The organism is Streptomyces sp. NPDC040622 (genome assembly GCF_055593965.1).
The window spans coordinates 402,363-459,185 of record NZ_JBVIXD010000004.1; the positions used below are offsets into that span (position 1 = coordinate 402,363).

Below are 56,823 nucleotides of genomic sequence, written 5' to 3' on the forward strand. Positions count from 1 at the left end.
CCGCGCCGGCCCGGCCCAGCGGATTGCCGCCCAGGAAGATCCGCTCGACGCTCCGCCCCATGTCCGCCGCCGCGACGAGCGCGCCGACGAGGTCCGTGAGACCGGCCGCGTCCAGGCCGGTCTGGACGAGATCGAGGGTGCGCAACGCCCTCACGGAGTCGATCAGTTCGGCCGCGGCGCGACCTCCCCGCGGGCCCAGTGGATTGCGCTTCAGCCAGACTCCGGTCACGATCTGCGGCGAGGCGCGGAGCTGGTCAGCGATGCGACAGGCGCCGCCCGCGGTGATGCCGTTGCAGCCGAGGTAGAGGGTCTCGATGCGGGCGTCGCCCGTCCCGCCGGCCACGTCCGCCGCTCCCGCGTCCCCGAGGCCGTCCGTGCCGAGCAGCAAGTGGCGGACGGAGGACTCCCCCCGGACGTCCTGGGCCTCCCGGAGCGCGTCGGCGACCAGAGCCGCACCCTGCGCGCCGAGCGCCTGCTTGCACAGGTCGAGCCGCCCGTCGGGCAGTGCCGTGCCCGCGGGGAAGTCCAGGCGCTCACCGGCGGGCCGTCCGCCCCTCAACCAGGCGAGCAGGGACGCCAGTTCGGCCACCGGCCGTGGCGCGACACGCGGCACGCCGGCGGACAGGGCCTCGCTCACCACGCCGCCTCCACGTAGTCCTTGAGGAAGACGCCCGACACAGGCGCCCCTGCCTCGCCCCGCACGATCGGGTCGTAGATCCGGGCCGCCCCGTCGATGATGTCGAGCGGTGTGCGAAAGCCCGCGCCCGCCATGCGGTCCTTCTTGGGCGCCGGGTTCTCGTCGGTGATCCAGCCGGTGTCGACGGCGCACATGTGCACGCCCTGCGCGGCGAGTTCGGGCGCGCTGGTGCGGGTGAGCATGTTCAGGGCGGCCTTGGCCATGTTCGTGTGGGGATGCCCGGCCATCTTGTTGCGCACGGCGAACCGTCCCTCGACCGCGGTCACGTTCACGATGTACGTACGAGGGCGCGGCGACGCGAGCAGCTGGGGCAGCAGCCGGTCGCAGAGCAGGGCCGGGGCGAGCGCGTTGACCAGCTGGGTCTCCAGGACCTCGGCGGGGTCGAGGCCGCCGAGCCGGGCGGACCAGGAGTTCTCGGGGGAGGCGTCGGGGAGCAGCCCCGCCTCGTCGGCCTCGCGCAGGACGAGGGCGAGCGCGCCCTGCCCCGCGTCGGGCCCGACGGCCCGCATCGGGCGGAATCCGGGAGCGCGCCGGGCGAGCGCGGGCAGGTCGGCCCGTTCCCCCGCCGCGAGCGCCGCGTACGACTCGGGAGGCCGGCGGACCGTCTGGGCCGCGTTGTTCACCAGGATGTCGAGCGGCTCGCCCGCCTGCCGCAGCTCTTCGCACAGGCCGAGGACTTGGCGGGGGTCGCGCAGGTCGACGGCGAGCACGGTGAGGCGGTCGAGCCAGGCCTCGCTGCCCGGCACCGCGCGAAAGCGCCGCTCGGTGTCGTGCGGGAAGCGGCTGGTGACGAGGAGTTCGGCGCCGTCCCGCAGCATCATCTGGGCCAGCTGGAAGCCGATCTTCACGCGGCCTCCGGTGAGCAGTGCGCGGCGCCCGCGGAGATCGGTGGTCAGGGCGCGCCGTGTCCGGTTGTCGGCCGCGCAGTCCGGACAGAGCCGGTGGTAGAAGGAGTCGACCTGTCGATACGACGTCTTGCAGACGTAGCAGGGCCGGGGGCGGCGAAAGACCCCGCCCGTGCCGTCGGCGAGCAGCGGCGCGTCCTCGCGGCGGTCGTCCGCGCCGGTCGCGGTGGCGGCCATGACGGCCGCGTCGGCGGCGGTCAGTTCGGCGCCGCGCGCCTTGCGCCTGCGCAGCCGCCCGTCACGGGCGAAGGACGCGGCGACCTGCTCGGCGCGCAGCCGCACCGGGTCGTCCACGGGGAGCTCCCGGAGTCTGCCGACCATGTCGTGGAAGGCCGCGAGGTCCGCCTCGCTGATCCCGCCGCTCCCGCTCATCCGTCCCCGCCCCGCGTGTGCCGTGCCCGCCCCGCGTGTTCCGTACCCGTGGTCCCGGCCGGATTCGAACCGGCGTATCCGCCTTGAGAGGGCGGCGAGTCTGCCTCTGCTCTACAGGACCTCCGTGCGCACGCCCCGCGCACGCCCCACGGATCGTAGCCAGGGGCCCGTCACCGTGTCGCACCGATTTACGACCGCCCTCCTCGGTGCAACTGTGGGCACGGGGGTGGAACCCATGGCGCAGACCCATGAGTGGATGTTCTACGAGGTCATGTGGCGCGGCTGGGCGGGCAGGGCGCACGTGCCCTACCCCGTGCCGTGGTGGGCGCAGCAGGCCTTCCGGCACTGGAGCGACGACTTCGACTCCGGGACGTACGCATCGAAGGAGGCGGCGCTCTCCTCCAACGCCCTGTACCGGTACTGGCACATGGTGGGGGTGAAGGACCACCGGCAGGAGTCCCTGATCGGCCAGGCAGGTGAGATCGAACCGGTCTACGACACGTACTGCCTGTCCTTCTTCGTGTACGACCCGGCGACGGGCGCCCTGCACCTGCCGCAGCTGGCCGAGGGCGGCACGGTGACGCAGCGCATGGAGGCCCCGCACCTGCCGGTCGTCCTCACGGACTTCCGTACGCCGGACGGCGTGGAGTTCGTGCAGCGCACCTTCGCGACGGCGACCGGCGCGCGGCAGCGGGACCTGGTGGTGACCCGCCTCACGGTGGGCACCGCGACCGGCCAGCCGCGCGAGGGCTGGTTGTGTGCGGCGGTCCTGCCCGCGGGGCCGAGCGGCTTCCAGCGGCACGACCGGGACGACCGGCCGGGCACTGACCGGAGGCTGACGTTCCTGCGGCATCTGCCGGCGGAGAACCGGGTGGAGACGAACAGCGGCTGGGGCCCGGTGTTCGACACTGTTCCCGAGCAGTACGGGGTGTACGGCAACCCCGACTTCAGCCACGACCCGGACACCTATCTGTGGCACAGCCCGTTCCACGACCTGGTCACGGGCGGCAAGCTGAACGGCGCGGGGCAGGCGCAGGACCAGGTGGCGGGGTTGTGCAGCGCGGCGTTCGCCTGGCCCTTCCGGGTCATCGACGACGAGACGTTCGAGCTGGACGTGCGGCTGCCCGTCGACCAGTACAGCGGGGCCGACGACCTGGCGGAGATCCGGGCGACACCGGCCGCCGAACTGGAGGCGGCCAACCGGGCGTTCTGGACGTCAAAGCTGATCGACCAGGGCCTGCAGCCCGGACTTCCGCGACCGGTGGCCCACTTGACGGACCTGTTCCGCCAGTCCCGCGCGCAGCTGCTGATGCTCTCCGACCACGGGGAGATCCACCCGGGACCCACGGTCTACGACTCGTTCTGGATCCGCGACTCGTCCGTGGAGGCCACGGCCTGCTCGCTGGTGGGTGACGGGGCGCTCGCGGAACGTCAGTTGGGCACGCACTATCCACTGAAGTTCAACCGCGGCACGGGCCGGATCGGGCCGTGCGCCGAGTACGGCTTCTACGGCGGCCCGCACGAGCGGGACGACCGCGAGTGGGACTCCAACGGGCAGGCGCTCTGGGCGATCGGCCGCTTCGACCGCACGAAGGGCCGCGCCGCCGCGTTCGGCGCGAAGCTGTACACGCCGTACGTCGTCGACGGCGCCCGGTGGCTGCGGGACAACCGCGACCGGAACGGGCTGCTGCACAGCGGCTGGAGCGCCGAGCACCTGGGCGAGCGCGACAAGCCGCACTACTGGGACGACCTGTGGGCGCTGGGCGGTCTGTACGAGGCGGCGCGGCTCGCGGAGCGGATCGGCTCGCCGGAGGTGCCCGAGCTCTGGGCGGCCTTCGACGACGTGCGCGAGGCGACCGCCGCCTCGGTGCGCTGGGTCCTGGCGGAACAGCGCGGGCGCGGCGCGTGGGAGACGTACATCCCGACCGGCCCCGGAGACGTCGGGCGGCTCGACTCGACGATGATCGGCACGGCGGCGTACTTCCATCCGCTGCGGCTGCACATGGGTGCCAAGCTGGGCCCGGACGTCGATACGGCGGCGCGCCACACCCTCGACACCATGTACGCCCACTTCGTGTCGGGCGGCTTCCGGCACGAGGCCGCGTGGAACGCCTACGGGCCCTACCTGACCACGCAGTTGGCGCACGCCTATCTGCTGGCGGGCGATCAGGTGCGGATGGACGCACTGCTCGGCTGGATCGTCGGAGCGTCCTTCCCGCGGACCGAGGAGCGGGCGGTGGCGCTCGGCGCGTGGAACGAGCAGCACGCCTTCAGCATCGCGTCGGACTTCCGCGAAGTGCCGTCCCGGCACTGGTACATGGGCGACATCCCGCACGGCTGGGCCGCCGCCGAGTATCTGCTCCTGATCCGCGACATCCTGCTCTTCGAGGCGGACGAGGACCACGATCCGCTCGTGTACGTCGCACCGGGCGTACGGCCCCACTGGGTGCCGGACGGCGACACGGTGGCGGTGGAGTCCGCGCCGACCCTCTTCGGCGAGCCCTTCGGCTACCGGCTCACCCACGACGCGGGCGGGCGGACCGTGACGGTGGAGGTCACCGAGGCTCCGGAGCGGGTGCGGTACGTCTATCCGTGCCGGTTCGGGCAGGTGCGGTCGGTGTCGGCGGACGGGCGTGAGCTACCCGTCTCCGGTGACGACGTGCACGTCCCCGCGGGAACGGGCCGGTTCGTCGTGACGTACGCCTGACGAGCCCCCCATCCGTCGTGGGCCACGCCTGAAGGCCCGCGAGCTCGGGTTCGGACCCCCTTTCGGGTACGAGGAGCTCGCGGGCCGGCGCTCAGGCGCGGTTGTCGCGTCTGAGGGCGTACCGCTCCTTCTCGGAGAGGCCGCCCCAGACGCCGAATCGCTCGTCGTTGTTCAGCGCGTACTCCAGGCAGGCCGAACGCATCTCGCACATCTGGCAGATGTCCTTCGCCTCACGCACCGAGCTTCCGGGCTCGGGGAAGAAGAAGTCGGCTCCTGTCTGGGCGCACAGCGCCTGCTCCTGCCAGGCGAGTTCCGGCTCGGCTGTCATGTCGATCTGCATGCCACCGATGCTGTCGCACCGCGCGAAACAAGCGATCAACGAACGATCAACGCATGTCCATCCGGCCTTCGGAACCGCCGCGACCGCCCGCGCGGCCCGCCGAGTACTGCCCGCGGGCCGGCACCGCGAAACCATCGATTTTCGGCGCACACGGCCGCGTGTGCCGTCGCGGCCCGGCAGCGGCCGACCTGACCCGACCCGACCTGACCCGACCACGGAGGGTGCGGGCGAGCGGGGAGGCTACGGCTGCAGCACCGCGAAGCGCGCTCCCGCGGGGTCCGCGAGCTTCGCGAAGCGGCCCACGCCTTCCATCGAGACGGGCTCCATCCGCACCGATCCGCCGCCGCGGCGGGCCTTGGCGACGGTGGCGTCGCAGTCGTCCACCTGAAAGTACGGCAGCCAGTACGCACCCGCTTCCGAGGGGTCGCTGTCCAGCGGCACCACGCCGCCGAACATGTCGTCCGGGGTGCCGTCCGCCGGGTGCACCATCGTGTACGTGCCGCCGGGGAAGGACGCCTCGCTGATCTGCCAGCCGAACACGGAGCCGTAGAACGCCATGGCCGAGGAGACGTCCGGCGTGTACAGCTCGGTCCAGACCAGGCCGCCCGGTTCGTTCAGGACATCGAGGCCCTTGAGCGCGCCCGGCTGCCACACGGAGAACGGGACGCCCGTGGCGTCCACGACGCCGGCCATGCGGCCGAGATCGAGGACGTCCACGGCCTCGAAGAGCGTGCTGCCGCCAGCCTGCTCGACCGCCTTCACCGTGGCGTCCACCTCCGGCGTGCGGAAGTACAGCGTCCAGGACGGCGGGGCCTCGTCCACCGGGATGGCCATGGCGCCCGCGGCGGTCCTGCCGGCGCGCTGATACTGGCTGTAACCACCCACCTCCGCGGGGCCCTGCTGGAGCTCCCAGCCGAGCACGTCGCGGTAGAAGGCGCCGACGCTGCCGAGGTCCGGGGCGCACATGTCGACCCAGACCGGGGCTCCTGTCACGAAACGGCTATTGAGCATGATCGACTCCTTTGTCGCATCTCATGTCCGTTCTCCTGAGTCTGGCACCCGCCACTGACAATCCGCCTCCCCCGCCGGCGCCACCGGCCGTCCGCCGCCCTCCATGCCCTCCCACTTCGTCATGTGATGAAGGAAGAACATTTCTGAGAGCGCTCTCAGTCACAACTCTTGACGCCGCATTCGCCCGTCGGGACAGTGGTGCACCACCCCACACCCCCCACGAACCGCGCAGGAGACCTTCCGTGATTTCGCGTCGAACGTTCCTGACCTCCGCAGCCGGCGCCGCGGGCGCCCTCACCTACCCCGTCTGGGGCAGCGCCCTGAGCCCCGGCGCGCAAGCGGGCGGCAGGGCCGCGCCCGCCACCTGCGAGCTGGCGCTCGCCAACAAGTCGCTCCCCGGCCAGGTGCACGCCTACGTCACCGGCCACGAGCAGGGCACCGACCGCTGGGTGCTGCTCAAGCCGGACGGCGGCGTCTACCGCCCGGACTCCCCCTCGGGGCCGCAGACCCCGCTGCCCGTCGACTGCGCCATACCGCTCGGCGCCGCCGGATCGGCACCCAAGGTGCTGACCCTGCCTCAGATGTTCGGCGCCCGCGTCTACTTCGTGCGCGACGGCAAGCTGGACTTCTTCCTCAACCCGGGCCCCTCCCTGGTCGAGCCCGCCTTCGCGACGCCCGAGGACCCCAACTACGGCCGCACGTGGTCGTTCTGCGAGTTCACCTTCAACCCCCAGCAGTTGTACGCCAACATCAGCTACGTCGACCTCGTCACCGCCCTGCCCATCGGCCTGACCCTGGAGGGCGACGCCACGCACACCGTCGCCCCGCTGCCCGACGGCGCCGTCGACAAGATCGCCTCGGACCTCGCCGCGCAGACGGCGAAGGACGGCCAGCCGTGGGACAAGCTCGTCATCCGTGGCGACGGCGGCGTCCTGCGGGTGATATCGCCGCAGAACCTCATGGCGCCGTACTTCGACAAGCCGGACCAGATGCCGTTCCGCGACCTGTGGAACGGCTACATCGACCAGGTGTGGGACAAGTACCGTGCCACGGACCTCAAGATCGACCTGCAGGGCGGCCGCGGGGTGTTCACCGGACGCGTCAGCGGCGACGTGCTGACGTTCAACGGCGGGCACTCCTTCACCAAGCCCACCTCGAAGGACATCTTCACCTGCAACCACGGGCCGTTCGCGAACAATCCGAGCGACCCCGACGACAAGAAGGGCCTCCTCGCGCGGCTCGCGGCCGGCTTCAACCGCAGCATCATGCTCACCCACCCCGAGCAGCCGAACGGCACGAGCTCGGCGGACTACTACCGCGACGCGGTGACCAACCACTGGTCGCGGGTGGTGCACGCCAACTCCCCCATCGGGTACGCGTTCCCGTACGACGATGTGCGCCCCGACGGGCAGCCGGACGTGTCGGGCGCCGCACACGACGGCAACCCGCGGCGGTTCACGGTGACGGTCGGGTCCTAGGGTCCGTCTTCACACGCACTCCCGCCACCCGAAGGGCGACGGGAGTGCGTGTCAGGCGTCGCGGAGCCGGCAGGACTGTGAAGGCGGGACCGCGCGCCCAGTCCCCCGCGGACCGTCCTGCCGGTCCGCGGGCCCGTCGGTTCCAGACCTGTTACGCCGACTCCCTGCGCACCAGGGCCGTGGGCAGGACCACGCCGGGGGGCTCCGCGGCGGGCCCGGCGGCCGGCTCCGATCCCGTCCCCGCCCTGCCGCGCAGCAGCATCCGCGCCATCAACCGGCCCATCTCCTGGATGTCCTGACGAACCGTCGTCAGCGGTGGCTCGGTCTGCTCGGCCACCGGCAGCATGTCGTCGAACCCGACCACGGCCACGTCGTCCGGCACCCTCCTGCCCCGCTCGCGCAGCACGCGGAGAGCACCGGACGCGGTCAGGTCGTTCGCGGCGAAGACGGCGTCCACGTCCGGGGCCCGGTCGAGGAGTTCACGCATCGCGCGCTCGCCGCCCGCCGGGGTGAAGTCGCCCTCGGCGATCAGCAGCGGGTCCACGTCGGCCAGCACGTCACGGAATCCGTCGAGCCGGTCGACCGCCGACGTCTGGTCCAGGGCGCCGGTGATGTGCGCGATGCGGCGGCGCCCGAGGCCGACCAGGTGGCGCACCGCCTCCCGCGCACCGCCGCGGTTGTCACAGTCGACGTACTGCGCGCCCGGCTCCTGTGCGCCCGCCCCCGGCCAGCCGGGGCGTCCGCCGAACACGGTCGGCACCCCGGCCCGCCGGATGATGCCGGGCAGCGGGTCGTCGAGGTGCAGCGAGAAGACGAGCGCGCCGTCCACGTGGCCGCCCGCGAGATAGCGGCCGACTCGCTCGTGGTCGTCCCGCCCCTCGGTGAGCAGCAGCACGAGCTGAATGTCGTGGGCCGTCAACTCCTTGCTGATGCCGCGCAGTTGCAGCGCGAAGAACGGGTCGGCGAAGACCCGGTTCTCCGGCTCGGCGATCACCACGGCGACCGCGTCGTGGCGCCGGGTGACCAGACTGCGGGCGGCACGGTTGGGAACGTAGCCGAGCTCGTCGACCGCGCGTCGCACCTTCTCCGCGAGCACCTCGCGCACCCCCGGGTCGCCGTTGACGACGCGGGAGACGGTGGCTCTGGAGACCCCGGCGCGGGCGGCCACGGCCTCCAGGGTGGGGCGCGGTTCCTCGGTCACCTTCGGTCACTCCTCCCTGACGGTGTCAGGGGCTTCCCTGACGGTGTGCAGGAGGCATCTTCCCGTATCGGCGCCGCCGTCACCGCGCCGAGGTGCCCGGCGCGGGCGCGGCCCCTCCGGGTGTCCCGCGCCACGAATACGCTGCCCCTGGTCCGGGAAGCGATTCAGGACGCGGAGAGAGCGCAAGCAGGCCGAGCCGCCCGACCGGCTCGCCGCCCGGCCGCGGGACACCGACGCGGCGGTGCGGGCCTGTGCCGCGTTCGGGGCGGCGGAGTCGACAGGCCTGGAGTGGGCGCTGCGGGAGCCGGCGCCGGCCGTGGCGCACGAGCCGTGGCCGACGCCGTGGAGCACCAGGCCGTCTCGCGCTCGCCCCTGTTCCGGGCCGCCACGCTCCAGTACGTACGCCCCTCGAACACCGCGCGCCGGACGCGTACGACCGGCTGCTCGCCGTCAGGCCGAGTCGGCCGCGGCGAGCGGCCGGACGACTGCCCCGAACCGGGCCAACGCACCGATGTGCCGGGCGATGTGAGCGAGTCGACCGAGCCGGCGCGCGGCCGACGCTCATGACGGATGCATGTCGTCAGCCCCTCAGCCCTTCAGCCCCTCAGCCCCTCAGCCCGTCAGTGATGATCGTGCTCACCACCGGCGCCCGCCGACGTCGACGGCTCCTCGCCCCCACCCTTCGACTCCCCTGCTCCCTTCGACCCGCCCTTCGAGGCCGTCCCGTGGTGCGGCTCGTAGTCCGGGATCGTCCCGTCCGCCTTCTTCACCAGGAACAGTCCGGCCATGCCCATGTCCGAGTGGCTCTGCACGTGGCAGTGGTACATCCAGGCCCCGGCGCCCACGCCCTCGCCCGCGATGACCTGGAAGCCGAAGGAGTCGCCCGGGCCCGTGATCTTGTCGTCGAGGATCTGACTCGGGTCGTCGGGGCCGGTCAGCAGGCCCGTGCGGTTGTCCGCCCAGCGGTGACCGTGCACGTGGAACGTGTGGTAGTACTCGCCGTGCGTGATCGACACGAACTCGACGCGGTCGCCCACGGTCGCCTCGAAGGCGGGACTGTCGTGGCCCGCCTTGTTGTTGATCGTCATGTCGTTGAAGACGACGGTGAACGTCTTGTCCGGCAGCAGGTCGCCCTTGCGCCGCACGATCAGCGCCCCGTAGAGGCCCTTCCGTACACCACCGGTGCCGTGGTCGGTGCCGACGACGTGATCGTGGTAGTGCCAGTAGCCCGCGGTGCCGGGGCGCCACGTGCCGTCCTTGCGGCGGCCGGGGGCGTGCGTGCGCCAGGTGTAGGTGCGCTTGCCGCCCGGCTCGACGTGGCTCTTGGTGTGTCTGGTGCCGTCGCTGGAGATCTCGTAGTCCATGCCGTGGACGTGCAGGCTGGCGTCCACGTCCATCGTGTTCTCGAACTCGATGTGCAGGGTGTCGCCCTCGTTGAGCTCGATGAGCGGACCGGGAATGGAGGCCTTGCCCTTCTCCAGGCCGTACCCCATCTGCCCGTCCGCGAGCTTCTCCGCGTACATCTTGATGCGCTTGACCTCACCGCCCGCCGGCGCGGTCCTCGGCGGCGCCTCGGCCGTGCTGGCGTCGGGCGCACCCGCGACCGACAACGATGTCACCCCGGCCGCCGCTGCCGCGCCGCCCACGAGCATCCGCCGGTTGAAGCTCCGCCTGTCCAGATTTCGTCGGTTCGGCCGGTCCATGACGAACTCCCCCATCACGTACGGAGACTGACGGGGCGCAGAAGGCCCCGAGGACGGCCACACGGTATCGGCCGGATCTTTGTTTATCCACACGCAGGACAAAGTTGGTGCTATCGCGGTGATACCTATTGGCGAGTTGCGAAAAGAGGTCTAGCTTCGTCGGCGCTGTTGCTGTGACCGACGAGGGGTGGGTGTACTCATGCGGCGCACACCGCATCAAAGGCCCTTGGCTGTACAAGGGTTGACCAGAACACGACGCAGACCGAACCGTTCGCACCGGGCCTGGGCAGCCGCTCTGCTGTCCGGCGCCCTGGTCACCGGCGCGCTCTCCGCACAGGCCGCGTCCGCGCGGCCGTACCCGGAGCCGCCCGTGACAACGATGTCTCTTCCGTCGCCGCCCGGCGGGGCCAACGTCAAGGTCCTCGTCTTCCACGGCTCGGCGGCGGGCGGCGACGAATCCCCCGTCGTCAACGCGGGCATCGAGGCGATCGAGAAGATCGGCCAGTCCGGACCGGCCGGCCAGCGGTTCAAGATCGAGGCGACGGACGACCCGGCCGTCTTCACCAACGGGACAAAGCTCGGCAAGTTCAACGCCGTGGCCTTCCTGACCGGTGGCGGGGACGTCCTCGACCCCGAGCAGGAGGCGGGCCTCGAGGCCTACATGGAGGCCGGCGGCGGCTTCCTGGGCATCCACGACGCGGCCCGCGCCGAGCCCTACTCGAACTGGTTCACCGGGCTGATCGGCGCCCGGCCCGCCGACGCGAGCCCGACGAACGTCCAGCGGGCGACCGTCGAGGTCGGCGACCGCGAGAACCCCGCCACCAAGGACCTTCCCCTCCAGTGGAAGCGCCCCGACCAGTGGCTGAACTGGGCCAAGAACCCGTCGGGCGACGTGCACACGGTCGCCCGCGTCCGCGAGTCGACGTACCAGCCGGGCGAGGGCAAGAACGGCTGGGACCACCCGGTGTCGTGGTGCCGCGACTACGACGGCGGACGCTCCTTCTACACCGGCATGGGCGGCACGGCCGCGTCGTACGACGAAGTGGACTTCCGCGGCCATCTGCGGGGCGCCCTGCTGTGGACCACCCGCATCGCGCGCGCCGACTGCAAGGCGACGATCAACGCCAACTACAAGGCGGAGCGTCTCACCCAGCCCAACCAGCCGGGCCAGAACGACCAGATCGGCGAGCCGCACGGCATGGTGACGGCCCCCGACGGCCGGATCTTCTACATCGGCCGCGGCGGCGCCGACTCCTCCCAGCCCGTCGTGACCGACTGGAACAACCCGGACATCGGCAAGGGCAGGGGCGAGATCCACGTCTACGACCCGAAGACCAAGAAGTCGACGCTCGCGGGCGCCCTGACGGTCTTCGGCAACAAGGGCGGCGGCGACGAGCTCATCAAGGTCGAGGAGGGCCTGCTCGGCATCGAGCTGGACCCGAAGTTCGAGGAGAACGGCTGGGTGTACCTGCACTACACACCCCACTCGAAGATCAACCGCGAGACGCACATGGCCGAGCGGTACGTCTCCCGCTTCACCCTCGACCGGGCCACGAACAAGCTGGACACGGCCAGCGAGAAGGTGCTCCTGAAGTGGCCGGTACAGATCCACAGCTGCTGCCACGCGGGCGGCGGGATGGCCTGGGACTCCAAGGGCAACCTGTACATCGCGACCGGTGACAACAACTCCTCGCAGTTCAGCGACGGTTACTCGGGCAACAACCCGCAGCCGAACTTCAAGGGCGTCTCCTTCGCCGACGCGCGCCGCACGGCGGGCAACACCAACAACCTCAACGGCAAGATCCTGCGCATCCACCCGGAGCAGGACGGCACGTACACGCTCCCGTCGGGCAACCTCTTCACCGGCAAGGAGCAGGACGAGGGCGGCGGCAAGACGCGCGGCGAGATCTACGTGATGGGCGTCAGAAACCCGGCGCGCATCTCGATCGACAAGAAGACCGACACGCTGTACGCGGGCTGGGTCGGGCCGGACGCCGGTGAGGCGTCGACGACGTGGGGCCCGGCGAAGTACGACACGTTCGCCGCGATCACGCACGCCTCCAACCGCGGCTGGCCGTACTGCATGGGCAACAACCAGCCCTACCGCGACCGCAATCTGCCGGACCCGACGAAGCCGCTGGGCTGGTACGACTGCAAGAACCTCAAGAACGAGTCGCCCAACAACGACGGCCTGGTGAACATCCCGCCGGCCGAGCCCAACAACATCTGGTACTCGCCGCAGGGCGGCGGCGTCGACTACCCGCGTGACGCGAACGGCGTGCCGAGTTACAAGGCGTCGGAGCAGAAGACGCTCCTGCCGTGGCTCAAGGGCGGCGGCCAGGCCACGATGAACGGCCCTGTCTACCGCTTCGACGCGGCCAACGCGAGCGCCGACAAGTGGCCCGCCTACTGGGACGGCAAGTGGTTCGTCGGAGACTTCTACGACTCCGACCAGCCGCGGCACGCCGTGGTCACCGACCCGAAGACGGTCGGCAGCGGCGGCCTGCCGGTGCACGCCGAGTCCCTCAAGAAGATCATTCCGATCGGCAACGACGGCATCAAGAACCTCATGGACTGGAAGTTCGCGCCGGACGGCTCGCTGTACGTCCTCGACTACGGCAGGGGCTTCTTCACCTCGGACTCCAAGTCGGCGCTGTGGCGCGTCACTTACAAGGGCGGCGCGGCGACCCCGGCCGCCGCGGACCTGGCGAGGAAGGCGGGATGATGCGCACGCTCACCAAGGCGTCCGGCAGTGCCTCGCGCACTGCGTCCACAAGGCGAAGACTGTACGCGGCGCTGTTCGTGTCGCTCCTCATGGTGCTCGGGCTGACCTCGACCGCGGCGACGGCCCGCACCGACAACAACGGTCTGGCCGCGGCGCAGACCCTGACCTGGACCGCCGACAACGACATCACCAAGTACAAGTCGGCGCCCACCACGGCGGTGGCGGGCGCGACGACGATCGTCTTCGAGAACAGCGAGGCGACCGGCAACACCACGGGCATGCCGCACACGCTGACGTTCGACACGGCGGACCCGGAGTACAACGGCGACGTCCCGCTGAACATCATGGCCAACCCCAATGACGACCAGGGCGGCAAGCACACGGCCGAGGTGACGCTCACCCCGGGCCGCTACCGCTACCACTGCACCATCCCGGGCCACGGGTCGATGCAGGGCATCCTGGTCGTGACCGAGGGCGGCGGCGAGGACACCACCGCGCCCGAGGCCACCGCCAAGGTCGAGGGAGCCACCAACGCCGACGGCGCGTACGTCGGTTCGGCCACCGTGGCGGTGACCGCGACCGACGAGGGCTCGGGCGTCGACAAGATCGAGTACGCGGTCGGGGCGGACGGCGCGTGGCAGCCGTACACCGCGCCGGTCGTCGTCGACCAGGCCGGCACCCACAAGGTCCGTGTCCGGGCCACCGACAAGGCGGGCAACGTCTCCGCCGAGAAGGCCGTCGACTTCACGGTCGTCGCGCCTCCGACGGACGACAAGACGCCTCCGGAGACCTCGGCCACGGTCACCGGCGAGAAGAACGACCAGGGGCAGTTCGTCGGCATGGCGACCGTCACGGTGACGGCGTCCGACACCGGCTCCGGCGTCAACAAGATCGAGTACGCGATCGGCGACGGCGCCTGGACCGCGTACACCGCGCCGGTCATGGTCCACGAGGCGGGCGCGCACAAGGTCCGCTACCGGGCGTCCGACAAGGCGGGCAACCAGGCGGCCGAGAAGGCGGTCGAGTTCACCGTCGTCGCACCGCCCGTGCAGGACAAGACGCCGCCGGAGACCTCGGCGAAGGTCGAGGGCGACAAGGACTCGGACGGCGCCTACCTCGGCAAGGCGAAGGTGACGGTCACCGCGACGGACGCCGACTCGGGCGTCGACAAGGTCGAATATTCCCTGGACGGCGGCCCCTACCTCGCGTACGAGGCGCCGGTCGTCGTCGACCGCGTCGGCCGCCACAGCGTGGCGTACCGGGCGAGCGACAAGGCGGGCAACGCGTCCGCGGCGAAGACCGCCTCGTTCACGGTCTCCGAGGGCGGCGGCGTGCCGTCCCCCAACTGCCCTGAGTTCGACGAGCGGTTGACGGTCTTCGTGGGCACGGTCGACACGGCCATCCCGAACCGCGTCACGAACAACCGGTGCCGCGTGGGCGAGATGATCGAGGACGAGAAGGAGTGGACGTCGCACGCGCTCTTCCTCAAGCACGTGAAGACCGTGACGGACAAGCTCCTCAAGGCGGGTGAGATCGACCAGCGCGAATACAACAAGATCAACCGCGCCGCCAAGCAGTCCGGCATCGGCAAGCCCGGCCAGACGGCGGGCTACAGCAAGCTCTTCGACGGCACCAAGAAGTCCTTCGACCAGTGGGAGCAGGTGGGCGGCGGCAAGTTCGGCCTGAACGCCGACGGCTCCATGACCAGCTCCACCTCGGTCGACGGCATGGGCATGCTGTGGTTCCCCCGGCGCAAGTACGGCGACTTCTCGCTGAAGCTCCAGTGGCGGGACGACGCACCGGGCAACGGCAACGCCAACGCCGGTGTCTTCGCGCGCTTCCCGCAGGTCCACGACCACCCGGAGGAGGCACGCCCGGAGTGGGTCGCCATCAAGTACGGGCATGAGCTCCAGATCAATGACCGCCCGGACGGCGACATGTACAAGACGGGGTCGGTCTACGGGTTCGACCGGGTGGGCCTTGCCGGTGCCGGCGTCACCCCGAAGGGCACGTGGAACGACTACGAGATCCGGGTGGTGGACCAGCACTATTCGATCTACCGCAACGGCGTCCTGCTCAACGAGTTCGACAACGTCGGCGGCCAGGACTTCACGCCGCCGCGCGGCGACGACCCGGGCACGGACGGACGCCGCTTCGCGTCCGGCTACCTCGGACTCCAGGTCCACAGCATCACGGACGTGGTGTCGTACCGCGACATCAGGATCAAGGAGCTGTAGGCGCAGCGCCTGCCGCGCCTGTCGCTGAGGATGCGGCGCCCTCGTCCCGTACGGGGCGGGGGCGCCGTCGCGCGTCGGGGTGCCGTTGCGTGGCGGGGTGCCGTTGGGCGTGGGGGTGTCGTTGGGCGCCTTCCTCGGCCCACCCCGGCCTGCGGCAGGATGGGGCCGTGCCGACCACTTCAGAGAAGATCGCATTGAGTGAGGACGAGCTCCGGGAGATCGCGGGGTACGCCGCGGCCTGTGCGCGCAGGGTGCTGGCGGTCTTCGAGGAGGCGCTTCCCGAGGACACCCGGCCCCGGGCCGCCGTCGACGCGGCGCTCGCCTTCGCAGGAGGCGGCCGACGCACGAACGCGCTGCGGCAGAGCGCGTGGGCGGCGTTCAAGGCGGCGCGTGAGGCGGGTCCGTCCGCCGCGGCCGAGGCGGCGCGCGCGGCGAGCCACGCGGCGGGCGCGGCCTTCCTGCACCCCCTGGCGGACGCCCATCAGGTGAAGCACATCCTCGGCGCGGCGGCGAACGCGGCGCGGGCGGAGGAGTTGGCGGCGCGGGCCGGGACCCTCGACTGGGCGCGCCGCAACGCGCCCCCCGCGGTCCCCGCGGTGCTCGGCCGTCTGCCCGCGGCGCCGTCCGGGGGCGGGCGCGTGGGTGAGCTGCTCCGCGAGCTGGACGCGGCTCTCCGCGGCTGAGGCGGCGAGTTCCGCACGCCGCTGACCCGAACCCCCTCCCCCCCCCGGCCACGCCCAGCGGGGCCCTCACTCCTCGTGCTTCGCGCGGCTCGGCTGGACGCGTTTCGGCTCGCCGGGCATCTTCGGGTACTCCGGGGGATACGGCAGGTCACCGAGGCCGCGGTCCTTCTCGTCCCGGTCGGCCAGTTCGAGGAGGGCGTCAAGGGAGTGCGGCCGGTCCGCCATGCCGGCGTGGACGTCACCGGCCTTCGCGAAGCGCGCGGGCATGGTGGCGATGTCGAAGTCCTCCGGTACCGCGTCGTCGACCTCCTCCCACCGCAGCGGTGCGGACACCGGGGCGTGCGGGCGGGCGCGTACCGAGTAGGCGGAGGCGATCGTACGGTCGCGTGCGGTCTGGTTGAAGTCCACGAAGATGCGCTCCCCGCGTTCCTCCTTCCACCACGCCGTCGTCACCGCGTCCGGCATCCGCCGCTCCAGCTCCCGGCCGCAGGCGATGACGGCCCGCCGCACCTGTGTGAAGGTCCAGCGCGGTTCGATCGGCACGAAGACGTGCATCCCTCGTCCGCCGGAGGTCTTGGGCCAGCCGACGAGTCCGCCGAACTCGTCGAGGACCGAACGGAGTTCGTGGGCGGCCCGCACCGCGTCGGCGTAGTCCGTGCCGGGCTGCGGGTCGAGGTCGATGCGGAGTTCGTCGGGGTGCTCGGTGTCCTCGCGCCGCACCGGCCAGGGGTGGAAGGTGAGGGTGCCGTACTGGGCGGCCCAGACGACCGCGGCCACTTCGGTGGGGCAGATCTCGTCGGCGGTGCGGCCGCTGGGGAAGGTGATGGTGCCGGTGGGGATCCAGTCGGGCAGGTTCTTCGGGGCGCGCTTCTGGTAGAAGGACTCGCCGGTCACGCCCTCCGGGTAGCGCTCCAGGGTCGTGGGGCGGTCGCGCAGTGCGCGCAGGATCCCGGGGCCGACCGCCACGAAGTACTCGGCGAGATCCAGCTTGGTGAATCCCCGCTCGGGAAAGACGACCCGGTCCGGGCTGGAGAGCCGCACCTCCCGCTCCCCCGTGTCGATCTGCACGGCCGCGCTCTTGCCCTTGGCAGCACCCATGCGAGCCACGCTAGACGTGCGGGATGTTCACGGCATATCGGGCGGCACGAAGCTCCACGTCGCTCCACGTCCCCGGATCAGCGGTGTGCCGCCGCGGAGCGAGAGACGGCTCCCCGTCCGGAAGCGGCGCCCCAGGTCAGCGACCAACGGCCAACCGAGTGAGTGGCAGGGTCTCACCCTTGCCCGCCCCGGCCCTCACGCCGGTTCTCAGGCCGGTTCTCACGCCGGCTCTCACGCCTCGCCGGTCACCGTCGCCTGCCACGACCCCGGCCGCACGCCTGTCGCGTTGCGGAAGAACACCGAGAAATTCGACGCGTCGGGAAAGCCGAGCGCGCCGGCACAGCCGGCCGAGGTCAGGCGCTCGTGCGCGAGGAGCCGTTTGGCTTCCAGGACAAGCCGATCGACGATGTACGCCTTCGCGGTGCGGCCGGTGACCTGTTGCACCGCTCTTGAGAGGGTGCGGGGCGCGTAGCCCAAGGTCCGGGCGTAGTAGCCGGCATCGTGGTGCTCCCGGAAGTGCGCTTCGACACTGGCCCTGAACAGTCGGAACACCGGATGTGCCGACCCCGCTTCGCCGTGCGGCGGGCGGAGCCGGGCGATGAGCGCGGAGAGCAGGATCTCGGGCAGCTCCGTCGACGTGTCCGCGGGCGGGGCGGACGCTTCGAGCAGGAGGTGGCTGCGCGCGGCGTCGACGAACGGCCAGTCGGCGTCAGGAACGTTCCATCGTGCGACCAGGTCCGGTGCCGCGGCGATCTCCCGGGTGGCGTGGGTGACGGGTGCGGTCGAGACGAACAGCACGACGTGGCCCGTCACGTCGGCGATGTCGTCCCACCGGTGCACCGCGCCGGGAGCGACCCACACGGCGGACCGCTCCTGGAGCGGGTGTACGGAGAAGTCCACGGTGACCGATCCGTGCCCGGCGTCGACGAGCGCGAGGACGTGAAAGTCGGCGCGCTGCGTGCCGCCGTCGTTCAGCTCGCGAAGGCGGCCGAACGTCATCGTCTCGACAGCGGCGGCACCGCGCCGGACGGGCTGATAGGTCATCTGCCGGATCGCGGTCACGTGTCCAGTTTCCACCATCGGGTGACCAGTCGCGCCGATGCCCCGGAAGGGCCGGTGGAGATCCAATGGGAAGACCCAATCGATGGGGAAGAACCGCCCCAGAAGACTGATCGAGACAGTGACCGAGGAGTTGCGATGACCACGACGCAGAAGAGCACGACATCGATGAACACGACACGACAGCCGCCATTGCCCACTTACGACCATCTGGCTGGGGCGGGGCCGACCCTGGTGTTCCTGCACTACTGGGGTGGTTCCGCCCGCACCTGGGACCTCGTCGTCGACCGCCTCGCGGGGCGCGACGTCCTCACGGTCGACTTCCGCGGGTGGAGCCGATCGAGCGGTCTGCCCGGTCCCTACACGCTCCAGCGGCTAGCGGACGACACGCTCGCCGTGATCGCCGACGCAGGCGTCACCGAGTACGTCCTCGTCGGTCATTCCATGGGCGGCAAGGTCGCGCAGCTGATCGCGGCGACCCGGCCCGCCGGCCTTCGAGGGATCGCCCTCGTGGCCCCCGGCCCGGCGCAACCCGCCACGCAGATCACTCCCGAGTACCGGGAAGCCCTCTCCCACGCCTACGACTCCGACGAGTCCGTCGCCGGCGCACGGGACACCATCCTCACCGCGACCGAGCTGCCCGAGTCGGTCAAGTCGCGGATTGCGGCCGACTCGCGTGCCGGCGCCGATGCCGCCCGCACGGAGTGGCCGTTGCGCGGCATCGCGGAGGACATCACCGCGCACACCCGCAGGATCAGCGTCCCCGCACTGGTCGTCGCCGGAGAGAACGACCGGGTCGAACCCATCCACGTGCTCCGCGACAACCTGGTGCCCCACCTCTCCGCAGCCGACTTCGTGGTGATCCCGGATACGGGTCACCTGATCCCGCTGGAATCTCCGGCCGACCTCGTCGACGCGATCACCGCCTTCGCGCCGGCCGGCTGACGTTCAAGGTCGGTGGGGAGGCGTTGCGGACGGTGTCCGTCAGGCCGCCAGGCGGGTGCCGCGGCGCCAGACGGCACGGGTGTTGAGGGTGTCGGAGACGGCGGTGGTGGGGTCGCCGTCGACAAGGAGGAGGTCGGCGCGCAGCCCCTCGGCGATGCGTCCGCGGTCGTCGAGGCCGAAGCGGCGGGAGGTGGTGGCGGTCGCCGCGCGCAGGGCTTGGGCGGGGGTGAGGCCCGCGCGGACCAGGTACTGCAGTTCGTGGTGGAGGCTGGCGCCGTGGGCGAGTCCGCCCAGGAACGGCAGGGGAAGCGAGACATCGCTGCCCGCCAGCAGGTCCACGCCGGCGTCACCGAGTGCCTTGACGGTGGCCAGGACGTCTTCGATCCTGCCCTGCGGGTAGTGGCCGAAGCTGGAGCGCAGCGCCTTGTCCCAGTCGGCGTCGAGACGCGAGGCGACACGCGGGTCGTCGGCGAGTCCGCTGCCGGTGATGCCCATCATGGAGGCGTTCAGAACCACGCAGGGCACGACGAAGACCCCGGCGTCCTTGATCATGCTGATGGTGTCGTCGGTGTGCGGCCGGTCCATGAAGAGGTGGGCGAGGCCGTCGATACCGGCCTCGACGGCCATGCGGGTGGCGTCCACGGTCAGGGTATGGGCGACGGTGAGCATGCCGTGCCGCTTGGCCTCGGCGACGCCGGCGTTCAAGGTGGCCTGGTCGAGCATCGGCAGGCCGGGGTGCCCTTCGACGCTGCCGTCGTCGACCATGAACTTGATGTAGTCCGAGCCGCGTTCGATCAGCTGCGGGATGAACGCGACAGCCTCCTCGGGGGTGGTGGAGAACGGCATGAGCGGAGGCTGACCGGTGGGCTCGGCGCCTGCGGGCGGGCCGGGACGGAAGCCTTCGGGGAACAGCTCGCTGGGGTGGCCGCCCGGCGGAGTGATGCCGAAACCGGCGGAACGTACGTCGGCGAGGGTGTCGTCGGCGCTGATGTGAGCGCGGTTGTCGCGGGTGTGGGTGCCCTGCATCTCCAGTTCGGTGGTCACCCCGAAGCGCAGTGCCAGCGCCAGCGCGTCCGGGCCGGTGTGGACGTGGGCATCGATCAGACCCGGCAGCAGCGTTGCCCCGCTGCCGTCGACGATCTCCGCTCCTTCGGGGACGTCGCCGCCGAGGCGGGCGATCCGCCCGGAGTCGACGAGCACGTTGAGGACGCCCAGCGTCTTCTCACCGTCGAAGACCCGGGCACCGGTGATAGCGGTCACGGTCATGGCTTGCCTCACTCCTGGAGTTTGATCCACTCACCTCAACCTATACCTAATGCTATGGACATGCTGAATGTGATGCACATGCATGAGGGTCGGGACTCTTAGAATGGCCGTATGAGCCGTACGAGCAGCTCCCTGCCGGACCCAGGCACCGACGGAACCCTCCTCGACCAGGTCGGACCTGCGCTGTCACGGCTGCGGCGGCGTACCTCCGGCGGGCGCGGCGACCTCACCCGTAACCTCGTCCTGAACGTGGTCGCGGACGCGCCCGGGGAGATGACGGTCGGCGGAATCGCCGCCGAGATGGGCGTCACCCAACCCGTCGCCAGCCGCACCATCGCCGCCTGCGTCGCCGACGGTTTGATGCGCCGGGCCGCGTCCCAAGCGGACGGACGACGCACGGTTCTGGAGCTCACGGACGCCGGCGAGGCCGAGCGACATCGCTTCGCCTCCGAACAACGCGTGACCTTCGAGCAGATCACCGCGGCGTGGGACCCGGCCGACCGCACCCGATTCGCCCAGTTCTTGATCCGCTACGGCCAGGACGCCGGCGCCTATTCCACCCGGCGGCACCGTCACGACGGGGGCATCGAAAGCACCCGGTCGGAGGGCTGACCGGCCCGCAGGGAGCAGGGCGACGGACTCCGGAGGGTCCACGCCCCGGCCTTCTCTTTGACCTGCTCTTTCCGGACGCGAGCTGAACAGGCGGACCGCGTGGACCCCTCCTAGATTTGGAGCATGGATCTGCCGGTCATGCCTCCCGTGAAGCCCATGCTCGCCAAGCCCGTGGCGAAGATCCCGCCGGGCATGCAGTACGAGGCGAAGTGGGACGGGTTCCGCGCGATCGTCTTCCGGGACGGCGACGACATCGAGCTCGGCAGCCGCACCGGCAAGCCCCTGACCCGCTACTTTCCGGAGCTGGTGACGGCCCTGCGGGAGCGCCTGCCGGAACGCTGTGTCATGGACGGCGAGATCGTGATCGTCCAGGACGGACACCTCGACTTCGACGCGCTCACGGAGCGCATCCACCCCGCCGCCTCCCGGGTGACGCTGCTCGCCGAGCGCACGCCCGCCTCGTTCGTGGCCTTCGACCTCCTCGCCCTCGGGGAGGAGGCGCTGCTCACCGTAGGCCTTGCCGAACGGCGGGCTCTCCTGGAGGAGGCACTGGCCGGCGTCACGGCCCCCGTCCACCTGGCGCCGGCGACCACGGACCCCGAGGAGGCGCAGGTGTGGTTCGAGCGGTTCGAGGGCGCGGGCCTGGACGGCGTGATCGCCAAGCCGCTCGACCTGGCCTACCGCCAGAACGAACGCCTGATGTACAAGATCAAGCACGAGCGCACGGCGGACTGCGTGGTCGCGGGCTACCGCCTCCACAAGAGCGGCCCCGTCGTCGGTTCACTGCTTCTCGGCCTGTACGACGACGAGGGCGCGCTGCAGCACGTGGGCGTGTGCGCGGCCTTCTCAATGAAGCGCCGCGCCGAACTCGTGGAGGAGCTTGCGCCGCTGCGGATGGGGTCCGCGGAGGGGCATCCGTGGGGGGCCTGGGCGGACGAGGCGGCCCACGAGAACGCCCGCATGCCCGGCGCCCCGAGCCGCTGGTCGGGCAAGAAGGACCTCTCCTGGGTACCGCTGCGCCCGGAGCGGGTCTGCGAGGTCGCCTACGACCACATGGAGGGCGGCCGACGCTTCCGCCACACGGCCGCCTTCCGCAGGTGGCGCACCGACCGCACCCCGGAGAGCTGCACGTACGCACAACTGGAGCAACCGGTGCGCCACACCCTGACGGACGTCCTGGGCTCCCCCGCCTGACCCCCTCACGCGCCCCGCCGGCACCCCCGGCACCGTGAACCGACCCCTTGCCTACTTCGGAGCCGTCGCCGTCGCCGTCGGCACCGGTCCGGCGCTCGTGCCGCCCGACGCGGTGGACCGTGGCGTAGGCGACCGCGTGCCCAGGCAGGTCCAGGGAGCCGCGCCGCAGGTTCGTGCCGCAGGACGACATCGTGCGGCGCGCGCAGCCTTTGCGCGTCGCCCTGGACCACGCGGCCCGCCTGCGCGCGGCACCGGCCTCTGATCAGCGGCGCGCAGGCGCATCGGCCCCTGATCCACTCCGCACACCTCGGGCCCACGGCACAGCCTGCCTCCGTTGTCATCTAAGCTGCACGGCGGCTCGTGGGGGCGGTGGGTCCGCGCGCGGGTGGACAGACGACCCCGGGGAGAAGTGAGGCGTGCCGGTGATCTGCGTCGGAGGCATGATCGGAATCGGCAAGACGAGTGTTGCCGAGCTGATCGCCAAGGATCTGGGCAGCGAGGTCTTCTACGAGAGTGTCGAGGACAACCCGATCCTGCCGCTCTTCTACACGGCGACGCCCGAGGAGATCCAGGCCAAGCGCTACCCCTTCCTGCTGCAGCTCTACTTCCTGCAGACGCGGTTCGCCGCGATCAAGGTGGCGTACAAGCAGGGCGACAACGTCCTCGACCGCTCCATCTACGAGGACTGGTACTTCGCCAAGGTCAACCACGACCTGGGCCGCATCAGCTCCCTGGAGATGCAGGTGTACGAGGGTCTGCTCGACGAGATGATGCGCGAGATCGACGGCCTGCCCTACCGCAAGGCGCCGGACCTCATGATCTACCTGCAGTCGGACTTCGAGACCGTGCTGCACCGGATCGGCCTGCGGGGCCGCGCCTTCGAACAGGACGAGAATCTCGTCGAGTACTACCGGACCCTGTGGTCCGGCTACGACGACTGGGTTCACCAGCACTACTCGGCCAGCGAGGTTCTCGTCATCGACATGAACAACACCGACGTGGTGAATGACCCCGAGGACGCGTCCCGCGTGGTCCGCGAGGTCAGGGACGCCCTGGCTCGGACTGGACGCCCGGTGGTGTGACCTGCCCCGGTACTGACGCCGGATGGATCCAGTGCCGCGGCTCGCCGACGCACCTGCGGCATGCCAAGGTCGGTGAAGCGAACGGAAGTGGCTCGCCGTGCCTGGGCCGTTCTGGGGCGCCGGCGCCCGCGGTGCCACAACAGGGTGGCCGCGGCCGGACTGCTGCTGTCCGGCCGCGGCCACTCGATGAGCTGTCAGAGGGTGAGCATCACGGTGCCACCGTCGAAGTAGTTGCCCATGTTCTTACGGACGGACACAGTGCCGTCGTTGATCACGTAGACGAACAGGTCGGCCTTCTTGTCGCCGTTGGCATCGGCGAACCGCAGGACACCCACGTCCTTGCCGTCGACGAAGCGCCCCCAGCCACTGGACCAGTCGGTGCCACCGTCGAAGTACGTGCCCATGTTCTTACGGACGACGACCTTGCCGTCACGACCGTGCACAACCAGGTCGGCCTTGCCGTCACCCGTCACGTCCGAGAAGTACAGACGACCCATGTCCTTGCCGTCGACGAAACGTCCCCAGCCACTGGACCAGTCGGTGCCACCGTCGAAGTACGTGCCCATGTTCTTACGGACGACGACCTTGCCGTCACGACCGTGCACGACCAGGTCGGCCTTGCCGTCACCCGTCACGTCCGAGAAGTACAGACGACCCATGTCCTTGCCGTCGACGAAGCGCCCCCAGCCGGAGGACATGACCGTGCCGGCCGCGAAACGGCTGCCCAGGTTGCGGTGGTAGACCACATCACCGTTGGTGCGGTGGACGAGGAGGTCGGCCTTGCCGTCGCCGTCGATGTCGGCGGGATGGATCTGGTCACGGTGGCTGACGTCCTTGACCCAGCCGGCCAGGTCGTCGACCCGTGCGTCCACCGCTTCGGTGCGTGTGGACTGCGAACCGAGGCACCCGCCCTGCCAGGAACGGCTGTGCAGCGAGACCAGTTCGGACTTGCCGCCCTTGACGCGGAGCAGGGGCCCACCGGCGTCGCCCTTGCAGACCGACGCGCCGTCCAGGCCGGTCAGGGCGGCGGTGGTGCTGTCTGTGGAATCCACCCGGAAGGACCCGGTGTGCAGCGCGTCCGGCACCCAGGTGGTCTTGGTGCGGCCGAACCCGGCACCGGTCAGGGTCTCGCCCGCGGCGGGGGCATCGCCGGCCACCGGTACCGGGGCGACGCCGGCGACGGGCTGAGCCAGGCGGACCATGGCGACGTCGCGGTCGTCACGCGGGACCACCTCGATGATGTCGATGCTCTGCTTGCCCACCGTGGCCGTGGACTTCAGAGCCGGTTTCCCGGCCGGAACGTCGGCGCCGGGGGTGGTCGCGAAGCAACTCGTCGCGGTGAGCAGCCACTGCTTGCTCACCACCGCGCCGGAGCAGCCGCGGAGGGGGTCCTTCCCGCCTATGTGGAGCTGCGCGGTGAAGGAGTGGTCACCGGCCGGGGCGCGGTCGCCTGTCAGAGCGTGGGCGGCGGGTGCCGTGGCGAGCATCGCGAGGGCCGGGGCACAGATGGTTGAGACGAGAGCCGCCGCCAGGAGACGGGGCGCCCGCGCCGAGCGGGTCTTGCTGCCGGACACGTGTTTCGTTCCCTTGTTTGTGGACTGGTGAAGTGCTGCGGGGCGCACCGAAGGCGTCGTGGAACGGCGGAGTGCCGCGGGCCCGCTGTGCGCGTGATGTCGGGCGGGGGCTACTTGGACGTGCGGATCTCCAGGAGGACGTGCTCACGTCCGCCCGGGTCGACGGTCTCGCCGACCGGCTTGAAGGTGTTCTTGTCGACCGTGACCGTCGACTGCTTGCCTTCGGCGCTCAACTTGAGATCGGCGTCCATGGCACTGGTCTTCACGCCGTAGACGGCGGGGATCTCCATGGTGAGGTAGCCGGAGGTGCCGGTGGTGCGGAAGCAGATGCTGTCGTTCCGCCGCGAGTAGACCTCCATCAGGCCGTCGGCGGAGCCGCACTCGGCGAGGGTGATGTGTCCGTCGCCGCGCTTGAGGACGATGCCCTGGTCCTTCAGGATCCGGTCGGCATCGGGGTAGTTGAAGTCCTCGACCGCGTAGCCGGGCTGGCTGTCGGCGGCCGCGACCGCCTTGCTGCCGTCCACCCGTGGCCGAGCCACGGCGTCGCCCGAGCCGGTCGAGGGGAACAGGGCGACGATGGCGACGGCCCCGGCTGCCGCAGCAGCGCCGATGGCACAGATCCGCCGTACGGGATTCATCAAGTGATGTCCTCTTCACGAAGTAGAAAGGGGAAGGGGAAGGGAAACAGAGGGGGGAGACCGGAAGGCCGGCCGGATTTCCGCACACCCAGAAAGGAGGGGGGAATTCGTGCACATTTCCCACGGGAAGCGATGTCAACACAATCATCCCCCTCACGGAAAGTCCAGCCGGTGACGGCCGTGAAAGGCACGGATCCCGCATGATCGAATGTGGCACCCATCACGCGGGACGCGGGTCACATAATGAGGTATTTCCTCACCAGGAAAGCAAGTATGGCGGCGATTCCCAGGGACACGAAGACCACCGCCATATAGAGGCCCGATGGCTGCTCCATCTCCTTGCCCGCAGCCTGAAGTTCTTCGTTCCTCTTGATCTGGGGGCGGCCGAGGACGATGAGCAGTGCCAGCCCTGCCATGCACCAGGCGTACATCTCAAGGGACTCCGCCGCGCCGTAACCACGCGCCGCGGCGCTCCCCCAGATGCCGAGCGCTCCGATGCCGGCGGGAACGACGAAGAAGAGAGGAACCAGTGCCTTCTTCTTCGCTTTCCTGATGTACGGCAGCATGGCGAGGCCGGGGAGAAATGACGACGCAGCCGCGAGCACCATCCACTGGCCGACGGAAAGGCCGGAACCGAACATGATGAACTCTCTCAGACGGAAAGGGCGAATGGACGGGTGACGGCCGGGTACCGCCACCCGTCTCTTTTATTTTTCTTCTGCTCTCGCGGGACGGAAGTCCGCTACCAGGTCAGCCATCCAATGGTCGTGGTGACGATCCCGCCGGCCGCGTCACTGATGGCCGCGCCCACGTTCTTCACGCCGTCCTTGGCCACCTTGAAGCCGTAGCCGAGCTTGCTGACGATCGCACCCTTGCCCATGAAGATGCCGCCGAGCGCGAACATGCCCAGGGACTCCTTGAACTGCGCGCTCCACCAGCCGCGCCCTATGCGGTCGTCGAAGCCGTGCGCGAGGACGTTGAACCCCTGCGCCACCCACGACGCGCCTCCCAGGATGGCCCCGGCGGCGAACAGGAACGGCGCGGCCGGGGCGCCGATCCCGGTGGCGAGCGCGAGACCGCCCAGGCCCATGGCCCCCAAGCTCAGCGTTCCGAGGACGGTGCTGGCCTGTCCGGTCGCGTCCTGCCATTCCTGGGCGTTGTGCCCGAGCCAGGTCCCCGGCTCCTCGACCTTGCACTGGTCGTTGGCCGTCGTGTCGGCGGGGTTCTTGTTGGTCGCCTTGGCTTCCTTGGCCTTACGGACGGCTTCCCTGGCCGCTGCTGCGGCCTCGGCCTTCCGTTTGGCGATGGCGATGCTGCGGGCCTCGCCTGCGGCGACCGCCGCGGCCTTGGCGTCCTTGCCCGCCTGGACGGCGGCCGCCTTCGCCTTGGCCGCGGAGGCCTGCGCGGAGTTGGCCGAGGCGACCGCCCTGCCGGCGGAGTCGTAGGCCTGGTTGGCCGCGTAGTTCGCCGTGCGGGCAGCGGTGCGCGCGGTGGTGGCGGCCTTCTTCGCGCTCTGCGCGGAGGTGCGGGCCTTCTCCGCGGACGCGTCGGCCGCCGCCGCGTTCTTGCGTGCCTCGCCGGCCGACTCCGAGGCGTCGTCCGCGTAGTTCTTCGCCTTGCTCGCCCAGTCGGACGCCTCCTTGGCCGCCTTCCTGGCCTCCGCAGCCGCCTTGGAGGCGTGCGCGGCGTCCTGGAGCGCCTCGGCGGCCACCTTCGCGGCGTGTGCGATCGACGCGCGGATCGCCGAGATGTGGCTGGCGGCGTCGTGGTCGACCTGCGCGATGTGGTGGTGGTCGCGTGCGACGAAGAACCGCCGCATCCGCGCCGGGCCCTCCAGGACGACCTGGCAGGCGGACTTCAGGTTCGGGCCGCCGTCGTTCAGCAGCCGGAAGACCTCGACCTTGTCGTCCTCCTGAAGCGCCTTGCCGAGGCCCGAGGTCAGGAACCGGTCCAGTGCCTCGGCACTGCCGTCCGAGAGAGCGGCCTCTGCGGCCTCCTTGACGGCCTTGCCGGGCTCCAGCCCGAGGATCTTGAAGACCGCGACCCGGTTGTCGGTCAGGGAGGCCTTGATCCGGCCGGTCTCCAGGAACGTGGTGGCGGCGTCCGGATCATCGCTGTCGATGGCCTTCTGCGCGGCCTCGGCCACGGCCGCCGGGGCGACCTCGGCGAGAACGAGGACACTTTCGCGGTCGTCCTGCCGCTGGGCGGCGACCCGGTCGACGTCGATCCAGTTCAGGACGTCCGCATCGGTTCCGGCGAGCGCGAACTCGGCGGCTGCCCTGGTCCAGGTGCCATGGCTGTCCAGCAGTCTCGCGGTGGCCTTGCGACCCGCCACGATCGCCTTGGCCCGGTCCCCCGCTTCGAGGGCCTGCTCGGCCCCGGCGATGAGATCCTTGGTCGCCTTGTCGGCCTGATCGGCCAAGTCTCGCTGGCGCTCGATGCGTTCGAGGGTGTCGGCCTCCTGCTTCGCCTGTTCCCGGGCGAGCGCGATGCCTGCCTGCGTGTCTTCCTCGATCCGCTTCGTCTCGGCTTCGCGGGCCGCCTTCTCCACCTCCTGGGCCTCCTTGACCGCGTCCATGGCGGTGTTGGCGGCCTTGACGGCTTGTTCGGCGTACGCGGTGGAGCGCTTGGCGTACTCGACGGCCTTGCCCGCGTTCTTCGCCGCGTCCTCGGCAGCGTCGGCGGCCTTGTCCGCGTGGTCGGCCGCGGAGTTGGCGGCGCGATGCGCGGTCGCGGCCGCGGCGGACGCCCGGTTGGCCAGGGACTGCGAGGTGGCGGCGGCGCGGGTGGCACGAGCAGCCGCCGAGTTCGCCTCGCCCGCGGCCTGGCGTGCCTCACGGGCCTGGGAGGTGGCGACTCCGGCGGCGTCGGCGGCGTCGGCCGACGCGGTCGCGGCGGCAGCGGCGTTCCGGGCCGCGGAGGCGGCGGAACCACCCGCCGCGGAAGCCTGCTTCGAGGCGGTCGACGCGGCGTCGGCGGCCTTGGCCGCGGTGCGCGCCTTCTTCGCGGCGTCCCTGGCGCCCTCGGCGGCCAGGCGCGCGGCACGGGCCTGGGAGGCGTCCTTGGACGCGGCGATGGCGGCGCCGTAGGCACGCGAGGCGGCCCGGCCGGCGGTGGCGGCCGCGGCGGCCGCGGCCTGCGCGGCGCGGGTGGCACGGGCGGAGGCGGCCTGCGCGGTCCGCGAGGCGTAGATCGCGGTCGTCGCCGCGGCGGCCGCACCACGGGCGGCGCCCGCGGCCTTGTTGGCGGCACTGGCCGCCTTGTCCACGTCCTGCTTGGCGGCCTTGGCCTCCTCGGCGGCCGTGAGGGCGGCCTGCTTGGCCTTCTCCGCGGCGGCCTTGGCCTGGTCGGATGCGGCGACGGCGCGCTCCGTGGTCGCCTTGGCCTGCCTGCCCTCGCGTTCGACGATGGCGACGAGCTGATCAATCGTCGCCTTCTCCTCGTCGCGGGCACGGGCGATGTGCTGGCCGGTGACGAGGAACCAGTGGACCGCCTCCGGAGTCCCGTCGGCGAGTGCCCGCTCGGCGTACTTCTTCACCTCGGGCGAGGCACCGTTGAGGAGGGTGAAGACCTCGACCTTCTCGTCCTCGGCGTGGGCCGTGTACTGAGTGTCGGTCAGAAACGTGTCCAGGGCCTTGCGGCTTCCCTCGGCCAACGCCTTGGACGCTTCGCGCTGGACGGCCTTGCCACCGCCGCTCATGACGGTGAACGTCTCGACGCGCAGGTCGGTCACCAGAGGCTTCTGCCAGCCGTCCGACAGATACGAGTCGATGGCCTTGTCGCCACCCGACAGTGCGGTGGAGACGCTGTCGCTGACCGACTTCCCGGCGTAAGCGAGGGACTCGAACAGGGTGAACCTGTTGTCCTCGGCGCGGGCCCGGTCGAAGCCGGTCGCCAGGAAGGCGCTCACGGAACCGGTCGTCAGGGCGGCGGCAGCGGCCTCCTTCACCGCCTTGCCGCCGAGCTTGTACGCCCAGACGGCCTTGCCCCGGTCGGTGTCGGGCAGACCCGCGTCATCGGGAATGTCGGGCAGACCGGCAGCGTGGGCGCGACCACTGCCGATGGTCGGGACAGCGGCAACGGCCGCTCCGGCGGCGATGCCCACGAGGAGCGCGCGTCGGCTTAGGAAGGTGGCAGTCAAGAAGACAACTCTTTCTCGAGAATTCAGAACCAGCGTTCTACCTGTTGATTGCTTTCACGCTGCCGACTCGCCTTTTCAATAGCCCCAGCGGGCAACAGGAAAACCCCCCAGGAAATACCGGACCGATGAACGCCACGCTCAGGCGAACCGGGCAGACGCCAGGATCACCGCAGCTGAATCAACCCCCACTCGAAATGCGATAAATCGCCATGAAGAGCCGCATCTCCCCCAGTTGGGCAGCACAAAGCTCCCCGACTCAAATCCCCTCTTGAGCGGCTAGTTCATTAGAACAGCCCAACAATCCCCCAAACTAGACATTTTGGGATCAAGTACTCGATTGCAAAACCGTAACGAGAGGGGTTCATCGCGGGGCTTCGTGCAAACAGGAGGGGTAGACGCGTCACCCCGGCCGCCAAGCCGCTTTACCTCCACATTGCCCAACTCTCGCCCGACGGGAGGGGATTGAAAGAATGGGCAACCGCAGGCGACCGAAACGTCCATTTCTTAAGGGTTCTTGCGTAAGCCGGGCCGGGCTTTCACCCCAGGGAGGATTTCGTAGAAAGCTACGACGTTCGCGGCGGCAAGAAGGACGGTCACGGTCAGCCCCTGCCCGGCGCGTTCGGGGTGATGGTCGACCGAACGCTGAGCCACGAACCGTACGACCGCCCGCACCTCGCGGAGATCGCGGAGATCGCGGTACGGGGGTCCGGCGGTCGTCCGCCCCACGCACCCCGCCCCCCACCCCGCCCCACCACAATCACGCCATTGTTCGATGCGACTCCCCCGCACCTTCCACCCCTTTGGGCACGACCGTAAGCTCCTGCGCCTGACACGCAGTTACCGACGGTAATGGGGGCGGGACATGGGGCACAGCGGTGCCGACGGAAGTACGCGGCGGGGGTTCGTGGCGGGGGCCGCGGCGGTGGGCGGGGCGGCCGCGCTGGGGGTGGGCGCGGGAGCGTTGCCCGCCGCGGCGGCCGTGCCGGACGCGCCGCGGGCGAAGCAGTCCGTGGCCGTGCTCGGGGGCGGTGTCGCCGGGCTGACCGCCGCCCACGAGCTGGCCGAGCGCGGCTTCGCGGTAACGGTGTACGAGCGCAGGGAACTCGGCGGCAAGGCCCGCAGCATGGACGTGCCGGGCAGCGCGAAGGGCAGCCGCAAGCCGCTGCCCGGCGAGCACGGCTTCCGCTTCATCCCGGGCATTTACCACAACCTCCCGGACACGATGCGCCGCATCCCCTTCCCCGGGAACGCCAACGGCGTGTGGGACAACCTGGTCGCGCCCCGCGAGATGATGTTCGCGCGCACCGGCCGCGAAGACATCCGGATGCCGATCCCGTGGCCGGGCAGCGAGCCGGAGAAGCTCACCCTCGACGACATCGCGCGGGCGCTGGCCGCGCTGCTCGACACCGCGTTCAACCTGCCGGCCCACGAGGCCGCGTACTTCGTGAACCGCGCCCTGGTCTTCCTGACCAGCTGCGACGAACGACGGGACGACGACTGGGAGTCGACGCCCTGGTGGCAGTTCACCCGCGCCGACGAGATGTCGAAGGACTACCAGCGCATCCTCGTCATCGGCGTCACCCGCAACATCGTGGCGACGAAGGCCGAGGAGGCGAGCACCCGCACCGTCGGCACCCTCGGCGAGGCCTTCGTCCTCAACGCCCTCGGCCAGGGCGCGGACGGCCCGCCCGACCGGATCCTGAACGCGCCGACGAACGAGGCGTGGATCGACCCCTGGGTCAGCCATCTCCGTGCGCTCGGCGTCGAGTTCCGCATCGGCTGGACCGTGCGCGAGCTGGCGTTCGGGGACGGCCGCATCACCAAGACCGTCATCGAGGACCCCGACGGCGTACGGCGCGACATCACAGCCGACCACTACGTCCAGGCCATGCCGGTGGAGCACGCGCGCAGGACCTGGAGCGCCGCCATGCGGGCCGCCGACCCGCAGTTGGCGCGCTGCGACAAGCTGGAGACGGACTGGATGACGGGCATCCAGTTCTATCTGACGGAGCGGCCCGCCGTCGTGAAGGGCCACTTCAACCTCATCGACTCGCCCTGGTCGCTCACCGGCATCGCGCAGGCGGGGCACTGGCCCGCACGCGACTTCCCGGCCGACTACGGCGACGGCGTGGCGGTCGACTGCCTGTCGGTGGACATCTCCGAATGGGACAAGCCGGGGATCCTGTACGGCAAGACCGCCAAGCAGTGCACCCGCGAGGAGGTCGCCAAGGAGGTGTGGGCGCAGCTCAAGGCCGCCCTCAACGACACCGGCAAGACGGTCCTGAGCGACAGCAAGCTGCACTCGTGGTTCCTCGACCCGGGCGTCGACGGGCTCGGCACACCGAACCCCACCAACGAGGACCAGCTTCTCATCCACCCGGTGGGCACGTTCCACAACCGCCCCTCGGCCGCGACCAAGATCCCGAACCTGTTCCTCTCGGGCGACTACGTCTCCGTGGACATCGACCTGGCGACCATGGAGGGCGCCAACGCGTCCGCCCGCCAGGCGGTCAACGCCCTCCTGAAGCAGGCGGGTTCGGACCAGAAGCCCTGCACGGTGACACCGCTGCACCGTGTACCGGCGATCGAGACACTCAAGCGCCACGACCGCACCCGCTACCGGCTCGGCCTGCGCAACGCCCTCGATCTGGGCTGACGATCCGGGGCGAGGGAGCGCGAACGGGCTCGCAAGGGGGAGGACTTCCGCGCGAGGCGGGGTAGGACTTCCGCATGACACGGCGGACGCGGACGCGCATACGGACCGGGGCGGCGGTGGCGATCGCACTCGCCGCCCTGGCGTCCGGCTGCACCATCGAGCCCTCCGGGGCGAACGGGGGACCGGGGTCGGACAGGGGCGGCGGCAAGGTACTCGCCGTGAAGATCGACAACGTCGGCCCGGCACGACCGCAGACCGGCCTCGACGCCGCGGACGTCGTCTATGTGGAACAGGTGGAGGCGGGACTCAGCCGCCTCATGGCGGTGTACGCCTCCCGGCTGCCGTCCGTCGTCGGGCCCGTGCGCAGCGCGCGCGAGACGGACCTCGAACTCCTGCGCCAGTTCGACCGGCCCGCGCTCGCGTTCTCCGGAGCGCAGTCCAAGCTCCTGCCGCTGATCGCCGACGCGCCCGTGCGGGCCCTGCCGCCGGGCAAGGCGCCCGTCGGCGCCTACTACCGGGGCGGCGGCAAGCCGGCGCCGCACAATCTCTTCCTGCGCCCGGCGGCCCTGAAGGCCGCTCCGGGCGCGGGCTCCCTGGAGAGCACCGGCTTCCGGTTCGGGCCGCGCCCCAAGGGCGGCACGCCGCAGACCCGGCGCACCGTCCGCTTTCCCGCGGCCCGCTTCACCTTCGACTGGGTGGAGTACGAGGGACGGTGGCGCATCGCCATGGACGGCGAGCGGGCGCGGACGTCCGGCGGCAAGGAGCTCAGCGCGTCGACGGTCGTCGTGCAGTACGTGAAGGTGCGCCAGTCGCGCTTCCACGACCGCGGCGGCAACGTCACGCCGTTCACCCAGACGGTCGGCGAGGGCTCCGCGAGCGTGCTGCGCGACGGCCGGGCCTACAAGGCACGGTGGAAGCGCTCATCGGCGCAGGACGGCACGGAGTTCACGACGGCCGACGGCGCGCGGCTGCCGTTCGCGAAGGGGCAGGTGTGGGTCGTGTACGCGAAGGCGTGAGCGCCCGGTGGTGGCGGCGCTGCCCTCAGTCCGTGGTCGCCGGGACGGCAGCGGCGGACGCGGCGGCCGGTTCCGCCGGATTGCGCAGGCCTTCCGCCGCGTCCGCGACCCGCTGGATCAGGTCGAGGAAGACGGACTGCTCCGCGGTGGAGAGCGGCGCGAGGAGCACCTGGTTCATCCGGGCGGTCCGCACGGTCAGCCGACGGTGGGTGCGCCGGCCCTCGTCGGTCAGGCGCAGCAGACAGCGGCGGCCGTCCTGCGGGTCCCGCACCTTGTCGAGCAACTCCCTGCGGATGAGCCGGGCCACGACCTCGGCGATGGTGGACCGGTCGAGGCCCACCCGCTCCCCCACGGTGCGCTGGTCGAGGCCGGGTTCGGCGACGAGGGCGTTGAGGACGGCGAACTGCGGCGACGTGATCTCCTCGGACACCATCGTGTTCCACAGGAGGTGGTGCGCCTGCTGCAGCCGCCGGGCCAGATGCCCGGGGTGGGTGGCAAGGTCCACCGCGGCCATGGGCCCCTCCTTCGGTCAGCGACGTCATTCATCGGTGCACTGAACGATACCTGCTGGTGCCTCCCAACAGTCCAGCCCTTGTCAGGTAGTTCGCGCCCTCCTATCCTCGCCGCAATAGTCAGTGCCCTGATTAATTGGTCGGGGCAGGCCGGGGAAGAGAGGGGGCTGAGCGGATGGACAAGGTGGTGGCCACGGCTGCGGAGGCGGTGGCCGATGTCCGCGACGGGGCATCGGTCGCGGTCGGCGGCTTCGGCCTGAGCGGCGTGCCGAACGAGCTGATCCGCGCGCTGCACACGTCCGGGGTCACGGACCTGAAGGTGGTGTCCAACAACTGCGGGGCACTGGACTCGGGCCTCGCGGTGCTCCTGACGGCGGGCCGCATCGCCCGCGTGACCGGCTCCTACATCGGCGCCAACAAGGAGTTCGCCCGGCAGTACCTGGGCGGCGAACTGGAGGTCGAGATGATCCCGCAGGGCACACTCGCCGAACGGCTGCGGGCGGGTGGCGCGGGCATCCCCGCCTTCTACACCCCGGCCGGAGTGGGTACGCAGGTCGCCGAGGGCGGAATCCCCTGGCGCTACGACGGCGACGGCGAGGTCGCGCTCGCGTCCCCTCCCAAAGAAGTACGCGACTTCGACGGCTCCTCGTACGTCCTTGAGCGCGGCATCCGCACCGACTACGCGCTGGTGCGGGCGGTCAAGGGCGACCGGCACGGCAACCTCGTCTTCACCAAGTCCTCCCGCAACTTCAACCCGCTCGCGGCGATGGCGGGACGGGTGACCGTCGCGGAGGTGGAGGAACTGGTGGAGCCGGGCGAGATCGACCCGGACGCGGTGCACCTGCCGGGCATTTTCGTGCAGCGGGTGGTGGAGCTCACTCCGGAACAGGCCGCCGACAAGGGCATCGAGCGACGCACCGTCTCAGCTCCCGCCGCCGCTTCCGTGTCCGCCTCCCTGTCCTCGACGGCCTCGGTACCGGCGGCGGTGGACCGCTGATGGCCTGGACCCGCGAGGAGATGGCCGCCCGCGCCGCCCGTGACCTCCGCGACGGCCAGTACGTGAACCTCGGCATCGGCCTGCCCACGCTCATCCCCAACCATCTGCCGCCGGGCGTGGAAGTCATCCTGGAGTCGGAGAACGGCATCCTGGGAGTGGGTCCCTATCCCACGGAGGCAGAGGTCGACCCCGATCTCATCAACGCGGGCAAGGAGTCCGTGACCGTGCTGCCCGGCGCCTCCTTCTTCGACTCGGCCCTCTCCTTCGGGATGATCCGCGGCGGCCACGTCGACGTCGCTGTCCTGGGCGCGATGCAGGTCTCCGCGCGCGGGGACCTCGCCAACTGGGCGATCCCCGGAAAGATGATCACCGGGATCGGCGGGGCGATGGACCTCGTGCACGGCGCCCGCACGGTCGTCGTCGTCATGACGCACACCGCGAAGGACGGCTCGGCGAAGATCCTCGACGAGTGCGCGCTCCCGCTGACCGGCCAGGGCTGCGTCGACCGGATCATCACCGACCTGGGTGTCCTCGAAGTGACCGGCCACGGCCTGGAGCTGGTCGAGACGGCGCCGGGCGTCACCGTCGGCGAGATCACCGCGAAGACCGCCGCCGAGGTCCACGTCCCGGAAGGCTTCCCGTCGTGACACCGCTGCCGCCTCCCTCCCCCCGGACCCCGCCTCACACCGCACCCCGCATTCCGCCACGTAGGGAGCCACAAGAGATGCCTCTCCTCACCCAGCCCCTGCCCGAGGGGCTCAGCCAGGACGCGATGGACGACGAGGTCGCCAAGGCACGGGATGCCTCGGCCGGCGCGCACCATCCGCCGCGCGACTACCCGCCCTACCGCAGCAGCCACTTCCGCCACCCCAAGCGCCCCTTGGTGCCGCTGCGTGACCCGGAGGCGGTGGAGCTGAGCGGTCCTGCGTTCGGTGTCACCGACGTGACCGACCTGGACCGCGACCTGACGCGGCAGCACCCGGGCGAGCCGCTGGGCGAGCGGATCACGGTGAGCGGCCGGGTCCTCGACCGCCTGGGACGTCCCGTGCGCGGCCAGCTGGTCGAGCTGTGGCAGGCCAACGCATCGGGGCGGTACGCCCATCAGCTCGACCGGCACCCGGCGCCCCTCGACCCGAACTTCACGGGCTTCGGCCGCTGCCTGACCGACGACGACGGCACCTACTCGTTCACGACCATCAAGCCGGGCGCCTATCCGTGGCGCAACCACGTCAACGCCTGGCGCCCCGCGCACCTGCACTTCTCGCTCTTCGGGACGGCGTTCGCCCAGCGGCTCGTGACGCAGATGTACTTCCCCGGCGACCCGCTCTTCCCGTACGACCCGGTGCTTCGCTCGGTGACCGACGAGTCGGCGCGGCAGCGCCTCGTCTGCGCGTACGACCACGACCTGTCCGTCCCCGAGTGGTCGCTCGGCCACCGCTGGGACATCGTCCTCGACGGCCCGTCCGCCACGCTCTTCGAGGAAGGTGACCAGCACTGATGCACGCTCCCACGCCCTCCCAGACCGTCGGCCCCTTCTACGGGTACGCGCTGCCCTTCCCGCGCGGCGGCGACGTGGCGCCCACCGGGGATCCGGACGCCATCACCCTGCACGGGTACGTGCTCGACGGCGCCGGGCAGCCGGTGCCGGACGCCCTGATAGAGACCTGGCAGCCCGCACCGGACGGCACGCGCGCGGGGACGCCCGGCTCGCTGCGGACCGATCCCGTCTCGGGACGGCTCGTGGGGCGCGACGGTGTCGCGTTCACCGGGTTCGGCCGCGTCCCGACCGACGCGGACGGGCACTGGGCGGTGCGGACGCTGCCGCCGGGCGGCGTCTCGTACATCTCGCTCGCCGTCTTCGCCCGCGGGCTGCTGCACCACCTGTACACGCGCGCGTACTTGGTGGACGAGCCCGGCGACGCGCTGCTCGGCTCCCTGGACGCGGAGCGGCGCGCCACGCTCGTCGCCCGGGGCGAGGCCCCGCGCACGTACCGGTTCGACATCCACCTCCAGGGGGAGGACGAGACGGTCTTCCTGGAGTTCCCTGTGGGGCCCGCGTGAGCGGCCTGTTCGCACCCGGCTCGGCGGGCTCCCCGGCCGCAGCGGCGACCTCCGACGGCGCCTTCCTGGCAGCCCTGCTGACCGTGGAGGCCGCACTGGCCCGGGCGCAGGCGGCGGTGGGCCTGGCGCCCGTGGAGGCCGCGTCGGCCGTGACCGAAGCCGCCGCGGACGTCGACCGGTTCGACGCGCGGGACATCGCGCTCCGCGCGCGGGACGGCGGAAATCCGGTGATCCCGCTGGTGGCGGATCTGACGGCGGCGGTGCCCGCCGGAGCCGCGCCCTACGTCCACCGGGGCGCGACCAGCCAGGACATCCTGGACTCGGCCCTGATGCTGCTGTCGGCGCGTGCGCTGGACCTGATCCTCACGGACCTGGCCCGCACCGAGCGTGCCCTCGCCCGGCTGGCCTCGGCACACCGGGACACCGTGATGCCGGGCCGCACCCTCACCCAGCACGCGGTTCCCACGACGTTCGGTCTGAAGGCGGCGGGCTGGCGTTCCCTGGTCCTCGACGCCCGGGACCGGGTGGCGGGGGTGCGCGGGAGCCTGCCGGCGCAACTGGGGGGTGCGGCGGGTACGTTGGCGGCCTTCCGCGTGTACGAGGAGAGCGTGCCGGCGAGTGGGCCCGCGAGAGACGGCGGGGAGTCGCCGGTGCCGGCCCAGGCATCGCAGAGGCCGGCCGGGGACCCGCTGGGCCAGGCCGGAGCTTCTCTGGTCGGCGCCTTCGCCCGCGAACTCGGCCTGAGCGCGCCACCGCTGCCCTGGCACGCCCTCCGTACGCCCCTGGCCGACCTCGCCTCCGCCCTCGCCCTCACCACGGGCGCCCTCGGCAAGGCGGCGACCGATGTGCTGACCCTCTCCCGGACGGAGATCGCCGAGGTGTCCGAGGGCGCGGGCGGCGGGTCCTCCGCCATGCCGCACAAGGCCAACCCCGTGCGCGCCACCCTCATCGCCGCGGCCGCGCATCGGGCGCCCGCCCTCGCGGCGACCCTGTACGGCTCGCTGACCGCGGGGGACGAGCGGCCCGCGGGGGCCTGGCACGCCGAGTGGGAGCCGCTGCGCGACCTGCTGCGGCTGGCCGGCGGCGCGGCCCGGGACGCGGCGGAGCTCGCCGAGGGGCTGCGCGTGCACCCCGGGACGATGCGCGCCCACCTGTATCTGACCGGCGGGCTGATCGTCTCCGAGCGGCTGACGGCCGAGCTCACGCCGCTGCTCGGGCAGGCCAGGGCCAGGGAACTGCTGACCCGGGCGGCCCGGCGCACCCACGACGAGGGACGGACGCTCGCGGAGGTCCTGGGCGATGAGCCCCTTCTCAAGGATGTCGACCTGACCGAGCTCACCGACCCCACGCACTACACCGGTTACGCCGGTGCTCTCACCGACCGTGCCCTGGAGCGACGTTGACCATCGAACCGAGCGGCGGGCTGCCGCACCACACCGTCGAGGGAGCGGGCACCGCGCCCCCGCTCCTCCTCGGCCCCTCCCTGGGCACCTCCGCCGCCCTGTGGGACGCCGTGGCGCCCGAGCTCGCCACCGCGCACCGGGTCGTGCGCTGGGACCTGCCGGGCCACGGCCGCTCCCCCGCCGACCTGATCGGGCCCGGCGCGACGGTCGCCGACCTCGCCGGACTCGTCCTCGCGCTCGCCGACTCGCTCGGCATCGACCGCTTCGCGTACGCGGGGGTCTCGCTCGGCGGCGCGGTGGGGCTGCAGTTGGCGGCCCGGCACCCCGAACGCGTCACGAGCCTCGCTGTGATCTGCTCGTCGGCGCACTTCGGGGGCGCGCGGGCATGGCGGGAGCGGGCCGCGCTGGTGCGCCGGGAGGGCCTGGCGGGGCTCGCGGAGTCGGCGCCGGGACGGTGGTTCACGCCGGGGTTCACCGTGCCCGCCCTCGTGGCGGACCTGCGGTCGGCCGACCCGGGCGCGTACGCCGCGTGCTGCGACGCCCTGGCCGCGTACGACCTGCGCGAAACGCTGGCGTCGATCCGTGTGCCGACTCTGGTCGTCGCCGGGCGTGCGGACCCCGCGACGCCGCCGGCCCACGCGCGCGAGATCGCCGACGCCGTGCCAAGTGCCTCCCTCATGGAACTCTCGGGCGCCTCGCACCTGGCCCCCGCCGAGCGGCCCGACGCCGTCGTGACGGCCCTGCGCGGCCACTTCGAGGGCGCGCCGAGGGGCGGAGCGGCCGTGCGGCGCGCGGTGCTCGGAGACGCGCACGTGGACCGCGCGCAGGCGAACACGACCGCGTTCACGGCCCGGTTCCAGGACTTCGTCTCGCGCTACGCGTGGGGCGAGATCTGGACCGACCCCACGCTGGCGCGCCGCGAGCGCAGCATGATCACGATGACCGCGCTGGTCGCCCACGGCCACCTCGACGAGCTGGCGATGCACGTCCGTGCCGCCCGCGGGATCGGTCTCACAGCCGAGGAGATCGGCGCGGTGCTGCTGCAGAGCGCCGTCTACTGCGGGGTGCCCGCGGCCAACGCTGCGTTCGCGGTGGCGCAGCGCGTGCTCGCGGAGGAGGGGGGCGGGAAGGGCGCGGGGGCGCAGTGACGTCGAGGTCTACAGCTCGGCGCGGGCCGTGCACAGGGAGCGCAGGTGGGCGAGGCTCCGCTCGGCCAGCGGCCGCAGGTCCGGGGCCACGGCGCGGGCGTCGGCCCGCAGGCGGTCCACGGCGCCGGGGCCGAGGGCCCGCGCCGCCTCGGTGGCGAAGGAGGGCTCGGCGAGCCAGTCGTCCAGGAGACCGGGCGTGACCTCCAGATGGAACTGCAGCCCCCAGGCGGCAGGCCCCGCACGGAACGCCTGGCACTCGGTGGTGGCGGTGCGGGCCAGGACGCGGGTGCCGGGCCCGGGCACGATGCGGTCGCCGTGCCAGTGGAGCACGGCGGGCGCGTCGGCCAGGGGTCCGACGACCGGGTCGTGCCGGTCCACGTCGTGCAGCGGGGACCAGCCGATCTCGTCGGCCTGTCCGAGCTCGGCACCGGGCCGGACGGCCAGGCCCTGCGCGCGGGCGAGGAGCTGGGCGCCGAGACAGACGCCCAGCGTGGGGACCTCGTCCCGCAGCGCCTCGACCAGGAGGTCCCGCTCCAGCTTCAGGCCGGGGTGCCCCGCCAGGTCGTCGGCGTTCATGGGTCCGCCCATGACGACGAGCCCCGCCAGGTCGGCCGCGGCGGGCAGCTCGCCCGCCGAGACGCCCGGCCCGTCGGGCAGCATCCGCACGTCGACGTCGAGCCCGCTGCCGGCCAGCGCGTCCAGGATCAGCCCGGGCCTCTCGACCTCGACGTGCTGGAGGATCAGGACGGTACGCGCGGGCATGGAGAGCTCTCCTCGGAGGCTGGGCGTGAGGCGTCAAAGGGACGCGGTGAAACGGGCTTCCACCCTAACGTGGCAGCTCAGAGGCCCTGACCACGCCCACGGAGACCGAATGGGCGCACACCGTCGGCGACAGCGGACCCTCACCCCTCACCCCTCGCCCCCCCGTCAGCGCGCCCCGTACACCGGCTGCGGCGCCTCGGCTTCGGCGAGCAGTTTCCGTGCCGTGTCGCCCGCCTCCGCGGGGGACCAGCGGGCGCCCTTGTCCGCGGTGGGGCCGGGGCGCCAGCCCTCCACGACGGTGATGCGGCCCGCCTCGGCCTCGAAGACCCGGCCCGTGACCCCGGCGGAGCCCGGGGAGCCGAGCCAGACGACGAGCGGGGACACGTTCTCAGGAGCCATCGCGTCGAAGGCGCCGTCCTCGGGGGCGGCCATCGTGTCGGCGAAGGTCCGCTCGGTCATCCGGGTCCGGGCGGCGGGCGCGATGGCGTTCACACGCACTCCGTAGGAGCCCAGTTCGGCGGCGGCGACCAGGGTGAGGCCCAGGATGCCGGCCTTGGCGGCGCTGTAGTTGCCCTGTCCCACGCTGCCCAGCAGGCCGGCGCCGGAGCTGGTGTTGACCACGCACGCGTGCACGGCGCGACCGGCCTTCGCCTCCGCACGCCAGTGTGCGCCCGCGTGCTTGAGGGGAAGGAAGTGCCCCTTGAGGTGGACGCGCATCACGGCGTCCCAGTCGTCCTCGTCGAGGTTGACCAGCATCCGGTCACGCAGGAAGCCCGCGTTGTTGACGAGGGTGTCGAGGCGGCCGTACGTGTCGAGGGCGGTGCGCACCAGGGACGCGGCACCCTCGGACGTCGCGATGTCGCCGCCGTGCGCGACGGCGTCGCCACCCGCCGCGCGGATCTCCTCGACGACCTCGTGGGCGGGCCCGCCGGAGTTTCCCGATCCGTCGGGCCCGACACCGAGGTCGTTGACGACGACGCGGGCCCCTTCGGCCGCGTACGCGCGCGCGTGGGCGCTGCCCAGGCCCCGGCCCGCGCCGGTGACGATCACGACGCGGCCCTCGCAGAGCCCGGACTTGGCAGCTGACGTCATGGCAGAACTCCTCGGGTGCGTTCAGTGGTTGACGGACGCCTCGGCCAGGAACGCGGGGCGTTCGCCGCCGCCGTGCAGGTGGAGCGCGGCGCCGCTGATGTACCGGGCGCGGTCGGAGGCGAGGAACACACAGGCGTCGCCGACGTCGGAGGGGTCGGCGAGACGGCCCAGCGGGACGGTGCGGGCGACGCGCGCGATGCCCTCCTCGTCGCCGTAGTGGAGGTCGGCGCTCTCGGTGCGGGCGAGGCCGAGGACGACCGTGTTGACGCGTACGGCGGGGGCCCATTCCACCGCCATGGTCCCCGCGAGGTTCTCCAGGCCCGCCTTCGCGGATCCGTAGGCTCCGCTGCCGGGTGAGGGCCGGGTCCCGCTGACGCTGCCGATCATCGTGATGCTGCCGCCCGCACCCTGACCCCGCATCACCTTGTGCGCGGCGAGGGAGGCGTACAGCGGGGCCAGCAGGTTCAGCTCGACGATCTTGGCCTGCCGGGCCGGGGAGGATGCCGCGAGCAGCCCGAACGGGGTGCCGCCCGCGTTGTTCACGAGGGCGTCCACCGCGCCGTGGTCCGCGGCCACTTCGGCGAAGAAGGCCTCGGCCGCCGCCGCGTCCCGCAGGTCGAGGGGCCTGAACTCGGCGCTCTCACCCGCCTCTTCGACGGGCTCGTCCGGCTCTCTGCGGGCGCAGATGACGACGCGCGCCCCCGCGGCGAGGAAGCTCCGGGCGATTCCGGCACCGACGCCGCGGGTGCCGCCGGTCACGACGACCACCTGTCGTGTGTCAGTCATCGCTGCTACCTTTCCAACTAACAAATGTTTGGTTGAAGGCGTGTGGTCGAAAGGTAGCGGATCCTCTGATGTCTGTCTCCACCTCCGTCCCGGACAAGGGCGTGGCCGTCGTCACCGTCGACTACCCACCCGTCAACGCCCTTCCCGTACAGGGTTGGTACGACCTGGCCGACGCCGTGCTCGCCGCCGGGCGTGACCCCGGGACGCGCTGCGTCGTCCTGGCCGCCGAGGGCCGGGGGTTCAACGCGGGCGTGGACATCAAGGAGATGCAGCGCGACACCGGCCACACCGCGCTGATCGGCGCCAACCGCGGGTGCTACGCCGCGTTCTCGGCCGTGTACGAGTGCGAGGTGCCCGTCGTCGCCGCCGTGCACGGCTTCTGCCTGGGCGGCGGCATAGGCCTCGTGGGGAACGCGGACGCGATCGTGGCCGGCGACGACGCCACCTTCGGCCTGCCCGAGCTGGACCGGGGAGCGCTCGGCGCGGCCACGCATCTGGCCCGCCTCGTGCCGCAGCACCTGATGCGCGCCCTGTACTACACCTCGCGGACCGCCACCGCCGCCGAGCTGCACGCGCACGGCTCGGTGTGGCGGGTCGTCCCGCGCGCGGAACTGCGCGAGGCCGCCCTGGAACTGGCGCGGGAGATCGCCCGCAAGGACGGCACCCTGCTGCGCTTCGCGAAAGCCGCGATCAACGGCATCGACCCCGTGGACGTGCACCGCAGCTACCGCTTCGAGCAGGGCTTCACCTTCGAGGCGAACCTGAGCGGCCTGGCCGACCGCATCCGTGAGGACTTCGGGACGCAAGGGGAGGGCGGGGCATGAGCGAGCGGACCGACAAGAGGATGACGCCCGACGAGATCGTGGGGCGCCTGACCAGCGGGATGACGCTCGGCATCGGCGGCTGGGGCTCGCGCCGCAAGCCGATGGCGCTGGTGCGCGCGCTGCTGCGCTCCGACGTGCGGGACCTGACCGTCGTCTCGTACGGCGGCCCGGACATCGGCCTGCTGGCCGCCGCGGGCCGGATCCGCAAGCTGGTCACGGCGTTCACGACCCTCGACTCCATTCCCCTGGAGCCGCATTTCCGGGCGGCACGCGAGCGGGGCGCCTTCGAACTCGTCGAGCTGGACGAGGCGATGTTCATGCAGGGGCTGACCGCGGGCGCCCAGCGGCTGCCGTTCCTGCCGATCCGCGCGGGCCTCGGCTCGGACGTACTGCGGGTCAACCCGCATCTGCGCACGGTCACTTCGCCCTACGAGGACGGCGAGGAACTCGTCGCCGTGCCCGGGCTGCGGATGGACGCGGCCCTGGTCCACATGAACCGCGCCGACCGCTACGGCAACGGCCAGTACCTCGGCCCCGACCCCTACTTCGACGACCTGTTCTGCGAGGCCGCCGACACCGCGTACGTCTCGTGCGAGCGCATCGTCGACTCCGCCGAACTCACCGCGCACGCGGCGCCCCAGACGATGCTCGTCTCCCGGCACGCGGTGACCGGCGTGACCGAGACGCCCAAGGGCGCCCACTTCACGTCCTGCGTGCCCGACTACGGCCGCGACGAGCCCTTCCAGCAGGCCTATGTCACAGCGGCGGCCGACGCCGGGGCCTGGGACGCCTTCCGGAGTCGTTTCCTCGACGGCACCGAGCAGGACTACCACCTGGCCGTCCAGACCTGGCACAAGGAGCAGCGATGACGCGGCACTCCCCCGTGGCGAAGACGACGGACGAGCCCGCCGAGACCCCCTCGGCGACCCCGGCGGCCCCCACCCGCGCCGAGTACTGTGTGATCGCCTGTGCGGAGGCCTGGCGGGACAGCGGCGAGATCCTCGCCTCCCCCATGGGCACGATCCCGTCCGTCGCGGCCCGCCTCGCCAAGCTGACCTTCTCCCCCGAACTGCTGCTCACGGACGGCGAGGCCCTGCTCATCGGCGACGTCCCCGCGGTCGGCTCCGCGTCGGCGGTGACCGAGGGATGGCTGCCGTACCGCAGGCACCTGACGATGGTGATGGGCGGCCGACGCCACGTGATGATGGGCGCGAGCCAGATCGACCGCTTCGGCAACCAGAACATCTCGTGCATCGGCACCTGGGAACGGCCCAAGCGCCAGCTCCTGGGAGTGCGCGGCGCCCCGGTCAACACACTGAACAACCCGGTGAGTTACTGGATCCCACGGCATTCGACGCGGGTGTTCGTGGAGAAGGTCGACATGATCAGCGGCGTCGGGTACGACAGCGCGGCAGCGGCGGGGCCCTCCGCGACCCGCTTCCACGACCTGCGCCGGGTCGTCTCCGATCTCGGCGTCTTCGACTTCGCGACGCCCGGTCACGCGATGCGCCTGGTCTCCCTGCACCCCGGCGTCAGCCTCGACCAGGTCCGCGAGGCCACCGGGTTCGCCCTCGTCGTGCCGGACGACGTCGCCTGCACGCGCGAGCCGACCGCCGAGGAATTGCGGCTGATCCGGGACGTGGTGGACCCCCGGGGTCTGCGCGACCGCGAGGTGCGTCCGTGACCGGGGCACCGCCCCCGCCGCTGCCCGGGGTCCCCACCCTGGAGACCGCGCTGACGGAGCTGGTCGGCGTCCGGCATCCGATCGTGCAGACCGGCATGGGCTGGGTGGCGGGCCCCCGTCTGGTCTCCGCGACGGCGAACGCGGGGGCCCTCGGGATCCTCGCCTCCGCGACCATGACGGTCGAGCAGCTGCGCGGCGCCGTCCGCGAGGTCACGTCCCGTACGGACGCGCCCTTCGGCGTCAATCTGCGGGCCGACGCGGGCGACGCGCGGGACCGCGTCCGGGTCATCGTCGAGGAGGGCGTGCGCGTCGCGTCGTTCGCTCTCGCACCCTCCAAGGAGCTGATCGCCGAGCTCAAGGACGCGGGCGTGGTCGTCATCCCCTCGATCGGCGCCCGCAGGCACGCCGAGAAGGTCGCCGCGTGGGGCGCGGACGCCGTGATCGTGCAGGGCGGCGAGGGCGGCGGCCACACCGGTGAGGTCGCCACGACCGTGCTGCTCCCGCAGGTCGTCGACGCGGTGGACATCCCCGTGATCGCGGCGGGCGGCTTCTACGACGGACGGGGCCTCGTCGCGGCGCTCGCCTACGGCGCCGCGGGCGTGGCCATGGGCACCCGCTTCCTGCTCACCTCGGACTCGACGGTGCCGGACGCGGTCAAGGCCCGCTATCTGGCCGCCACCGTCAAGGACGTCACGGTCACCACGCGCGTGGACGGTCTCCCGCACCGGATGCTGCGCACGGAGCTGGTGGCGGGCCTGGAGAGGTCGGGCCGGCTGGCCTCGCTGGCGCGTGCGGTGCGGCACGCGGCGGAGTTCCGGAAGGTCTCCGGGATGGGGTGGCGTGCGATGGCCCGCGACGGCCTCGCGATGCGGCACGGCAAGGACCTCACCTGGAGCCAGGTCCTCCTCGCGGCGAACACGCCCATGATGCTCAAGTCGGCGATGGTGGACGGCCGTCCGGAGGCGGGCGTGATGGCTTCGGGCCAGATAGCGGGGCTGATCGAGGACCTGCCCTCGTGCGCGGAGCTGGTGGAGCGGGTGATGGTGGAGGCGGGCGAGACGGTGGACCGCCTCAAACCGCTCTGAAACCGCCGCTCCGCCGAACCTCCCACCACCCCGCGCCTCAGCCCTGAACCGCGGCCCCGGCCGTCAGCGCCGGACGAGTGAGAGGTGGTCCAGCGCCCGGTCGGCCAGACCGTCCGCCCCGCACGTCCGTGCCAGCGTCAGGCCGCGCTCCAGCTCCGCGGCCGAGTCCGCGGCGATGCCGTACTCGACGCGGGCCACCGCGTGTTCGTACGCGCAGGGCGAGGCCTCCAGATAGCCGGCCGCCTGCCGGTACAGGGCGACCGAGCGCGATCCGGTCTCCAGCGCGGCCGCGCACCGCAGGGCCTCGCCGATCGCGGTGTCCGTGCCGAACCGCTCGGCCTGCATGCGGGCGTCCGAGACAAGGTGCGCCGCCCGGTCGGGGTCCTCGTGGGCCAGGGCGCGGGCGAGGTCGTACGCCCACGGCGCGAGGACGGTGTTGTACTGGCCGCGGGCGGTCAACGCCTTCGCGGTGGCCTCCAGTTCGTTCAGCCCGTCCTCCGTGCGCCCGAGGGCCAGCAGGAGCCTGCCGCGGACGGACGGCGCGTCCGGGACGTAGATCGTGGAGGCGGAGGGCGGCGCGAAACCGTACCGGTCGGCGACGGCACCCGCCTCCTCGACGTGGCCGCGCGCCAGGAGCGTGTCGATGAGCATGCTGGCCGCCTCCCAGTGCATCGGCAGGCCCTGCCCGACGCGGTCCGCCAGGCGCAGGCTCTCGCGCAGCGAGCGCTCGGCGTCGGTGAGCCGTCCGCGCCTGCGGTACACGTAGCCGAGGAAGGCGTGCGAGAGGGCGAGGTGCCCGCCGCTCCAGCCCGCCGTCTCGTACGCCCGCACGGCCTCGGTGAACAGGCTCTCCGCGCGGTCGAGTCGGTCCGAGAAGGCGTACGAACCGCCCAGCATCAGGCGCAGTTCGAAGCTCCACTCGGGGTCGGTCCAGCCGAGTCCGGGTGCGAGGCGGCCGTTGACGAGGGCGCGGTCGCAGAGCTCGACGACGAGTTCGGCGCTCTCACCGCGGGTCATGGCGTCGAAGGCACGCAGGATGAGCAGGGCGCGCTCGGCGTTGTCGCGGCCCCTGAGCGGACCTGCGAGTGTGGCGAGCCGCCGCGAGCGTCCCGGCGAGTCCTCCTCGCCCGCGTGGATGCCCTCCCACATGTAGTGCACGGCCTGCAGGCGCAGCCGCGCGGGTCCCGGTTCGAGCCGGCTCGCCTCCTCGGCGACGGCCCGCAGGCCCTCCTCCAGCTGGTCGTTGTGGACGAGGGCCTGGGAGAGACGGCAGACCGCGTCGACGCGCAGCTCTTGGTCGAGGCCGCGCATGGACAGCGCGTCGCGCAGGTGCCCGATGGTGGTGACGGGCGAGGTCAGGAGGGTGGCACAGCCCAGTTCGTAGCGCACGCGCGCGTGGATCTCGGGCAGCGGCGGTTCGCGCAGGGCCCGCTCCAGGCACCGGCGGGCCGCGTCGGGCGCGCCCACGGCGAGGTGTTCGGCGGCGGCCTGGCGCAGCTGCTCCACCAGTTCGGGGTCGTCGTCCGGGTGGACCTCCAGGAGGTGCCGGGAGGCGGCCGCGGCGCCGAGGCCGGAGTGGGTGACGACGGAGGCGGCCTGGCCGTGCATCGCGGTGCGGGTGGCCGACGGGATGGAGCGGTAGACCGTACTGGCGATCAGCGGGTGGACGAACTCCAGGCCCTCGTCGCCGCTGAGCAGGATGCGCGCCGTGCACAGGCGCTCCGCGCAGCGCTCGGCGTTGTCGGGTGCCATGCCGGCCAGTGAGGCGGCCAGGTCGACGGAGATGGCGCTGCCGAGGATGGCGGCGGCCCAGGCGAAGCGGGTGGCGTCGGTACCGAGGCCTTCGAGACGGGCGACGAGGCCGCGGCCGCGTGCCGAGCGGTTGAGGGCGCGCAGTTCGTCGGCGGAGCCCTCCACCGGTTCGAGGTCGCTGTCCTGCACTTTGGCGAGCAGTTCGACGGACTCGTACGGATTGCCGCCGGTGACCGCCCAGACCTCGCGGCAGAACGGGGCGTCGGCGTGCTCGCCGAGGGTGGCGCGGGTCAGGCCCGCGGCGGCGTCCGGGGTGAGGGCGCGCAGGGTGGTGAACGAGCGGGCCTCGGCGGCGACCGTCGCCAGATGGCGGGCGCTGTCGCCGGAGGCCTCGCCGGGCCTGCGGGCGAGCACGACGAGGACGGGCAGTTCGTCCAGGCGCCGGGCGAACGTGGCGAGCCAGTGCAGCGTTTCCTGGTCGGCCCAGTGGACGTCGTCGATGAGGAGGACGAGCGGCCAGTGCAGTCGGGCCAGCCGGGAGACCGCCTCGACCAGGCCGTCACAGACGCCCTGCGGGTCGGCCTGCCGCCCGCCGGGCTCGGCTATGCCGAGCGCGGGTCCCGCGATGTCGTAGCAGTCGCCGAAGTAGTCGCGGGCCTCGTCGGGGGTGAGGTGGACGAGGGCGGGCTGCAGGAGTTGGCGTACGACGTTGAAGGGGACGGAGGTGACCGTCTCGCCGCCGCGGGCGGACCAGACCGTGGCGCGGCCCTCCGCGACGCGGCGCACTTCGGCGAGGAGCGCCGTCTTGCCGATGCCCGCCTCACCGCTGAACGCGATCAGGCCGCCCGCGGTCGTCGAGTCCGCGCAGAGCTGCTCGACGGCCTGGGCCGCCGCGGCGAGTTCGACGTCGCGCTCCCACAGCGGGGCCCAGGCGGATCCTCCGGGCCGTCCCTGTGTCATCGCGCTACCTCCCGGGATCGCTCAATCGACGTACAGAAGTCGAGACTAGCCGGGTCGGAGCCGTGATGGTGCGCGGTCCGGGCAGGTACTCCCGCAAGGGGTGAGGAAGAGTCCACATCGCGGACGGCCGCGGCGGCCCGCGGGACGCTCAGAGGCGTTCGACGATGGTCACGTTGGCCTGGCCGCCGCCTTCGCACATGGTCTGGAGTCCGAACCGGCCGCCGGTGCGCTCCAGTTCGTGCAGGAGGGTCGTCATCAGCTTGACGCCGGTCGCGCCGAGGGGGTGGCCGAGTGCGATCGCGCCGCCGTTGACGTTGACCTTCTCCGGGTCCGTGCCGGTCTCCTTCAGCCAGGCGAGGACGACGGGGGCGAAGGCCTCGTTGATCTCGACGAGGTCGATGTCGTCCATGCTCATGCCGGTCTTCTTGAGGGCGTACGCCGTGGCGGGGATCGGCGCGGAGAGCATCCGGATGGGGTCCTCGCCCCGTACGGAGAGATGGTGGATGCGGGCCCGGGGCGTCAACCCGTGTTCCCGCACGGCCCGTTCGCTCGCGATGAGCAGCGCCGCGGCGCCGTCGGAGACCTGTGAGGAGCAGGCGGCGGTGATCGTGCCGTCGTCGAGAACGGGCCGCAGGCCCGCCATCTTCTCCAGAGTCGTGTCGCGCCGCGGCCCCTCGTCGGTGGTGACCTCGCCGTAGGCGGTCAGTTCGCGGTCGAAGCGGCCCTCGTCGATGGCACGGACCGCCCGCCGGTGCGAGCGGAGCGCGAACTCCTCCATGTCGCGGCGGGATATCCCCCACTTCTCGGCGATCAACTGGGCACCGTGGAACTGGTTCACGGGCAGGTCGCCGTAGCGGGCGCGCCAGCCCTGGCTGCCCGCGTACGGACCCTCGGTGAGGCCGAGGGGTTCGGCGGCCTGGCGGGAGGCGAAGGCGATGGGGATCATCGACATGTTCTGCGTGCCGCCGGCGACGACGAGGTCCTGGGTGCCGGAGAGGACGCCCTGCGCCGCGAAGTGGACGGCCTGCTGGGACGATCCGCACTGCCGGTCGATGGTCACGCCGGGCACTTCTTCGGGGAGTCCGGCCGCCAGCCAGCTGGTGCGGGCGATGTCGCCGGCCTGTGGTCCGACCGTGTCCAGGCAGCCGAAGACGACGTCCTCGACGGCGGCGGGGTCGACGCCGGTGCGCTCGACGAGCGCCGTGAGGACGTGGGCCCCCAGGTCGGCGGGGTGGACCTGGGAGAGCCCTCCCTTGCGCCTGCCGACGGGGGTGCGGACCGCTTCGACGATGTAGGCCTCGGCCATGACTGCGTACTCCTCGGTCGTGGGGCGCCGTGCGACGGCGCGACGGCTACGTGCGTACGGAGATGCCGTCCAGGACCATCGACAGGTACTGACGGGCGATCTCCTCGGGGCTGTGGCCGCCGCCGGGGCGGTACCAGGACGCGGCGACCCAGACGGTGTCGCGCACGAAGCGGTAGGCGAGCCGGACGTCCAGGTCGTCGCGGAAGACGCCTTCCGCGACGCCCCGTTCCAGCGTGGTGAGCCAGGCCTTCTCGAAGCGCTGCTGCGAGTCCGACAGGTACTGGAAGCGCTGCTGGGCGACCAGGTGCTTGGACTCCTTCTGGTAGATCGCGACGGCGGCGCGGTGCCGGTCGATCTCCCGGAAGGACTCGGTGACGAGGGCTTCGAGCGTCTCGCGGGGGCCGAGCTGGGCCTGGAGCACGGTGTCGTACCCGTCCCACAGCTCGGTGAGGAAGGAGCGGAGGATCTCTTCGAGCATCGACTCCTTGGAGTCGAAGTGGTAGTAGAGGCTGCCGGCGAGCATGCCCGCGGCATCGGCGATCTTGCGGACCGTGGTGGCGTTGTACCCCTGCTCGGCGAAGACGTCGGCGGCGATGCCGAGGAGTTCGCGACGCCGCTCCGGCGAGGGGCTCACCTGGGCCTTCTTCTTGCTGGTGTGCTGTTTCGGATTCGACACACGGTCATTCTCCGCCTAGGCGTGCTGGCTGCTGACCGAGACCGTCTCCCCGGTCATGTACGAGGAGTAGCCGCTGGCCAGGAAGACGATGACGTTGGCTATCTCCCACGGCTCGGCGTACCGGCCGAACGCCTCGCGCGCGGTGAGCTCTTCGAGGAGCTCGGGCGAGGTGACCTTCGCGAGGTGGGGGTGCATGGCGAGGCTGGGCGAGACCGCGTTGACCCGGATGCCGTGGGGGGCCGCCTCGAGCGCGGCGCACCGGGTGAGGGCCATGACGCCCGCCTTCGCCGCGGCGTAGTGCGCCTGTCCGGCCTGGGCGCGCCAGCCGAGCACGGAGGCGTTGTTCACGATCACGCCGCCCCGGCCGGCGGCCCGCAGGCGGCGCAGCGCGGCGCGGGTGGAGCGGAACGTGCCGTTCAACGTGACGTCGATGACCTTGTCCCACTGGTCGTCGGTCATCTCGGTGAGCTCGGCGGTGCCGCCGAGGCCCGCGTTGTTCACCACGATGTCGAGGTGGCCGTGGTGCCGCTCCGCCAGGTCGAACAGCGCGTGGATCTGGCCCGCGTCGGTGACGTCGCAGGGCATGCCGTCGACCCGGTCGGCGCCGAACTCCTCGGCGAGCGCGGCCACCGACTCCTTGGTGCGCCGGGCGTGCGCGTCGCCGATGACGACCCGCGCGCCCTCCTCGAGGAAGCGGCGGGCGGTGGCGCCGCCGATGCCGGCCCCGGCGGCGGCCGTGATCACGGCGGTGCGTCCCGCGAGCAGGTCGTGCGCGGGCACGTAGGCGGGTGCGTCCATGGGCGGCTCCCCGATTCTGGATTCAGACCCTCGACTGCGGTACGCCCTTCAGGCTAATCTACCAAACACTTGTTAGGGAAGGGCTTCCGGCCACGATACCGGAATCGATCCGCCGGTCCGCCCGCCCCTGAGTCGACGCATCGAAGAGGTGGGCCACTGATGGACCTCGACTTCACCGCCGGGGAAGGGGAGTTCAGGCAGCGGGCGCGCGACTGGCTCGCCGCGCACGTGCCGGCCGTGCCGCTGCCCTCGCTGGAGACCGAGGAGGGTTTCGCGGCGCACCGGGAGTGGGAGCGCACGCTCGCGGCCGACCGCTGGTCGGTGGTGTCCTGGCCCGAGGAGTACGGCGGGCGGGGCGTCGACATCGTCGAGTGGCTGGTGTTCGAGGAGGAGTACTACGCGGCGGGGGCCCCGGGCCGCGTCTCGCAGAACGGCATCAACCTCCTCGCGCCGACCCTGTTCGACTTCGGCACCGAGGAACAGCGCGCGCGGGTGCTGCCCTCCATGGCGACCGGCGAGGTCATCTGGGCGCAGGCCTGGTCGGAGCCCGAGTCCGGCTCCGACCTCGCGTCCCTGCGCTCCACCGCACGGCGCACGGAGGGGGGTTGGCTGCTCAGCGGGCAGAAGACCTGGTCGTCGCGGGCCGCGTTCGCCGACCGCGCGTTCGGCCTGTTCCGCAGCGCGCCCCCCGAGGAGACCAAGGACCGCCCGCACCGGGGCCTCACGTATCTGATGTTCCCCCTCGACGCGGAGGGGGTGACGGTCCGTCCCGTCGGACGCCTGGACGGCAAGCCCGCCTTCGCCGAACTCTTCCTGGACGACGTGTTCGTGCCCGACGAGGACGTCATCGGCGAGCCAGGGCAGGGCTGGCGGATCGCCATGTCCACCACGGGCAACGAACGCGGTCTCACCCTGCGCTCCCCCGGCCGGTTCCTCGCCGCCGCCGACCGGCTGACCCTGCAGTGGCGGGAGCGGGCGGACCCGGCCGACACGGCACTGCGCGACCGGGTCGCCGACGCCGTCATCGGGGCGCGCGCCTACGAGCTGTTCACCTGGGCCAACGCCTCGCGGTTCCTGGCCGGGGAGACGATCGGCGCCGAGTCCAGCCTGAACAAGGTCTTCTGGTCCGAGTACGACATCGCGCTGCACGAGACGGCACTCGATCTGCTCGGCGCGGACGGCGAACTGACCGACGGCGCACCGGCGGACGGCCCCGACTGGGCCGAGGGGTACGTCTTCGCGCTCGCCGGGCCCATCTACGCCGGCACGAACGAGATCCAGCGCGACATCATCGCCGAGCGGCTGCTCGGCCTGCCGAAGGGACGCCGCTGATGAGGTTCCTCCTCGACGACGAGCAGCGGGAGTTCGCCCGCTCCCTGGACGCGATGCTGACGGCGGCCGACACGGCGGCGGCCACGCGCGCGTGGGGCCTGGGCGAGCACGCTCCGGGGCGCGCGGTGTGGGCGCGGCTCGCGGACGCGGGGGTCTTCGCGCTCGCCGTCCCCGAGGAGTACGAGGGTGTGGGGCCGCTGCCCGTGGAAACCGCGCTCGCGCTGGTCGAGTGGGGACGGCACGCGGTGCCCGGCCCGGCCGTCGAGACGGTGGCGTCGGCGGCGCTCCTGACCCGCCTCGCCGAGAACGGGGAACGAGGACCGGCCAAACGGTTCCTGTCCCTGCTGGCGTCGGGCACGTCGAGCGCGACGCTGACGCTGCCCGCGGAGCTGCCCGGCGCGGGACCGCTCGCCCTGGACGCGGACGCGGCGGACCTCATCCTGACCGTGACGGACGGCGAGTTGCGGCTCGCCCCCGGACACGCGCGCGTGCGCCGGTCCCTGGACGCCGCACGGCGCCTCGCCGCGCCGCTGCCCGGCGGGGAGTTGCTCGCCTCGGGCCCCGCGGTGAGCGCCGCGGCACGGCACGCGGCCGACTGGGCGGCGCTCGCCACGGCCGCGCAGTCGCTCGGCGTCGGGCTCGCACTGCTCGAAAGGACCGTGGCTCACGTCAAGCAGCGCACCCAGTTCGGGGCGCCGATCGGCACGTTCCAGGCCGTCAAGCACCGGCTCGCGGACGTCTTGGTGCGCCTGGAGTTCGCGCGGCCGATGGTGTTCGGCGCCGCGACGACCATGGCGCCGGCCGATGTCGCCGCCGCCAAGGTGACGGCGGGCGAGGCGGCGTACGGGGCGGCCCGCGCCGCGCTGCAGCTGCACGGGGCGATCGGGTACACGGCGGAGTTCGACCTGTCCCTCTGGCTCACCAAGGCGCGGGCGCTGCGCGGCGCCTGGGGGGACCCGGGGGTGTGGCGGGCGCGGGTCCTGGCTTCGCGCGCGTGAGGGAGCGCCACGCGTGAAGGACGCGAGCCCGGCGCGCGACCCGGCCGCGTGACTCCGCGGGGCCCGCACCCGGTGCCGCTTTTCCGGGAACAGGAGTCGCCCGCGGCCCCCGGGATGCGATGATCAAGCACATTGGTGAGCCGACCGAGAAGGAGGCCACACGTGCGCGTGATCGGGCTCATGTCAGGGACCTCGTACGACGCGATCGACGCGGCAGCCGCCGATCTGACCCTCGACGGCGATCGTCTGATCCTCTCCCCCCTCGGGCTGATCAGCCGTGGCTACGACGAGGGCCTGCGCGCGGACCTCACGGCCGCGCTGCCGCCCGCCGCGACCACGCTCGCCGAGGTCTGCCGCCTGGACACCCGCATCGGCCGGGCCTTCGCCGCCGCCGCGGTCGAGGCGGACCGCGAACTATGCGACGGGCAGGCCGAGCTGGTCGCCTCGCACGGGCAGACCGTGTACCACTGGGTGGCCGACGGGCAGGTGCACGGCACCCTGCAGATCGGGCAGCCCGCGTGGATCGCCGAGGCGACCGGCCTGCCCGTGGTCGCCGACTTCAGGCCCCGCGACATCGCGGCGGGCGGCCAGGGCGCGCCGCTGGTCAGCCTGGTGGACCGGATGTGGCTGCGCGGCAGGACCGGCACACCCGCCGCGCTGAACCTCGGCGGCATCGCCAACATCACCGCCGCGGACGGCACCGCCTTCGACACCGGCCCCGCCAACGCCCTGATCGACGCGGCGGTGCGCGAGGCGACGGACGGACGCCTCGCCTACGACCCGGAGGGCGAACTGGCCACCCGCGGCACGGTCGACGAGGGACTCCTGGCGCGACTTCTGGCCGAGCCCTACTACGCGCTTCCCGCGCCGAAGACGACGGGCAAGGAGCTCTTCCATCTGCCCTATCTCCGAGTGGCGCTCACGGGGTACGAGAAGCTCCCCGCCGAGGACGTCGTCGCCACGCTCACCCGCCTCACCGCCCGCACGGTGGCCGATGCCGTCCGCTCGGTGGGCGCGTCCGAGGTGATCGTGTCCGGCGGCGGCACCCGCAACCCCGCACTGATGGCCGTCCTGCGGACGGAGTTGGGCGGCGGGGTCGTGCTGCGCACCTCCGACGAACTCGGCCTGCCCTCCGCGGCGAAGGAGGCGTACGCCTTCGCGGTCCTCGGCTTCCTGACCCTGCACGGGCTCGCCGGCACCGTGCCCGCGAGCACGGGGGCGCGGCACGCGAGCGTGCTGGGCTCGATCACCCCGGGGCGTGCGGGGATGCCGTGGCCCGAGCCGGTCGAGGGGGACCGGGGGCCGGTGCGGCTCGTGGTCAACGGCCATGGGCGCGGGGGCCGGTAGACCGGTAGAGGGGACCGGATTCGACGGGCCCCTCTCATCCGCCTTTCACGCGGGGCTCATACGCTGGCGTCCATGACCCATATGACTCCCCCAGGCTGGTACTCCGACCCCGGCCAGACCGCCGGCGGTCCTCCCACCGAGCGCTGGTGGGACGGGACCGTGTGGACGGACCAGGTGCGGGCCGCCGCCGGCACCGCGACGTACCCGACCGCGCCGGCCTTTCCGGCCCATCCCGGTCAGGCCCCGGCCCCCCGCCGCACCCTGCGCGTGGCGATAGCCGCGGGCGTGGTCCTCGTCGTCCTCGCGGGGATAGGCGGGGGCGTGTACGCCCTCACGGCGGACGACGACGGGGACGGCGGCGACTCCGCCGTCAGGGAGCCGTCGGTGGGTGCCCCGCAGGCTCCCGGATCGCCCGAGTCGCCTACGGACCCGCAGCAGAGCCCGGGTCCCGATGGGCCGCAGGACCCCGAGCAGGACCCCGGCTTCGCGAGCGACCTCGTGAACGGCATCAAGATCCCCGTGCCGGACGGCTGGAAGGGCGGGAGCACCCGGTACGGCGCCGGGGCGCAGACGGACCCCATCCCCTGCCCCGGCAACGCCAAGGACCAGTGCACGCGCGGCAGCGCGTTCTCCCAGTCGGCGAAGCAGCTGAAGATCGACGCCAAGACCCCGGAGGCGGCCGCCAAGGCGGACATCAAGAAGAACGCCAAGGAGGGTTACGGCGGCAAGACCTACGGCAAGATCACCTCGCACGAGGTGCTGGCCTCCGAGTCCATCACCGTGGCGGGACAGAAGGGCTATTACGTCCGCTGGAAGGCGGTCACGGAGAAGAGCGACGACGGCTACGTCGAGTCGCTCGCGTTCCCCTCCCCCGCCGACAAGTCGAAGCTCGTCATCGTCCGCATGGGCATCGACGTCAACGACAAGGCCCCGTCGCAGTCGGCCATGGACAAGATCGCCGAGGGCATCAAGGCCGGCCCCGTCGGCAAGCCCGGTGGCGGCAACGGCCAGGACGTCTAGGCGGCACGGGTGACCTCCTGACGCAGCGGACCGGGCGGGGTTCCTCGCCGCTCAGGAGGAACCCCGTCCGGCCCGGGGGTGCGCGCCGCCCCCGTCCCCACGGTGCGGCGCGGGCAGGCCCGGGTCCCGTCATCCGACAGACCCGGGCCCGCGATCAGGGGAGGCCCAGTGCGGGAAGCACACAGGCCTCGACGAAACGGGTGAGGTACTCCCCGTCGGCGGCCGCGCCCTCCAGAATCGGCCTGGCCCGCAGGACGCCGAACAGCTGCACCGCGAGGAACTCCACCGCCGGGTGCCCCTCGGGGATCTCGCCGCGGTCGACGCCCCGGCGGACGATCGCGGCCACGGCCTGGAGCTCCGGCTCGACCAGCGTCTCGCGCAGCGCCCGCTGCAGGTCCTCGTCCTGCAGGACCGCGTGGCTGAGCGCCTGGACCAGCATCGTGTCCCGGGCCGACTGCTCGCCCGCGACCCGTGCCGCCTCCCGCAGGTCCCCGGCGAGGCTCCCGGTGTCGATCCCGGCGAACCGGACACAGCGGTTGGCGCGCAGCGCGGCGGCCACGAACTGGGGCTTGGTCTTCCACTGCCGGTAGAGCGTGGACTTGCTGCACCTGGTGCTCGCGGCCACGCCTTCCATGGTCAGCGCGTCGTACCCGCACTCGCGGAGCTGGTCGAGGACGGCGTCGTAGAACTCCTGCTCACGCTCCGGCGTGATCTTCGAGCGGTTCGACGTCGACGTCATGGCTCTTCTCCTCGGTACGGCGGCCGATCGGCTCGATCGACACCTTTCGATACGTGAGTGTACCGGTACGCTTCCGTATCGGTACACTGGCGTATCGATGAGTGGGGCGATCCTCCGCTCAGCACCGCACCACCCAGTCATCACGCAAAGGGGCCGGGGGATGGAATCCCGAACCGAGCCTGCCGAACGGGAGCCGGACAT

Annotated in this window: 49 protein-coding genes and 1 tRNA gene (2 of these 50 running past the window's edge); 27 read left to right on the forward strand and 23 right to left on the reverse strand. The window is 71.8% G+C overall.

What is annotated here, in order from left to right; genetic code table 11:
- From ACZ592_RS13490 to ACZ592_RS13500, 3 genes are all read right to left on the reverse strand, one after another.
- Positions 1-637 carry the 5' portion of a leucine-rich repeat domain-containing protein gene (locus tag ACZ592_RS13490; protein WP_471581671.1) on the reverse strand. It extends 536 nt beyond the left edge of the window, so the window shows 637 of its 1,173 coding nt (coding positions 1-637); the start codon lies at positions 635-637; its stop codon lies off the left edge, out of view.
- Positions 634-1,974, reverse strand: a complete 1,341-nt coding sequence (locus tag ACZ592_RS13495; protein ID WP_471581672.1) for an SDR family NAD(P)-dependent oxidoreductase — start codon at positions 1,972-1,974, stop codon at positions 634-636. The genes ACZ592_RS13490 and ACZ592_RS13495 overlap by 4 nt, the downstream gene beginning before the upstream one ends.
- A gap of 49 nt (positions 1,975-2,023) precedes the next feature.
- A tRNA-Glu gene (locus tag ACZ592_RS13500) sits at positions 2,024-2,095 on the reverse strand.
- Between the two features lie 114 nt (positions 2,096-2,209).
- Here ACZ592_RS13500 and ACZ592_RS13505 point away from each other — a divergent pair.
- On the forward strand, positions 2,210-4,681 hold the full coding sequence (locus tag ACZ592_RS13505) for a prenyltransferase/squalene oxidase repeat-containing protein (protein ID WP_471581673.1): 2,472 nt from the start codon (positions 2,210-2,212) through the stop codon (positions 4,679-4,681).
- Between the two features lie 91 nt (positions 4,682-4,772).
- Here the strand turns inward: ACZ592_RS13505 and ACZ592_RS13510 are convergent, their stop codons facing one another.
- Positions 4,773-5,021 carry a WhiB family transcriptional regulator gene (locus ACZ592_RS13510; protein WP_471581674.1) on the reverse strand — a complete coding sequence of 83 codons (249 nt, stop codon included), beginning with the start codon at positions 5,019-5,021 and terminating at the stop codon, positions 4,773-4,775.
- A gap of 240 nt (positions 5,022-5,261) precedes the next feature.
- Positions 5,262-6,032: a VOC family protein gene (locus ACZ592_RS13515; RefSeq protein WP_471581675.1), complete on the reverse strand. Its 771-nt coding sequence runs from the start codon at positions 6,030-6,032 to the stop codon at positions 5,262-5,264.
- Positions 6,033-6,274: 242 nt separating this feature from the next.
- Between ACZ592_RS13515 and ACZ592_RS13520 the strand changes: the two genes are divergently transcribed.
- The gene (locus tag ACZ592_RS13520) at positions 6,275-7,510 is read left to right on the forward strand and encodes a glycoside hydrolase family 64 protein (protein ID WP_471581676.1); all 1,236 of its coding nucleotides are present in this window, start codon (positions 6,275-6,277) and stop codon (positions 7,508-7,510) included.
- Between the two features lie 151 nt (positions 7,511-7,661).
- On the opposite strand, the gene ACZ592_RS13525 is transcribed toward ACZ592_RS13520, so the two are convergent.
- Complete coding sequence (locus ACZ592_RS13525; RefSeq protein WP_471581677.1) at positions 7,662-8,711, reverse strand: LacI family DNA-binding transcriptional regulator; 1,050 nt, start codon at positions 8,709-8,711, stop codon at positions 7,662-7,664.
- A 330-nt stretch (positions 8,712-9,041) separates the two neighbouring features.
- Here ACZ592_RS13525 and ACZ592_RS13530 point away from each other — a divergent pair, with 330 nt between their 5' ends.
- Positions 9,042-9,278 carry a hypothetical protein gene (locus ACZ592_RS13530; RefSeq protein ID WP_471581678.1) on the forward strand — a complete coding sequence of 79 codons (237 nt, stop codon included), beginning with the start codon at positions 9,042-9,044 and terminating at the stop codon, positions 9,276-9,278.
- 53 nt (positions 9,279-9,331) lie between these two features.
- Here ACZ592_RS13530 and ACZ592_RS13535 read toward each other — a convergent pair whose 3' ends face one another.
- Positions 9,332-10,390, reverse strand: coding sequence for a multicopper oxidase domain-containing protein (locus tag ACZ592_RS13535; protein WP_471581924.1), 1,059 nt, complete (start codon positions 10,388-10,390; stop codon positions 9,332-9,334).
- Positions 10,391-10,613: 223 nt separating this feature from the next.
- Between ACZ592_RS13535 and ACZ592_RS13540 the strand changes: the two genes are divergently transcribed.
- From ACZ592_RS13540 to ACZ592_RS13550, 3 genes are all read left to right on the forward strand, one after another.
- Positions 10,614-13,139, forward strand: coding sequence for a ThuA domain-containing protein (locus ACZ592_RS13540; RefSeq protein ID WP_471581679.1), 2,526 nt, complete (start codon positions 10,614-10,616; stop codon positions 13,137-13,139).
- 89 nt (positions 13,140-13,228) lie between these two features.
- Positions 13,229-15,376 (forward strand): OmpL47-type beta-barrel domain-containing protein, encoded by a 2,148-nt coding sequence (locus tag ACZ592_RS13545; RefSeq protein ID WP_471581925.1) that lies wholly within the window; start codon positions 13,229-13,231, stop codon positions 15,374-15,376.
- Positions 15,377-15,543: 167 nt separating this feature from the next.
- The gene (locus ACZ592_RS13550; RefSeq protein ID WP_471581680.1) at positions 15,544-16,059 is read left to right on the forward strand and encodes a putative immunity protein; all 516 of its coding nucleotides are present in this window, start codon (positions 15,544-15,546) and stop codon (positions 16,057-16,059) included.
- Positions 16,060-16,125: 66 nt separating this feature from the next.
- Here the strand turns inward: ACZ592_RS13550 and ligD are convergent, their stop codons facing one another.
- On the reverse strand, positions 16,126-17,157 hold the full coding sequence (gene ligD / locus ACZ592_RS13555; protein WP_471581681.1) for a non-homologous end-joining DNA ligase: 1,032 nt from the start codon (positions 17,155-17,157) through the stop codon (positions 16,126-16,128).
- A gap of 231 nt (positions 17,158-17,388) precedes the next feature.
- On the reverse strand, positions 17,389-18,237 hold the full coding sequence (locus tag ACZ592_RS13560; protein WP_471581682.1) for a helix-turn-helix domain-containing protein: 849 nt from the start codon (positions 18,235-18,237) through the stop codon (positions 17,389-17,391).
- A 147-nt stretch (positions 18,238-18,384) separates the two neighbouring features.
- Here ACZ592_RS13560 and ACZ592_RS13565 point away from each other — a divergent pair, with 147 nt between their 5' ends.
- Positions 18,385-19,161 (forward strand): alpha/beta fold hydrolase, encoded by a 777-nt coding sequence (locus ACZ592_RS13565; RefSeq protein WP_471581926.1) that lies wholly within the window; start codon positions 18,385-18,387, stop codon positions 19,159-19,161.
- 39 nt (positions 19,162-19,200) lie between these two features.
- Here the strand turns inward: ACZ592_RS13565 and ACZ592_RS13570 are convergent, their stop codons facing one another.
- A complete protein-coding gene (locus ACZ592_RS13570; protein ID WP_471581683.1) occupies positions 19,201-20,427 on the reverse strand; it encodes a metal-dependent hydrolase family protein in 1,227 nt (408 codons plus the stop codon).
- 111 nt (positions 20,428-20,538) lie between these two features.
- Between ACZ592_RS13570 and ACZ592_RS13575 the strand changes: the two genes are divergently transcribed.
- The 3 genes from ACZ592_RS13575 to ACZ592_RS13585 all read left to right on the forward strand — a co-directional run bounded on the left by ACZ592_RS13575 (position 20,539) and on the right by ACZ592_RS13585 (position 23,315).
- Positions 20,539-21,039 (forward strand): MarR family winged helix-turn-helix transcriptional regulator, encoded by a 501-nt coding sequence (locus tag ACZ592_RS13575; RefSeq protein ID WP_471581684.1) that lies wholly within the window; start codon positions 20,539-20,541, stop codon positions 21,037-21,039.
- A gap of 123 nt (positions 21,040-21,162) precedes the next feature.
- Complete coding sequence (locus tag ACZ592_RS13580; RefSeq protein WP_471581685.1) at positions 21,163-22,233, forward strand: ATP-dependent DNA ligase; 1,071 nt, start codon at positions 21,163-21,165, stop codon at positions 22,231-22,233.
- A 416-nt stretch (positions 22,234-22,649) separates the two neighbouring features.
- Positions 22,650-23,315 carry a deoxynucleoside kinase gene (locus ACZ592_RS13585; protein ID WP_471581686.1) on the forward strand — a complete coding sequence of 222 codons (666 nt, stop codon included), beginning with the start codon at positions 22,650-22,652 and terminating at the stop codon, positions 23,313-23,315.
- 194 nt (positions 23,316-23,509) lie between these two features.
- On the opposite strand, the gene ACZ592_RS13590 is transcribed toward ACZ592_RS13585, so the two are convergent.
- From ACZ592_RS13590 to ACZ592_RS13605, 4 genes are all read right to left on the reverse strand, one after another.
- Positions 23,510-24,889, reverse strand: a complete 1,380-nt coding sequence (locus ACZ592_RS13590; protein ID WP_471581687.1) for a trypsin-like serine protease — start codon at positions 24,887-24,889, stop codon at positions 23,510-23,512.
- Positions 24,890-24,999: 110 nt separating this feature from the next.
- Positions 25,000-25,527 (reverse strand): hypothetical protein, encoded by a 528-nt coding sequence (locus tag ACZ592_RS13595; protein WP_471581688.1) that lies wholly within the window; start codon positions 25,525-25,527, stop codon positions 25,000-25,002.
- A 236-nt stretch (positions 25,528-25,763) separates the two neighbouring features.
- Positions 25,764-26,168, reverse strand: a complete 405-nt coding sequence (locus tag ACZ592_RS13600; RefSeq protein WP_471581689.1) for a hypothetical protein — start codon at positions 26,166-26,168, stop codon at positions 25,764-25,766.
- A 101-nt stretch (positions 26,169-26,269) separates the two neighbouring features.
- The gene (locus tag ACZ592_RS13605; protein WP_471581690.1) at positions 26,270-29,668 is read right to left on the reverse strand and encodes an ALF repeat-containing protein; all 3,399 of its coding nucleotides are present in this window, start codon (positions 29,666-29,668) and stop codon (positions 26,270-26,272) included.
- Positions 29,669-30,530: 862 nt separating this feature from the next.
- Here ACZ592_RS13605 and ACZ592_RS13610 point away from each other — a divergent pair.
- Together ACZ592_RS13610 and ACZ592_RS13615 are read left to right on the forward strand one after the other, a co-directional pair.
- Positions 30,531-32,324, forward strand: coding sequence for a hydroxysqualene dehydroxylase (locus ACZ592_RS13610; protein WP_471581691.1), 1,794 nt, complete (start codon positions 30,531-30,533; stop codon positions 32,322-32,324).
- Positions 32,325-32,398: 74 nt separating this feature from the next.
- Complete coding sequence (locus ACZ592_RS13615; protein WP_471581692.1) at positions 32,399-33,340, forward strand: DUF3048 domain-containing protein; 942 nt, start codon at positions 32,399-32,401, stop codon at positions 33,338-33,340.
- A gap of 25 nt (positions 33,341-33,365) precedes the next feature.
- Here the strand turns inward: ACZ592_RS13615 and ACZ592_RS13620 are convergent, their stop codons facing one another.
- Positions 33,366-33,854, reverse strand: a complete 489-nt coding sequence (locus ACZ592_RS13620) for a MarR family winged helix-turn-helix transcriptional regulator (protein ID WP_471581693.1) — start codon at positions 33,852-33,854, stop codon at positions 33,366-33,368.
- A 173-nt stretch (positions 33,855-34,027) separates the two neighbouring features.
- On the opposite strand from ACZ592_RS13620, the gene ACZ592_RS13625 reads away from it, so the two are divergent.
- From ACZ592_RS13625 to pcaDC, 6 genes are all read left to right on the forward strand, one after another.
- Positions 34,028-34,849 carry a CoA transferase subunit A gene (locus tag ACZ592_RS13625; RefSeq protein WP_471581694.1) on the forward strand — a complete coding sequence of 274 codons (822 nt, stop codon included), beginning with the start codon at positions 34,028-34,030 and terminating at the stop codon, positions 34,847-34,849.
- Positions 34,849-35,496 carry a CoA transferase subunit B gene (locus ACZ592_RS13630; RefSeq protein ID WP_471581695.1) on the forward strand — a complete coding sequence of 216 codons (648 nt, stop codon included), beginning with the start codon at positions 34,849-34,851 and terminating at the stop codon, positions 35,494-35,496. The genes ACZ592_RS13625 and ACZ592_RS13630 overlap by 1 nt, the downstream gene beginning before the upstream one ends.
- 125 nt (positions 35,497-35,621) lie before the next feature.
- Positions 35,622-36,347 carry a protocatechuate 3,4-dioxygenase subunit beta gene (gene pcaH, locus ACZ592_RS13635; protein WP_471581927.1) on the forward strand — a complete coding sequence of 242 codons (726 nt, stop codon included), beginning with the start codon at positions 35,622-35,624 and terminating at the stop codon, positions 36,345-36,347.
- Entirely contained in the window at positions 36,347-36,910 is a 564-nt protein-coding gene (pcaG, locus tag ACZ592_RS13640; protein WP_471581696.1) for a protocatechuate 3,4-dioxygenase subunit alpha, read from the forward strand. Before pcaH ends, pcaG begins: the two co-directional genes overlap by 1 nt.
- On the forward strand, positions 36,907-38,313 hold the full coding sequence (locus ACZ592_RS13645; protein ID WP_471581697.1) for a lyase family protein: 1,407 nt from the start codon (positions 36,907-36,909) through the stop codon (positions 38,311-38,313). The genes pcaG and ACZ592_RS13645 overlap by 4 nt, the downstream gene beginning before the upstream one ends.
- Positions 38,310-39,461 (forward strand): bifunctional 3-oxoadipate enol-lactonase/4-carboxymuconolactone decarboxylase PcaDC, encoded by a 1,152-nt coding sequence (pcaDC, locus tag ACZ592_RS13650; protein WP_471581698.1) that lies wholly within the window; start codon positions 38,310-38,312, stop codon positions 39,459-39,461. Before ACZ592_RS13645 ends, pcaDC begins: the two co-directional genes overlap by 4 nt.
- Positions 39,462-39,470: 9 nt before the next feature.
- Here the strand turns inward: pcaDC and ACZ592_RS13655 are convergent, their stop codons facing one another.
- The 3 genes from ACZ592_RS13655 to ACZ592_RS13665 form a co-directional block, all read right to left on the reverse strand.
- On the reverse strand, positions 39,471-40,223 hold the full coding sequence (locus ACZ592_RS13655) for a type 1 glutamine amidotransferase (protein ID WP_471581699.1): 753 nt from the start codon (positions 40,221-40,223) through the stop codon (positions 39,471-39,473).
- A 165-nt stretch (positions 40,224-40,388) separates the two neighbouring features.
- Positions 40,389-41,315 (reverse strand): SDR family oxidoreductase, encoded by a 927-nt coding sequence (locus ACZ592_RS13660; protein ID WP_471581700.1) that lies wholly within the window; start codon positions 41,313-41,315, stop codon positions 40,389-40,391.
- Positions 41,316-41,336: 21 nt separating this feature from the next.
- A complete protein-coding gene (locus tag ACZ592_RS13665) occupies positions 41,337-42,101 on the reverse strand; it encodes an SDR family oxidoreductase (protein ID WP_471581701.1) in 765 nt (254 codons plus the stop codon).
- A 68-nt stretch (positions 42,102-42,169) separates the two neighbouring features.
- On the opposite strand from ACZ592_RS13665, the gene ACZ592_RS13670 reads away from it, so the two are divergent.
- From ACZ592_RS13670 to ACZ592_RS13685, 4 genes are read left to right on the forward strand one after another with little or no spacing between them, the layout of a single operon-like run.
- On the forward strand, positions 42,170-42,925 hold the full coding sequence (locus ACZ592_RS13670) for an enoyl-CoA hydratase family protein (protein WP_471581702.1): 756 nt from the start codon (positions 42,170-42,172) through the stop codon (positions 42,923-42,925).
- Entirely contained in the window at positions 42,922-43,794 is an 873-nt protein-coding gene (locus ACZ592_RS13675; RefSeq protein WP_471581703.1) for a CoA transferase subunit A, read from the forward strand. Before ACZ592_RS13670 ends, ACZ592_RS13675 begins: the two co-directional genes overlap by 4 nt.
- On the forward strand, positions 43,791-44,609 hold the full coding sequence (locus ACZ592_RS13680; protein WP_471581704.1) for a CoA-transferase subunit beta: 819 nt from the start codon (positions 43,791-43,793) through the stop codon (positions 44,607-44,609). Before ACZ592_RS13675 ends, ACZ592_RS13680 begins: the two co-directional genes overlap by 4 nt.
- A 38-nt stretch (positions 44,610-44,647) precedes the next feature.
- A complete protein-coding gene (locus ACZ592_RS13685) occupies positions 44,648-45,694 on the forward strand; it encodes an NAD(P)H-dependent flavin oxidoreductase (RefSeq protein ID WP_471581928.1) in 1,047 nt (348 codons plus the stop codon).
- A gap of 63 nt (positions 45,695-45,757) precedes the next feature.
- Here ACZ592_RS13685 and ACZ592_RS13690 read toward each other — a convergent pair whose 3' ends face one another.
- The 4 genes from ACZ592_RS13690 to ACZ592_RS13705 all read right to left on the reverse strand — a co-directional run bounded on the left by ACZ592_RS13690 (position 45,758) and on the right by ACZ592_RS13705 (position 51,186).
- Positions 45,758-48,406, reverse strand: a complete 2,649-nt coding sequence (locus ACZ592_RS13690) for an ATP-binding protein (RefSeq protein WP_471581705.1) — start codon at positions 48,404-48,406, stop codon at positions 45,758-45,760.
- Between the two features lie 148 nt (positions 48,407-48,554).
- Positions 48,555-49,712 carry an acetyl-CoA C-acetyltransferase gene (locus ACZ592_RS13695; protein WP_471581706.1) on the reverse strand — a complete coding sequence of 386 codons (1,158 nt, stop codon included), beginning with the start codon at positions 49,710-49,712 and terminating at the stop codon, positions 48,555-48,557.
- 46 nt (positions 49,713-49,758) lie between these two features.
- On the reverse strand, positions 49,759-50,388 hold the full coding sequence (locus ACZ592_RS13700; RefSeq protein WP_471581707.1) for a TetR/AcrR family transcriptional regulator: 630 nt from the start codon (positions 50,386-50,388) through the stop codon (positions 49,759-49,761).
- Positions 50,389-50,403: 15 nt separating this feature from the next.
- Complete coding sequence (locus ACZ592_RS13705; RefSeq protein WP_471581708.1) at positions 50,404-51,186, reverse strand: SDR family oxidoreductase; 783 nt, start codon at positions 51,184-51,186, stop codon at positions 50,404-50,406.
- Between the two features lie 159 nt (positions 51,187-51,345).
- Here ACZ592_RS13705 and ACZ592_RS13710 point away from each other — a divergent pair, with 159 nt between their 5' ends.
- The 4 genes from ACZ592_RS13710 to ACZ592_RS13725 all read left to right on the forward strand — a co-directional run bounded on the left by ACZ592_RS13710 (position 51,346) and on the right by ACZ592_RS13725 (position 55,883).
- Complete coding sequence (locus tag ACZ592_RS13710) at positions 51,346-52,518, forward strand: acyl-CoA dehydrogenase family protein (protein WP_471581709.1); 1,173 nt, start codon at positions 51,346-51,348, stop codon at positions 52,516-52,518.
- Positions 52,518-53,516, forward strand: a complete 999-nt coding sequence (locus ACZ592_RS13715) for an acyl-CoA dehydrogenase family protein (protein WP_471581710.1) — start codon at positions 52,518-52,520, stop codon at positions 53,514-53,516. The genes ACZ592_RS13710 and ACZ592_RS13715 overlap by 1 nt, the downstream gene beginning before the upstream one ends.
- Before the next feature lie 162 nt (positions 53,517-53,678).
- Positions 53,679-54,863 carry an anhydro-N-acetylmuramic acid kinase gene (locus tag ACZ592_RS13720; RefSeq protein WP_471581711.1) on the forward strand — a complete coding sequence of 395 codons (1,185 nt, stop codon included), beginning with the start codon at positions 53,679-53,681 and terminating at the stop codon, positions 54,861-54,863.
- Positions 54,864-54,935: 72 nt separating this feature from the next.
- A complete protein-coding gene (locus tag ACZ592_RS13725; protein ID WP_471581712.1) occupies positions 54,936-55,883 on the forward strand; it encodes a DUF2510 domain-containing protein in 948 nt (315 codons plus the stop codon).
- 154 nt (positions 55,884-56,037) lie between these two features.
- Here the strand turns inward: ACZ592_RS13725 and ACZ592_RS13730 are convergent, their stop codons facing one another.
- Positions 56,038-56,622, reverse strand: a complete 585-nt coding sequence (locus ACZ592_RS13730; RefSeq protein ID WP_471581713.1) for a TetR/AcrR family transcriptional regulator — start codon at positions 56,620-56,622, stop codon at positions 56,038-56,040.
- A gap of 160 nt (positions 56,623-56,782) precedes the next feature.
- Between ACZ592_RS13730 and ACZ592_RS13735 the strand changes: the two genes are divergently transcribed.
- Positions 56,783-56,823: the start of a phosphatase PAP2 family protein gene (locus ACZ592_RS13735; RefSeq protein WP_471581714.1), read on the forward strand. Its footprint extends 796 nt past the window's final position; 41 of the gene's 837 nt are visible here — the first part of the coding sequence; it begins with the start codon at positions 56,783-56,785; the stop codon falls past the right edge of the window.

What these genes read in the sequence shown, in the direction of transcription:
- ACZ592_RS13570 (WP_471581683.1), bottom strand. Translation starts at nt 20,427, where the DNA reads ATGACCGTGACCGCTATCACCGGTGCCCGGGTCTTCGACGGTGAGAAG.
- ACZ592_RS13615 (WP_471581692.1), top strand. Translation starts at nt 32,399, where the DNA reads ATGACACGGCGGACGCGGACGCGCATACGGACCGGGGCGGCGGTGGCG.
- ACZ592_RS13515 (WP_471581675.1), bottom strand. Translation starts at nt 6,032, where the DNA reads ATGCTCAATAGCCGTTTCGTGACAGGAGCCCCGGTCTGGGTCGACATG.
- ACZ592_RS13655 (WP_471581699.1), bottom strand. Translation starts at nt 40,223, where the DNA reads ATGCCCGCGCGTACCGTCCTGATCCTCCAGCACGTCGAGGTCGAGAGG.
- ligD (WP_471581681.1), bottom strand. Translation starts at nt 17,157, where the DNA reads ATGGGTGCTGCCAAGGGCAAGAGCGCGGCCGTGCAGATCGACACGGGG.
- ACZ592_RS13565 (WP_471581926.1), top strand. Translation starts at nt 18,385, where the DNA reads ATGAACACGACACGACAGCCGCCATTGCCCACTTACGACCATCTGGCT.
- ACZ592_RS13620 (WP_471581693.1), bottom strand. Translation starts at nt 33,854, where the DNA reads ATGGCCGCGGTGGACCTTGCCACCCACCCCGGGCATCTGGCCCGGCGG.
- ACZ592_RS13680 (WP_471581704.1), top strand. Translation starts at nt 43,791, where the DNA reads ATGACGCGGCACTCCCCCGTGGCGAAGACGACGGACGAGCCCGCCGAG.
- ACZ592_RS13510 (WP_471581674.1), bottom strand. Translation starts at nt 5,021, where the DNA reads ATGCAGATCGACATGACAGCCGAGCCGGAACTCGCCTGGCAGGAGCAG.
- ACZ592_RS13690 (WP_471581705.1), bottom strand. Translation starts at nt 48,406, where the DNA reads ATGACACAGGGACGGCCCGGAGGATCCGCCTGGGCCCCGCTGTGGGAG.
- ACZ592_RS13630 (WP_471581695.1), top strand. Translation starts at nt 34,849, where the DNA reads ATGGCCTGGACCCGCGAGGAGATGGCCGCCCGCGCCGCCCGTGACCTC.
- ACZ592_RS13675 (WP_471581703.1), top strand. Translation starts at nt 42,922, where the DNA reads ATGAGCGAGCGGACCGACAAGAGGATGACGCCCGACGAGATCGTGGGG.
- ACZ592_RS13580 (WP_471581685.1), top strand. Translation starts at nt 21,163, where the DNA reads ATGGATCTGCCGGTCATGCCTCCCGTGAAGCCCATGCTCGCCAAGCCC.
- pcaH (WP_471581927.1), top strand. Translation starts at nt 35,622, where the DNA reads ATGGACGACGAGGTCGCCAAGGCACGGGATGCCTCGGCCGGCGCGCAC.
- ACZ592_RS13730 (WP_471581713.1), bottom strand. Translation starts at nt 56,622, where the DNA reads ATGACGTCGACGTCGAACCGCTCGAAGATCACGCCGGAGCGTGAGCAG.
- pcaG (WP_471581696.1), top strand. Translation starts at nt 36,347, where the DNA reads ATGCACGCTCCCACGCCCTCCCAGACCGTCGGCCCCTTCTACGGGTAC.
- ACZ592_RS13625 (WP_471581694.1), top strand. Translation starts at nt 34,028, where the DNA reads ATGGACAAGGTGGTGGCCACGGCTGCGGAGGCGGTGGCCGATGTCCGC.
- ACZ592_RS13575 (WP_471581684.1), top strand. Translation starts at nt 20,539, where the DNA reads ATGAGCCGTACGAGCAGCTCCCTGCCGGACCCAGGCACCGACGGAACC.
- ACZ592_RS13670 (WP_471581702.1), top strand. Translation starts at nt 42,170, where the DNA reads ATGTCTGTCTCCACCTCCGTCCCGGACAAGGGCGTGGCCGTCGTCACC.
- ACZ592_RS13665 (WP_471581701.1), bottom strand. Translation starts at nt 42,101, where the DNA reads ATGACTGACACACGACAGGTGGTCGTCGTGACCGGCGGCACCCGCGGC.
- ACZ592_RS13695 (WP_471581706.1), bottom strand. Translation starts at nt 49,712, where the DNA reads ATGGCCGAGGCCTACATCGTCGAAGCGGTCCGCACCCCCGTCGGCAGG.
- ACZ592_RS13540 (WP_471581679.1), top strand. Translation starts at nt 10,614, where the DNA reads ATGCGGCGCACACCGCATCAAAGGCCCTTGGCTGTACAAGGGTTGACC.
- ACZ592_RS13705 (WP_471581708.1), bottom strand. Translation starts at nt 51,186, where the DNA reads ATGGACGCACCCGCCTACGTGCCCGCGCACGACCTGCTCGCGGGACGC.
- ACZ592_RS13505 (WP_471581673.1), top strand. Translation starts at nt 2,210, where the DNA reads ATGGCGCAGACCCATGAGTGGATGTTCTACGAGGTCATGTGGCGCGGC.
- ACZ592_RS13715 (WP_471581710.1), top strand. Translation starts at nt 52,518, where the DNA reads ATGAGGTTCCTCCTCGACGACGAGCAGCGGGAGTTCGCCCGCTCCCTG.
- ACZ592_RS13560 (WP_471581682.1), bottom strand. Translation starts at nt 18,237, where the DNA reads ATGGTGGAAACTGGACACGTGACCGCGATCCGGCAGATGACCTATCAG.
- ACZ592_RS13545 (WP_471581925.1), top strand. Translation starts at nt 13,229, where the DNA reads ATGGTGCTCGGGCTGACCTCGACCGCGGCGACGGCCCGCACCGACAAC.
- ACZ592_RS13660 (WP_471581700.1), bottom strand. Translation starts at nt 41,315, where the DNA reads ATGACGTCAGCTGCCAAGTCCGGGCTCTGCGAGGGCCGCGTCGTGATC.
- ACZ592_RS13600 (WP_471581689.1), bottom strand. Translation starts at nt 26,168, where the DNA reads ATGTTCGGTTCCGGCCTTTCCGTCGGCCAGTGGATGGTGCTCGCGGCT.
- ACZ592_RS13610 (WP_471581691.1), top strand. Translation starts at nt 30,531, where the DNA reads ATGGGGCACAGCGGTGCCGACGGAAGTACGCGGCGGGGGTTCGTGGCG.
- ACZ592_RS13595 (WP_471581688.1), bottom strand. Translation starts at nt 25,527, where the DNA reads ATGAATCCCGTACGGCGGATCTGTGCCATCGGCGCTGCTGCGGCAGCC.
- ACZ592_RS13710 (WP_471581709.1), top strand. Translation starts at nt 51,346, where the DNA reads ATGGACCTCGACTTCACCGCCGGGGAAGGGGAGTTCAGGCAGCGGGCG.
- ACZ592_RS13725 (WP_471581712.1), top strand. Translation starts at nt 54,936, where the DNA reads ATGACCCATATGACTCCCCCAGGCTGGTACTCCGACCCCGGCCAGACC.
- ACZ592_RS13495 (WP_471581672.1), bottom strand. Translation starts at nt 1,974, where the DNA reads ATGAGCGGGAGCGGCGGGATCAGCGAGGCGGACCTCGCGGCCTTCCAC.